At 42.4% G+C, this 57,671-nt stretch carries 51 protein-coding genes and 1 other RNA gene (1 of these 52 running past the window's edge); 23 read left to right on the top strand and 29 right to left on the bottom strand.

The genetic code is table 11. From position 1 onward, the window contains the following. Positions 1-143: the 3' end of an HIT domain-containing protein gene (locus B6K83_RS15820; RefSeq protein ID WP_085285837.1), read on the top strand. Its footprint begins 289 nt before the window's first position; only the last 143 of its 432 coding nucleotides appear in the window; its start codon lies beyond the left edge, outside the window; it ends in the stop codon at positions 141-143. 171 nt (positions 144-314) lie between these two features. Here B6K83_RS15820 and megL read toward each other — a convergent pair whose 3' ends face one another. Continuing rightward, positions 315-1,499, bottom strand: coding sequence for a methionine gamma-lyase (gene megL / locus B6K83_RS15815; protein WP_085285836.1), 1,185 nt, complete (start codon positions 1,497-1,499; stop codon positions 315-317). Positions 1,500-1,795: 296 nt separating this feature from the next. Between megL and B6K83_RS15810 the strand changes: the two genes are divergently transcribed. Further along, on the top strand, positions 1,796-3,361 hold the full coding sequence (locus B6K83_RS15810; protein WP_085285835.1) for a sigma 54-interacting transcriptional regulator: 1,566 nt from the start codon (positions 1,796-1,798) through the stop codon (positions 3,359-3,361). 22 nt (positions 3,362-3,383) lie between these two features. On the opposite strand, the gene B6K83_RS15805 is transcribed toward B6K83_RS15810, so the two are convergent. From B6K83_RS15805 to B6K83_RS15790, 4 genes are all read right to left on the bottom strand, one after another. Continuing rightward, entirely contained in the window at positions 3,384-4,172 is a 789-nt protein-coding gene (locus B6K83_RS15805) for a response regulator (RefSeq protein ID WP_085285834.1), read from the bottom strand. Between the two features lie 29 nt (positions 4,173-4,201). Continuing rightward, positions 4,202-4,549 (bottom strand): translation initiation factor, encoded by a 348-nt coding sequence (locus B6K83_RS15800; RefSeq protein ID WP_233144062.1) that lies wholly within the window; start codon positions 4,547-4,549, stop codon positions 4,202-4,204. Positions 4,550-4,681: 132 nt separating this feature from the next. Then, positions 4,682-5,608 carry an electron transfer flavoprotein subunit alpha/FixB family protein gene (locus B6K83_RS15795; RefSeq protein ID WP_085285832.1) on the bottom strand — a complete coding sequence of 309 codons (927 nt, stop codon included), beginning with the start codon at positions 5,606-5,608 and terminating at the stop codon, positions 4,682-4,684. Further along, positions 5,605-6,357, bottom strand: a complete 753-nt coding sequence (locus B6K83_RS15790) for an electron transfer flavoprotein subunit beta/FixA family protein (RefSeq protein WP_085285831.1) — start codon at positions 6,355-6,357, stop codon at positions 5,605-5,607. Before B6K83_RS15790 ends, B6K83_RS15795 begins: the two co-directional genes overlap by 4 nt. A 284-nt stretch (positions 6,358-6,641) precedes the next feature. Here B6K83_RS15790 and B6K83_RS15785 point away from each other — a divergent pair, with 284 nt between their 5' ends. After that, positions 6,642-8,291 carry an electron transfer flavoprotein-ubiquinone oxidoreductase gene (locus B6K83_RS15785; protein WP_085285830.1) on the top strand — a complete coding sequence of 550 codons (1,650 nt, stop codon included), beginning with the start codon at positions 6,642-6,644 and terminating at the stop codon, positions 8,289-8,291. Positions 8,292-8,799: 508 nt separating this feature from the next. Here B6K83_RS15785 and B6K83_RS15780 read toward each other — a convergent pair. From B6K83_RS15780 to B6K83_RS15765, 4 genes are all read right to left on the bottom strand, one after another. Further along, the gene (locus B6K83_RS15780; protein WP_085285847.1) at positions 8,800-9,573 is read right to left on the bottom strand and encodes a DUF2884 family protein; all 774 of its coding nucleotides are present in this window, start codon (positions 9,571-9,573) and stop codon (positions 8,800-8,802) included. 39 nt (positions 9,574-9,612) lie between these two features. Further along, positions 9,613-11,313: a DUF342 domain-containing protein gene (locus B6K83_RS15775; protein ID WP_233144058.1), complete on the bottom strand. Its 1,701-nt coding sequence runs from the start codon at positions 11,311-11,313 to the stop codon at positions 9,613-9,615. Positions 11,314-11,337: 24 nt separating this feature from the next. After that, positions 11,338-11,664, bottom strand: a complete 327-nt coding sequence (locus B6K83_RS15770; protein ID WP_085285829.1) for a hypothetical protein — start codon at positions 11,662-11,664, stop codon at positions 11,338-11,340. A 205-nt stretch (positions 11,665-11,869) separates the two neighbouring features. Next, on the bottom strand, positions 11,870-13,150 hold the full coding sequence (locus B6K83_RS15765; RefSeq protein ID WP_085285828.1) for a CinA family nicotinamide mononucleotide deamidase-related protein: 1,281 nt from the start codon (positions 13,148-13,150) through the stop codon (positions 11,870-11,872). Positions 13,151-13,447: 297 nt separating this feature from the next. Here B6K83_RS15765 and B6K83_RS15760 point away from each other — a divergent pair, with 297 nt between their 5' ends. The 4 genes from B6K83_RS15760 (at position 13,448) to dapA (ending at position 15,955) form a co-directional block, all read left to right on the top strand. Then, positions 13,448-13,915, top strand: coding sequence for a hypothetical protein (locus B6K83_RS15760; RefSeq protein WP_085285827.1), 468 nt, complete (start codon positions 13,448-13,450; stop codon positions 13,913-13,915). Positions 13,916-14,000: 85 nt separating this feature from the next. Then, positions 14,001-14,225, top strand: coding sequence for a hypothetical protein (locus tag B6K83_RS15755; protein ID WP_085285826.1), 225 nt, complete (start codon positions 14,001-14,003; stop codon positions 14,223-14,225). 382 nt (positions 14,226-14,607) lie between these two features. Further along, entirely contained in the window at positions 14,608-14,985 is a 378-nt protein-coding gene (locus B6K83_RS15750) for a hypothetical protein (protein WP_085285825.1), read from the top strand. A gap of 61 nt (positions 14,986-15,046) precedes the next feature. After that, positions 15,047-15,955 (top strand): 4-hydroxy-tetrahydrodipicolinate synthase, encoded by a 909-nt coding sequence (gene dapA, locus B6K83_RS15745; RefSeq protein WP_408607238.1) that lies wholly within the window; start codon positions 15,047-15,049, stop codon positions 15,953-15,955. A 141-nt stretch (positions 15,956-16,096) separates the two neighbouring features. Here the strand turns inward: dapA and B6K83_RS15740 are convergent, their stop codons facing one another. After that, the gene (locus B6K83_RS15740; RefSeq protein WP_085285823.1) at positions 16,097-16,960 is read right to left on the bottom strand and encodes an RluA family pseudouridine synthase; all 864 of its coding nucleotides are present in this window, start codon (positions 16,958-16,960) and stop codon (positions 16,097-16,099) included. A 172-nt stretch (positions 16,961-17,132) separates the two neighbouring features. Here B6K83_RS15740 and B6K83_RS15735 point away from each other — a divergent pair, with 172 nt between their 5' ends. Beyond that, complete coding sequence (locus B6K83_RS15735) at positions 17,133-17,483, top strand: ribonuclease E inhibitor RraB (protein ID WP_085285822.1); 351 nt, start codon at positions 17,133-17,135, stop codon at positions 17,481-17,483. A gap of 2 nt (positions 17,484-17,485) precedes the next feature. Next, positions 17,486-17,698, top strand: a complete 213-nt coding sequence (locus tag B6K83_RS15730; RefSeq protein ID WP_085285821.1) for a hypothetical protein — start codon at positions 17,486-17,488, stop codon at positions 17,696-17,698. Positions 17,699-17,768: 70 nt separating this feature from the next. On the opposite strand, the gene B6K83_RS15725 is transcribed toward B6K83_RS15730, so the two are convergent. Continuing rightward, complete coding sequence (locus B6K83_RS15725; RefSeq protein WP_085285820.1) at positions 17,769-18,446, bottom strand: nitroreductase family protein; 678 nt, start codon at positions 18,444-18,446, stop codon at positions 17,769-17,771. Between the two features lie 117 nt (positions 18,447-18,563). Further along, complete coding sequence (locus tag B6K83_RS15720; RefSeq protein WP_139175601.1) at positions 18,564-18,818, bottom strand: hypothetical protein; 255 nt, start codon at positions 18,816-18,818, stop codon at positions 18,564-18,566. A 569-nt stretch (positions 18,819-19,387) separates the two neighbouring features. Between B6K83_RS15720 and B6K83_RS15715 the strand changes: the two genes are divergently transcribed. Further along, positions 19,388-20,266 carry a universal stress protein gene (locus B6K83_RS15715; RefSeq protein ID WP_085285818.1) on the top strand — a complete coding sequence of 293 codons (879 nt, stop codon included), beginning with the start codon at positions 19,388-19,390 and terminating at the stop codon, positions 20,264-20,266. A gap of 83 nt (positions 20,267-20,349) precedes the next feature. Here the strand turns inward: B6K83_RS15715 and purL are convergent, their stop codons facing one another. Continuing rightward, complete coding sequence (gene purL, locus B6K83_RS15710) at positions 20,350-24,285, bottom strand: phosphoribosylformylglycinamidine synthase (RefSeq protein ID WP_085285845.1); 3,936 nt, start codon at positions 24,283-24,285, stop codon at positions 20,350-20,352. Positions 24,286-24,471: 186 nt separating this feature from the next. On the opposite strand from purL, the gene mltF reads away from it, so the two are divergent. Continuing rightward, on the top strand, positions 24,472-25,917 hold the full coding sequence (mltF, locus tag B6K83_RS15705; RefSeq protein WP_085285844.1) for a membrane-bound lytic murein transglycosylase MltF: 1,446 nt from the start codon (positions 24,472-24,474) through the stop codon (positions 25,915-25,917). Between the two features lie 541 nt (positions 25,918-26,458). On the opposite strand, the gene tadA is transcribed toward mltF, so the two are convergent. The 3 genes from tadA to B6K83_RS15690 are packed head-to-tail and all read right to left on the bottom strand — an operon-like array spanning position 26,459 to position 28,763. Continuing rightward, positions 26,459-27,013, bottom strand: coding sequence for a tRNA adenosine(34) deaminase TadA (tadA, locus tag B6K83_RS15700; RefSeq protein WP_085285817.1), 555 nt, complete (start codon positions 27,011-27,013; stop codon positions 26,459-26,461). A gap of 3 nt (positions 27,014-27,016) precedes the next feature. Then, complete coding sequence (hemW, locus tag B6K83_RS15695; RefSeq protein WP_085285816.1) at positions 27,017-28,162, bottom strand: radical SAM family heme chaperone HemW; 1,146 nt, start codon at positions 28,160-28,162, stop codon at positions 27,017-27,019. Position 28,163: 1 nt separating this feature from the next. Beyond that, positions 28,164-28,763, bottom strand: coding sequence for an XTP/dITP diphosphatase (locus B6K83_RS15690; protein ID WP_085285815.1), 600 nt, complete (start codon positions 28,761-28,763; stop codon positions 28,164-28,166). Positions 28,764-28,929: 166 nt separating this feature from the next. On the opposite strand from B6K83_RS15690, the gene B6K83_RS15685 reads away from it, so the two are divergent. Next, entirely contained in the window at positions 28,930-29,829 is a 900-nt protein-coding gene (locus B6K83_RS15685) for an EamA family transporter (protein ID WP_085285814.1), read from the top strand. Positions 29,830-29,936: 107 nt separating this feature from the next. On the opposite strand, the gene B6K83_RS15680 is transcribed toward B6K83_RS15685, so the two are convergent. The 4 genes from B6K83_RS15680 to B6K83_RS15665 form a co-directional block, all read right to left on the bottom strand. Further along, complete coding sequence (locus B6K83_RS15680; protein ID WP_085285813.1) at positions 29,937-30,377, bottom strand: DUF4426 domain-containing protein; 441 nt, start codon at positions 30,375-30,377, stop codon at positions 29,937-29,939. Positions 30,378-30,448: 71 nt separating this feature from the next. Further along, positions 30,449-30,997: a YggT family protein gene (locus B6K83_RS15675; RefSeq protein ID WP_085285812.1), complete on the bottom strand. Its 549-nt coding sequence runs from the start codon at positions 30,995-30,997 to the stop codon at positions 30,449-30,451. Between the two features lie 66 nt (positions 30,998-31,063). After that, a complete protein-coding gene (gene proC, locus B6K83_RS15670) occupies positions 31,064-31,876 on the bottom strand; it encodes a pyrroline-5-carboxylate reductase (RefSeq protein ID WP_085285811.1) in 813 nt (270 codons plus the stop codon). A gap of 155 nt (positions 31,877-32,031) precedes the next feature. After that, positions 32,032-32,706, bottom strand: coding sequence for a YggS family pyridoxal phosphate-dependent enzyme (locus B6K83_RS15665; protein WP_085285810.1), 675 nt, complete (start codon positions 32,704-32,706; stop codon positions 32,032-32,034). Positions 32,707-32,776: 70 nt separating this feature from the next. Here B6K83_RS15665 and B6K83_RS15660 point away from each other — a divergent pair, with 70 nt between their 5' ends. Together B6K83_RS15660 and B6K83_RS15655 are read left to right on the top strand one after the other, a co-directional pair. Then, a complete protein-coding gene (locus tag B6K83_RS15660) occupies positions 32,777-33,820 on the top strand; it encodes a type IV pilus twitching motility protein PilT (protein WP_085285809.1) in 1,044 nt (347 codons plus the stop codon). Between the two features lie 33 nt (positions 33,821-33,853). After that, complete coding sequence (locus B6K83_RS15655; RefSeq protein WP_085285808.1) at positions 33,854-34,981, top strand: PilT/PilU family type 4a pilus ATPase; 1,128 nt, start codon at positions 33,854-33,856, stop codon at positions 34,979-34,981. 101 nt (positions 34,982-35,082) lie between these two features. On the opposite strand, the gene B6K83_RS15650 is transcribed toward B6K83_RS15655, so the two are convergent. The 5 genes from B6K83_RS15650 to rsmE all read right to left on the bottom strand — a co-directional run bounded on the left by B6K83_RS15650 (position 35,083) and on the right by rsmE (position 38,860). After that, a complete protein-coding gene (locus tag B6K83_RS15650; protein ID WP_085285807.1) occupies positions 35,083-36,024 on the bottom strand; it encodes an AEC family transporter in 942 nt (313 codons plus the stop codon). 54 nt (positions 36,025-36,078) lie between these two features. Then, a complete protein-coding gene (gene ruvX, locus B6K83_RS15645; protein WP_085285806.1) occupies positions 36,079-36,516 on the bottom strand; it encodes a Holliday junction resolvase RuvX in 438 nt (145 codons plus the stop codon). Next, positions 36,516-37,070, bottom strand: a complete 555-nt coding sequence (locus tag B6K83_RS15640; RefSeq protein ID WP_085285805.1) for a YqgE/AlgH family protein — start codon at positions 37,068-37,070, stop codon at positions 36,516-36,518. Before B6K83_RS15640 ends, ruvX begins: the two co-directional genes overlap by 1 nt. A gap of 65 nt (positions 37,071-37,135) precedes the next feature. Next, complete coding sequence (gshB, locus tag B6K83_RS15635; protein WP_085285804.1) at positions 37,136-38,089, bottom strand: glutathione synthase; 954 nt, start codon at positions 38,087-38,089, stop codon at positions 37,136-37,138. A 24-nt stretch (positions 38,090-38,113) separates the two neighbouring features. Beyond that, positions 38,114-38,860, bottom strand: coding sequence for a 16S rRNA (uracil(1498)-N(3))-methyltransferase (gene rsmE, locus B6K83_RS15630; RefSeq protein WP_085285803.1), 747 nt, complete (start codon positions 38,858-38,860; stop codon positions 38,114-38,116). A 391-nt stretch (positions 38,861-39,251) separates the two neighbouring features. Between rsmE and B6K83_RS15625 the strand changes: the two genes are divergently transcribed. Together B6K83_RS15625 and B6K83_RS15620 are read left to right on the top strand one after the other, a co-directional pair. Next, positions 39,252-40,445 (top strand): efflux RND transporter periplasmic adaptor subunit, encoded by a 1,194-nt coding sequence (locus tag B6K83_RS15625; protein WP_085285802.1) that lies wholly within the window; start codon positions 39,252-39,254, stop codon positions 40,443-40,445. A gap of 10 nt (positions 40,446-40,455) precedes the next feature. Continuing rightward, positions 40,456-43,581 (top strand): efflux RND transporter permease subunit, encoded by a 3,126-nt coding sequence (locus tag B6K83_RS15620; RefSeq protein ID WP_085285801.1) that lies wholly within the window; start codon positions 40,456-40,458, stop codon positions 43,579-43,581. Between the two features lie 76 nt (positions 43,582-43,657). Here B6K83_RS15620 and metK read toward each other — a convergent pair whose 3' ends face one another. The 4 genes from metK to B6K83_RS15600 form a co-directional block, all read right to left on the bottom strand. Continuing rightward, positions 43,658-44,845: a methionine adenosyltransferase gene (gene metK / locus B6K83_RS15615; protein WP_085285800.1), complete on the bottom strand. Its 1,188-nt coding sequence runs from the start codon at positions 44,843-44,845 to the stop codon at positions 43,658-43,660. A gap of 166 nt (positions 44,846-45,011) precedes the next feature. Next, complete coding sequence (gene murI / locus B6K83_RS15610; protein ID WP_198951700.1) at positions 45,012-45,860, bottom strand: glutamate racemase; 849 nt, start codon at positions 45,858-45,860, stop codon at positions 45,012-45,014. Between the two features lie 526 nt (positions 45,861-46,386). Beyond that, a non-coding RNA gene (gene ssrS / locus B6K83_RS15605) (6S RNA) lies at positions 46,387-46,567 on the bottom strand. Positions 46,568-46,705: 138 nt separating this feature from the next. Beyond that, positions 46,706-47,011, bottom strand: a complete 306-nt coding sequence (locus B6K83_RS15600; protein WP_085285799.1) for a cell division protein ZapA — start codon at positions 47,009-47,011, stop codon at positions 46,706-46,708. A 139-nt stretch (positions 47,012-47,150) separates the two neighbouring features. Between B6K83_RS15600 and B6K83_RS15595 the strand changes: the two genes are divergently transcribed. The 7 genes from B6K83_RS15595 (at position 47,151) to gcvP (ending at position 57,220) form a co-directional block, all read left to right on the top strand. Beyond that, positions 47,151-47,819: a UPF0149 family protein gene (locus B6K83_RS15595; RefSeq protein ID WP_233144055.1), complete on the top strand. Its 669-nt coding sequence runs from the start codon at positions 47,151-47,153 to the stop codon at positions 47,817-47,819. Positions 47,820-47,900: 81 nt separating this feature from the next. Beyond that, entirely contained in the window at positions 47,901-49,241 is a 1,341-nt protein-coding gene (gene pepP / locus B6K83_RS15590) for a Xaa-Pro aminopeptidase (protein WP_085285798.1), read from the top strand. Positions 49,242-49,448: 207 nt separating this feature from the next. Beyond that, positions 49,449-50,720 carry a 2-octaprenyl-6-methoxyphenyl hydroxylase gene (ubiH, locus tag B6K83_RS15585; protein ID WP_085285797.1) on the top strand — a complete coding sequence of 424 codons (1,272 nt, stop codon included), beginning with the start codon at positions 49,449-49,451 and terminating at the stop codon, positions 50,718-50,720. Between the two features lie 105 nt (positions 50,721-50,825). Continuing rightward, positions 50,826-52,124: a UbiH/UbiF/VisC/COQ6 family ubiquinone biosynthesis hydroxylase gene (locus B6K83_RS15580; protein WP_085285796.1), complete on the top strand. Its 1,299-nt coding sequence runs from the start codon at positions 50,826-50,828 to the stop codon at positions 52,122-52,124. Between the two features lie 362 nt (positions 52,125-52,486). Then, positions 52,487-53,575, top strand: coding sequence for a glycine cleavage system aminomethyltransferase GcvT (gene gcvT / locus B6K83_RS15575; protein WP_085285795.1), 1,089 nt, complete (start codon positions 52,487-52,489; stop codon positions 53,573-53,575). A 154-nt stretch (positions 53,576-53,729) separates the two neighbouring features. After that, positions 53,730-54,119, top strand: a complete 390-nt coding sequence (gene gcvH / locus B6K83_RS15570) for a glycine cleavage system protein GcvH (RefSeq protein ID WP_085285794.1) — start codon at positions 53,730-53,732, stop codon at positions 54,117-54,119. Positions 54,120-54,313: 194 nt separating this feature from the next. Continuing rightward, positions 54,314-57,220 (top strand): aminomethyl-transferring glycine dehydrogenase, encoded by a 2,907-nt coding sequence (gcvP, locus tag B6K83_RS15565; protein WP_085285793.1) that lies wholly within the window; start codon positions 54,314-54,316, stop codon positions 57,218-57,220. Positions 57,221-57,671 lie beyond the last annotated feature (451 nt).

The raw sequence follows: 57,671 nt of genomic DNA, 5'->3' as shown, positions 1-57,671 counted from the left end.
TAGTACGTTTTAAAAACGACCCTAGTTGGCCAAAGCCTATCTGGGGCCAGCAAGCCTTAACACCTTATACCGAACAAGCACTGGCTGATATCAAAAGTCGTATATTACCAAAACTTGCTGCGATATTGTCTAACGGAAATTAATTACGGTTTAAAGCTTGTTAGTTTAATTTTAGCTACCAATAACCGCAAAGTTTAGCAGCGAGTTAGCTGCTTCTCGCACTTACTGATAGCTTATAGTTGTTTATAGCATACAGCGTAATAGAAGCTGTATGCTTACTTTCGCTATCAGTAAAGCGTTGTTGATGATTAAGCTTATTTAATCAAGGCAAGAGATTGGCTTAAGTCGGCAATTAAATCATCGACATTTTCTAGGCCCACCGAAATTCGAATTAAGCTATCACTGATCCCAGCGGCTAATCGCTCATCTTGAGTATAGGGTGAATGTGTCATCGACGCTGGGTGTTGAATAAGCGACTCGGCATCACCTAAGCTCACCGCTATGGAAAATAATTGCATGCGGTTAATAAAATCGCTGCCGCCTGCAAGGTCACTGTTTATTTCAAAAGCAATAACACCGCCAGCGGCTTTCATTTGCGTGCCAAGATATTGATACCCAGCATGACTTTTTAAGCCAGGGTAATACACCTGTGATACTTTGTCATGACTTTCTAAAAATTCAGCGAGTACTTGTGCATTACTGCAATGACGCTCCATTCGAATGGGTAACGTTTTCAAGCCGCGCATGATCAACCAGGCGTCATGTGGGCTCATAGTCGCACCGATGTCTTTTAATACGGTCATTTTAATGTGGTTGATCATCTCATGACTGCCACAAATGATACCGGCAACTACATCACCATGCCCATTTAAGTACTTAGTAGCGCTATGGATAACAATATCAATACCATATTGCTTCGGCTGCTGTAACACCGGTGTTAAAAATGTATTGTCGACAATAGAAATAATGTTATGTTGCTGAGCAATGTTGCCAATGGTAGCTAAGTCGTAAACGGCTAAGTTTGGGTTAACTGGGGTTTCTAAAAAGATCACTTTAGTATTAGCTTTGATGGCGGCTTCAATTTCAGCTGGGTTGGCCATATCAACAAAAGTCACCTCAATGCCCCAGCGTGTCAATTGATGGTTCATTAGCGCAAACGAACAACCATAAACTGCTTTTGATGAAATTAAATGATCGCCAGCCGATAAGTTTGCGAGTAATGCCCCAGAAACAGCGCCCATACCTGTTGCTGTAGCCGCAGCATCTTCCATGCCTTCCATGGCAGCAACGCGCATCTCTAATTGTCGTGTTGTAGGATTGCCTAGTCGGCTATAAATGTAGCCCTCGGCCTCGCCAGCAAACCTATCTGCGCCTTGTTGAGCATTGTCAAAAATAAAGGTTGAAGTTTGATAAAGTGGTGTAGCTAAAGAGCCAAATTGTTGGTCATTAATACGACCGGCATGAATGGCTTGTGTTTCAATATTTTTATGTTCTGACATGAGTTACCTTTCTATGGTGGAAAGCAAATATTGTGATTACTCGTTGCTGTAGCAATTACCCTGCCATTTATAAAAACACATATTAAACAATGAGTTATTGATTTACATTAATGTGGGTTAAGCCCAGTTGTAATAATAATATTACAACCGTGGCGAGCCATGCTATTAAAGCATAGGTAAGTTGTCGTGTGTATGCGCTTTAGTGGTTGTTTGTTGGCTAAATTTGTTGTCATATTTTTATTACGATGTAATATGGTTATGACAGCAGCCAGATCGTAACCCGAGTAGGACAGAAAGTGCGCATAGAAATAAAATCTGAAGATCGTATCGGAATGAGCCAAGAAATATTAACGGCACTCACGGGTTTATCACTTAATATTCAAGCGTTGGAAGTTAGCTCACAGTTGATGTTTGTACACTTGGCGCAAACAGCGGTTCCCTTTGAGTGCATAAAGCAAGTACTCATACAGGTGCCAGGGGTCAAGCTGTGCAAAACAATTGAATTACTGCCATCTGAACGTCGTGAGCGACATCTAAGAGCTTTGGTCAATCGTTTGCCAGATGCAATAATTGATATTGATATTAATGCGCGAGTTATGGCGTTTAATCGAGCGAGTGAGCAGCTTTTGAGCAAGCACATAAATTATAAAGGGCTTGGCAGTATGGAGGCGGGTAAGTTTAAGGGGCTTAAGATCACTAAGCTACTAGATATTGATATTTCGCTACCGCTATTAGACAAGCTAAGTTCACAAAACGTTGAAATAGCAGGTCAAAGCTATATCGCAGAAATCAGTCCGATTAGTGAGCAAGAAAACAGCTTAGGTGCGGTTATTTCGTTAAAATCAGTCACTAGTTTGGGGCGGCAAATATCCATACTGCAAACGCGCGATGAACAAGAAATTGATAATATCATTGGCCAATCGGCGAGTATTCAACTGTTAAAAGCCCAGATAACACGTTTCGCTGAACTTGAATTACCAGTATTAATTCAGGGCGAAACCGGAACCGGCAAAGAACTGATTGCACGAGCATTGCACAGTGCTAGTTCTAGAAAACAAGCGCCATTTTTAGCGTTAAACTGTGCAGCCTTACCCGAGCACTTATTAGAAAGTGAGTTGTTCGGCTACGCCAACGGCGCATTTACAGGTGCCAAAAAAGGCGGCAAGCCAGGCTTATTAGAGTTAGCAGAAGGCGGTACCTTATTTTTAGACGAAGTGGCGGAAATGTCGCCTTACCTGCAAGCGAAATTGTTAAGGTTTTTACAAGACTTTAAATTCCGTCGCCTTGGCAGTACCAAAGAGTTACAGGCCAATGTCAGGGTTGTTAGTGCTACCCACCAAAACTTATTAGCGATGATCAGCAAAGAAAAATTTAGAGAAGATTTATTCTACAGGTTAAATGTTTTAAATCTTTCATCGCCACCCTTGCGTGATCGTGTTGAAGATATTGTTTTAATTGCACAACACTTTGTGGCTATTGCTGCCACCAAAATGAACCTACCTGAGCCAGCAATAGATGAAAATGCCTTTCAATTGTTGTCATCGTATCAATGGCCGGGCAATATCAGAGAGCTGCAAAGTGTGTTATTTAGGGGCGTGGCGCTAAATGATAAAAGTCATATATCAGCACACGATATTCAGCTAGCGCTAGCTCAGTTTAATCAAGAAAACCAGAGCCTTGATGAACCCCTTGTGCTTAATAATGAGGTGCAAGACTGGGCAAGTGCGCAGGTAAAGTTTGAAAAGCAACTGCTGAGCAGCTTATATCCATATTATCCGACCACGCGTAAATTGGCGGAGCGTTTAAAGGTATCCCATAACAAAATTGCCATGAAACTACGGCAACTTGATATTAAACGCTAATAGTTAATCTTGGTGACAGCAATTAATCTTCTAACAGCCGATAAAGAATTTGCTTTACGTGTGCAGGTTCAAAAGGTTTGTCACACATTGCTGTAACGCCTTCGGTGAGTATGTTAGCTAAATGTGTATCATTGCTTTCACTGGTTACCATGAGTATCGGCAGGTGTGATTGAGTGCTTTGATTTCGAATATAGTGGGTTAGTGCCTTACCATTCACCTCGGGCATATTATAGTCAGTAACGACAAGATCAAACATATTAGCTTTTAGCAGTGTGATCGCCTCACTGCCATCAACCGCTTCAGTAATTTTTATTAAGCCAAGGTTATTCAGTACGCGCTTAATATGGTTTCTTGCCAATCGACTATCGTCAACCAGTAGCACCCGTACTTGATGAACGTCAAAGTAGTCAAGCGCTAGTTCATCGGTTGCTAATAAATCGATTGTGGTACGAATCGCGGTTGCTAAATGGGCACTGGTAAAAGGCTTGGGCAACAGGGCGATAACCCCGGACTGTTTAAACGCTTCTAGGTGTTCACGACGGTGCTCGCTTGACACTAACATAAATGGCGTATCAGCAATGGCGGGATTATTTCTGATTTTTTGCAGCAAATCTAAGGCACTACCATCACTAAAGTGCATGGCACTAGTGATCAGATCGCGGGGGTGTTTACTGGCGCTTTGGTAGGCATCGGCAATATTTTTTGCTTGAGCGACTTGGGTTATACCTTGCTGTGTTAACTCTTTGATAATGATTTTTCGTTGTGTATCCGATGGCTCAACAACAAGTAAAGAAAGTTCATTTGGCTTCATTTTATTTTTCGCTTTTATGTTATTTAGGCTTAACCGCCAATAAACTTAACTTTATAGCCATTTTCTTCTAACACTGACTTTATTACTTCACGCTTATCACCTTGGATTTCAATGACCTCACCAACAACGCTACCTCCTGTACCACAGGTTTTTTTTAGTTGCTTGGCTAAAGCTTTTAGTGCGCTATTGTCGATGCCAAGACCAGAAATAGTGACAACCCCTTTGCCTTTTCGCCCTTTTGTTTCTCGACGAACTTTGGCATAACCGTCTGATGGAGTAATAACCGGGCTGTTGCTATTGGCTTTAATTCTTCCTTCAGCGGTAGAATATACTAAAGTTTGATCAGCATTGTTAACTGTGCTTTGGGGATTATCAATCTCTTTACCAAAGGCACTAGCTAAGTCGCTTAGGTTGGAAAACGTTTTTTTCATATATTTATAAATCTTAGATAAAATAAAACCACTACTAGAGTGGTTTTATTATACACGAGTTTTTTTATCTAAGCAGGGTTACAGCTTACTTTCTAACTCAGGTAGAGCGTCAAATAAGTCAGCTACTAGACCATAATCGGCAACTTGGAAAATAGGCGCTTCCGCATCTTTGTTGATTGCCACAATAATTTTTGAGTCTTTCATACCCGCTAAATGCTGAATGGCACCGGAAATACCTACGGCAATATACAAGTCAGGTGCAACAATTTTACCCGTTTGGCCCACTTGCATATCGTTTGGTACAAAACCGGCATCGACAGCAGCACGCGATGCACCAATAGCAGCGCCTAGCTTATCAGCGATACCTTCTAGTAATTTGAAGTTGTCGCCGTTTTGCATACCGCGTCCACCAGAAATAACCACGCTTGCTGCGCCTAAATCAGGGCGTTCAGAGACTGAAAGCTCATCGCTTACATGACTAGAAATACCAGCGTTGGTTACTTTATCTAGTGCAACAACTTCAGCATTACCATCTGTTGCTACGGCATCAAAGCCTGTAGGACGTACCGTAATTACTTTTTTGCTATCTAAACTTTGAACTGTGGCAATGGCATTACCTGCGTAGATAGGACGAACAAACGTATCGCTACTTTCTACGGCAATAATGTCAGAAACTTGTGTAACATCTAATAATGCCGCAACGCGTGGCATAAAGTTCTTGCCGGTTGTTAATGCGGTAGCAATGATATGATCGTAATCTGCCGCTAATTCGGTTACTAAAAGAGAAATGTTTTCGGCTAATTGATGTTGGTATGCTTCATTATCGGCAACAAGGACTTTAGCAACACCATTGACTTGACTCGCTGCTTCTGCAACCGCCTGACAATTATGACCGGCAACCAGAAGGTGAATGTCACCACCAATCGCTTGTGCTGCGGCAACAGTTTTTAAGGTATCAGCTTTTAACTGATTATTGTCGTGTTCGGCATATACTAAAACGCTCATGAGATCACCTTCGCTTCATTCTTTAATTTTTCTACTAATTCATCAATGCTTTCAACAATGATGCCTGCTTGGCGCTCCGCTGGTGGTGTAACTTTAATAATATTAGTGCGGGCTGTTAAATCAATGCCAAAATCTGCAGCTGATTTAACGTCTAAAGGCTTACGCTTCGCTTTCATAATGTTAGGTAAAGATGCGTAGCGAGGTTCATTTAAGCGTAAGTCTGTGGTGACTATTGCCGGTAAGTTTAATGCTAGCGTTTGTAGGCCGCCATCCACTTCACGGGTGACATTGACTTTATCGCCTTCAACTTTAACTTCAGATGCAAAAGTGCCTTGTGCCATGCCTGTTAGCGCCGCTAGCATTTGACCCGTTTGATTATTATCACTGTCAATGGCTTGCTTACCTAAAATAACCAATTGAGGTTGTTCTTCTTCGACAACTTTTTGTAACAGTTTAGCAACGTTTATTGAGTCTAAATTTTGATCAGTGTCAATTTGAATAGCACGATCAGCACCAAGGGCTAACGCGGTACGCAGTTGCTCTTGGCATGATTTATCACCAATTGAAACCGCAATAACTTCAGTTGCTGTGCCGGCTTCTTTCAAGCGTACGGCTTCTTCTACTGCAATTTCACAAAACGGGTTAATTGCCATTTTTACATTAGCAAGATCGACATTGGAGTTGTCTGCTTTAACACGTACTTTTACGTTATAGTCAATAACGCGTTTGATGGGTACTAATACTTTCATCGTTGCCTCTGATTGTGCTGTCTTGTTTGACTAAACCAAATGAAATTTAGCTTAGCGCTATAAAATAGTGGATTGAAAGACTACTTGCAGATTTTCGATTCGTCAACGTCTTCCTGTGTATATTGTCAGTCAAATTGTGCTCAAATAAATATTATCAAGAAAAAGTGCAATACAGGATAGTATTTAGCAAGAAAATATTTATAATGATTGATGGTATCAAACAGGTGTTTGAAAATCAAACGGGTGTTTGATTTTTTCATAAAAATAGAATGATGGGAGAAGTTATGGAACGCGAATCAATGGAATTTGACGTTGTAATTGTTGGTGCCGGTCCTGCAGGCCTATCAACTGCTTGTCAACTAATGAAACTAGCACAAGAAAAAGAGCAAGAGCTAATGGTCTGTGTAGTTGAAAAAGGCTCTGAAGTTGGTGCTCATATATTATCTGGCGCAGTCTTTGAGCCAAGAGCATTAAACGAGTTATTCCCTGACTGGCAAGAACAGGGCGCCCCTTTAAACACCGCTGTTACTGGTGACGATATTTATTTATTTAATGGCGAAAATAGCGCGGTTAAATTACCCGGCTTTAGCGTGCCGAAAACCATGCATAATGAAAACAATTTTATTGTTAGTATGGGCAATGTTTGTCGCTGGTTAGCCGAACAAGCAGAGCAACTTGGTGTGGAGATTTTTCCAGGGTTTCCAGCACAAGAGATTATTTATAATGAAGACGGCAGCGTTGGCGGCGTAATTACTGGCGATATGGGACTTGATCGCGACGGTAACCCGAAAGACTCGTTTATGCCAGGTATGGAATTAAAAGCTAAATATACCGTTTTCTCAGAAGGTTGTCGTGGCCATTTAGGTAAAGAGCTGATTGCTAAATTTGTCCTAGATGCTGATAAGTCACCGCAGCATTATGGCTTGGGCTTTAAAGAGATTTGGGATATTGACCCTGATAAACACCAAGAAGGCTTAGTTGTGCACTCGGCAGGTTGGCCGCTTGATAAAGACACTAATGGTGGTGGCTATTTATACCATGCTGAAAATAACCAAGTGTTTGTTGGCTTAATTGTCGATCTTAATTATAGCAACCCGCATTTAAGCCCTTTTGATGAGTTTCAACGTTATAAGCACCACCCTAAAATTGCCCAATACCTAGAGGGTGGAAAACGCGTATCTTATGGCGCACGCGCAATGGCAAAAGGTGGCTTTAATTCATTACCGAAAATGACCATGCCTGGTGCTTTGTTGGTTGGTTGTGACGCCGGCACCATAAACTTTGCCAAAATTAAAGGTAATCATACCGCGATGAAGTCAGGCATGTTGGCGGCAGAAGCTATTGTTGAGGCATTAAGCGCTGGCGATGAAGGTGGTAAGGATTTGACCAGCTTTGCGGATAAGTTTAAAAACTCTTGGTTATATGATGAGTTGTACAATACCCGTAATTTCGGCCCGGCAATGCACAAGTTCGGTACCTTTTGGGGCGGCGCATATAACACCATAGATCAAAACTTCTTTGGCGGTAAATTGCCGTTTAATTTTAAAGATGACAGTTTAGATCATGAGCAATTAAAGTTAGCAAAAGATGCGCCGGTGATAAATTATCCAAAACCTGATAATAAATTGAGTTTTGATAAACTGTCATCAGTATTTTTATCAAACACCAACCATGAAGAAGAGCAACCTTGCCATTTGAAACTGGCGGATAGTAGCATTCCTATCAGTGTTAACTTGGTCAAATATGCTGAGCCAGCACAGCGTTATTGCCCGGCAGGTGTTTATGAAGTTGAACACAGCGAAGCAGGGGATAAGTTTGTTATTAATGCGCAAAATTGTGTGCATTGTAAGACTTGTGACATAAAAGATCCGAGCCAGAACATTACCTGGGTAACGCCAGAAGGCACGGGTGGTCCGAACTACCCTAATATGTAGTTTTAGCTTTTATAGCAATATAAAAAACCTGCGCGTGCAGGTTTTTTGGTTTTTTAGCGCTTACGCAGGTTTTTCTTGAATTTTAAGCATCAACAGGTGCTGAAACTGTGATATGCATGGGAAAAATTAGCTGTCCGGACAAAGCAAGCTGTTTGGACAGAATTAGTTGTCGCATGTTGTTAGTGGTAAATATTCAATATTTACAAGCCACGATTGCCGCTAATTAATTAAATTAACAGCGCCGCAACTTATTCTTCGTAAGCCTTACTAGCATAAGTATTGCGAAGGGCATAGTGAAACCTGTTATTACCATCAAGCTCACCTTTGCATATCAGCACAAAATTTAGCGCAACGCTGAGTTACTAACCTGAGCTAGGTTAGTAACTATACGCTTAAGTTTGCCGTACAAAGTGTTATGAACATTGGCTGGTGCATTGGCATATCTGAATAACGTCTGAGCACCCTCAGTTAAAGGTTTGCTCGAAAAGTGATTACTTATGCCAGCTCTTTAGTGGGTTTCTATTAAGTTAAACTCAGCTAAGGCGGGGATGCCGATTTGTAGTTTATTTTCAATATCGTCAAGCTTTACTAGCTTTGCACAAATATTAGCGGCTTTCTCTTCTAACGCGCTTGCTTGGTTGCTGATATCAAACTTAATATCATCCCCCATAGTTTCAATCTGTTGATCGAATGTTTCAACACGTTGCTCAGAACTCTGCTCTTCTCGGTGGGTCATTGCTTCACCTACCGCAACCAGAATGGTGCCGACAGAGTCAGAAACTATGGTTTCAATTTCCTTTTCAAATTCACCGGCAAAAACCTGATCAAAATCATCAAAGTCTTGGGGCGCAATATAATAGCTTTCATCGCTATGATTAAATCGAGCACGCAACCGCCACTTCATTTCATCAAATTTTTCTTGAAACTGTTGATGTGAGGCACTGTTTTCACCCGTTAAACCACTGATCACTTTATTAACAGCTTTTAAGCCGAGTTCAACCCCTTCAATGGCAATTGCAACAATCGCCGGCACTTGTGCTCGTATGCCGCTGACATATTCACTAAGCTGGGCTTGCTGCTCATTATCAAGTGTAATTTCACGACCTTTAACAAATAGCTGGTGCGGACCGTTAATTTGTATATAAGTTTGGCCGTGGTTAACTATGCGCACATGCGCGGGGTCAATTATTACGCCATAGTTAAAGTTTATATCACACTGTTGTGCGCTGCTTGAACCGACGTAAAGTAGCAATATGAATAAACTACGCGTGAGGTTTGTCATGGTATAACCCCAAAAAGTATCTATTTTTCGTTTCATCGTTTAGCTAGTTACTACAGGTTGAATATGAATTTTTCTGTCTTTATAAACAAAACGACTAGGGCCAAACTCACGGCGAGTACGTTCATTAAATTCGGCAATATTGACTTGCACGCCGTGATAAAGCTTTTCGGTGGCTTCAACATAAACACTGCTTAGATAAGTTTGTAATGTCTCTTCAAGTGACTGCTTATCAAGCAAAAGTTTGCCCATGTTTTTCGCCTGATGCTGGTAAGTTGACATGACCTTAGCTAATAATTCAGGGTTTGCTTTTTCTTTCGGTAACTTACTTAGTTTATTGGCCGCCTGTTTAAGCTCTGAGCATTTTTCTGACTCAGCGCCAATTTTTGTTTCGATCTCATCAATCTTGTTTAGGTATTCTTTTACCTTATCTTCAAAGGTGATCATGGTCATACTGCCGGCAGTAGCACCAATGGTACCGGCATGTACAGACTCGCCACAGCTGACATAACCGGCAATTAATTTGCCATTAGCTTTGGCTTCGTTACCCACCCATAGCGTTTTTTCAACTTTCACTATGTTATGCATCATTTGGTTTTCAATTACGAGTGAGCTGCTTTCAATGTTGGCGTATTGGCTATATTTGGCAAACACTTTGCCGCCGGCTTTTATATTGACACTCATGCTAATGTTTGCCAGTTCACAACCTTCTACTTCTTGCTTCTTACCTATAATGCCAGTACCAATGGTGATATCGCCGCCAGCCTCTAGTGTTGCAGACTCAACAAAACCGCCAATGGAGATGTCGCCCGTCGCAGAAACTTGCATGCCTTCACAAACATCACCATTAATAATGACACTGCCTTCAAATTTAACATGGCCTGTACTCACATCAACATTATTAGTTTGGTATATGTTGTCTACTTCTAAACCGTTTTTAACAATCCGAGGTAAACCTACTTTAGTTGACACTAAGATACTTTGATTATTGGGGCTTAAGCAGGTGCCATCGCCAACGTACATATCAATGTCTTCACCCGGGGTAGGCTCTAAAACTTCACCAGTAACTGTGTAGCCTTTAATGCCATCTGTAAATGGTATTTTTTTTGCCAATGGCTCGCCAACTTTTACACAAATGATATCGCCCAGATCACGCATATCAACGCTACCATCATCGAGTAGTTTCGGCTTTAAAATACGATCTTGCGCACTTTCTACCAAAAGTTTAATGCGTGAATTTTTACCGTCTATGGGTAATTTACCTTGTGCTACTTCTCCTTTAACGATAGAGCCCGCAGGCTCTTTAGCCGCTTGTTTTGCTAGCGAGATTAATAGCTCTTTACTAAACCCTTTACAAACATTTGCAGCTTGTGCAGCATTAAGTATTGCTTTTGCACTCATGTGTTTACCGCCTCGTGCGGTAGATATTTCTGCAGATGCAGACATATTATCTTGTGCAATGGTGATCGATATTGTGGCGTCACGACGTTCAAGTACTTGATATTTTATTTCACGTCCAGGTTGGTTCTCTTGTAGCGGTTTTAAAACACTTTCAAGTTCCGCTATGGCATTTTTAACATTACCTTTATTGACGTGTAAATTACTGTACTCAGAACTCTCGATTAATTCATAGATATCATCTACCGTTAACGGTGTTTTAGTTTTTATCGGGGACAGTATTAGGTCAATATTATTTTTATCATTAGTAACTAAGCTTACCTTGCTCACACGCAATAACTCCACTATTTTACCTAGTTCAATTTTGTTCTAGATATAATTTTCTTGATGAACTTTGATAAAATTCGCTGTGCCGACTTTGGAAAAATCAAGTTTATATTCTTTATTGTCTAAGGCTTGAATAAACACTAAGGTTTTTTCTTCACCAAAGACTTCAGCAGCGCTGACATCAACGACTTCTTGATAGGCTTTCTTTGCCTCGGAGCGCTTTTTGGGCATGACACCAGAATAAATACCTATGCCATTATGGGTTACTATAGCAACGGGGTGACTGCCATTGACCACGAGTAGATCAATTTTTTTGTTTTTATGAATAATAGTGTTGCGGCCACTGGTAATATAGTTTTTATCGTTCAAAGCATTCTCCTTATGGTGATCAGCAATTTGCTAGCTTATGTATTAACGCTCAAAACGTTGGTTTTAGGTTTATTAAAATCAGTGCCACGTTTGATAACGACACTGGCTAAGGTAATTAATATTATTTACAGCACTTCAAATATATAAAGAATTGAATTACTAAGCAATCTAAAAACTGACTTGTTGTACTTATCAGTAAGCAAGGCTAATTAACACGATTATAGTTTGCCAACTCTTTGCTCTCAATTATCAGTCGGCGGATTAAGTCTAAGCTACGCGCTGCAACAGCTTGTTGAAAGTCTTGCCTTGCCATCGGGAGACAATAATATCTCGCTTGTAATGACTCTTTGTTACCCCAAGCGACCCAAACTGAGCCGAGTGGTTTGTTTTTGCTAGCACCACTAGGGCCTGCAATGCCGGAGACTGCAATGGCAAAATCGGCTGAGGAGCGTTCAAGTGCGCCCCGAGCCATGGCAAGTACAGTTGCTTCACTGACGGCGCCATGGCGTTGTAAAGTCGTTGCTGCTACGCCAAGCATTTTGCTTTTCATTTGATTTGAGTAGGTGACAAAACCGGCTTCAAAAACAGCAGATGAACCCGCGATAGCAGTAATTTGGCTTGCAATTAAGCCGCCAGTACATGACTCAGCCACAGTTATTTTTTGTTTTGACTTTAATAACAGGGGGACTAAATACTCGGCAAGCGTTATTTTATCACTTGCCCCTACCGCTAATACGTGGTCGCCTAAAAGCTGACAAAGCTTAGCTTGATATACAGTTAATAAATGTTCACCGGTTTTATTTTGCGGACATAGTTTAACTTCAAGTATTGGCATCGCAGCTCTAAAACCTATAGCGATTTCTGCAGGCCAATCGGGTATTTGCTGATCAATCAGTGCCTGTAAGTTTGATTCGCCAATGCCAAACGTTTGCAATCGGCAGATAGGGTGCTCAGCCGAAGAGCGAAAAACGTTGACCAGGTTTGGTACTATTTCATCGCTGAGCATAGTTTTTAATTCACTTGGTACGCCAGGAGTACAAATCACAAGACAGTTATTTAATGTCATGCTAAAACCGACGGCAGAGCCATTTTTATTGGCAATGATGTCACATCCGCTAGGTAAATATGCTTGCTTTAAGTTTGGCTCGTTAAGTGTAATGTTACGTCGCTTTGCCCATTGTTTTAGGTGGGAATGCGCCTGAGTGTTAAGTTGCAATTTAACTCCACCTGCATCAGCCAATGCTTGTGATGTTAAATCATCAACTGTTGGCCCTAAGCCACCATTAATGATCAGTAAATCTGATGATTGACTTAGTTGTTTTATCTCAGTGTTTAACAATGTAATATCATCGCCAAGCGTGACTTTTTTGTTCACCTTTAAGCCAATATTACTCAAACTTGTGGCAATCATTAGTGAGTTAGTATCAATAATATCGCCATTCATTAATTCATCGCCGGTTAGTAGCAGGCTCACATTTATCTTCATTGTGCACAAAGTCCTCATTGTCTTGGCAATATAGTAACCAAAAATTTTTATAAATGCGCTGTCTATTTACTAAAGTGTATTAAGGTAAAGCTTTGCAACTTTTGGTCATGTTTGAGTAGGCTAATAGCGAGCTATTGAGGTTTTTAGACAATAAGGTGCTGGGTAAAGGCAGTGCTGTGTTTAAGAAAAAAGCGTGGTATAGTTTGTAAAGTATGCAAATGAGCATTGTTAAGTATTGTGACTGTTAGCAATATTTACACTATCATTGAGTTAATCGCAGATAATATGAGGTGATAATTGCAAACACTTAAAAGCACCCGATCATGGTCGGCACTTTTGACGTATTGTTTAGTCACTTTTTATATTGGCAGCAGCACAAGTTTAGCCAAAGAGTATATTATTGGCGTCGAAAACATTGATTATTTCCCACTTTATAATTTCTCACCGCAAGCGTTAGAGCAAAAAAGTTTCACCCAAGAGTTACTGACGACATTTTTTTCACAGCAAGGCTACTCGTTTAAATTTATTGCATTACCTTTGAAAAGGTTTGATAAATGGTATTTAGAAGATGCAATAGATTTTAAGTTTCCTGATAACAGGCGATGGCGCTCGGCGCAAACCAGTAAATTGGACATTAACTATAGTCAGCCGGTATTACACTTAATGGCAGGCAGTTATGTGCTGAAAAAAAAATCTAAATTTACCTCGCCAAGAACTAAAACGCCTTGGCACAATCTTAGGCTTTTTTCCAACGCTCTGGTATGACCGTGTTAGCAATGGAACGCTTACTGTTATTGAAGAAGACTCAGCTTATAGTCTGGTTAAGCATTTATTACATGGGAATATCGATGTGGTTAACATCGATAAGAATGTGATTAACTATAACTTAGCTCGATTAGGAAAAAGTCACGAGAGCGTCGTACTGAATAAGCAGATAAAACATGAAGTATATGCGTTTCACTTCTCGAGTATACATTACCCAGAAATTATCCAAGAGTTTGATGATTTTATTATTAATAATCAGTCGTTTATTGTGGCATTAAAAAAGAAATATGGCATCAGTGAAAGTCAATAGTCCTGAGTTGAACTCTTACTTTAATTCAGCCGCTCAATACTAACAAAACAAGCAAACGTATGTGCGGCACAGTTGTCGCATTGCCGTATTAGTGAATTAGTAAAAGCACGACATTTTTCGCTAAATAGGTTGTCTCTGACTGTTTAGCGTTAGACTAACATCCTCACTTAAGGTATTAAACGCACAGTGTTATAGTTTGGGGATGACTCTAGCTGCGCTTGTTTTATAGGTTGTTTTTCTCTTAAGATCTTATATTAGCCGTGCTAAAATGCCCGTTAGCTTGGTACTGTGCTTTGCGATAAAGAGCGTAGTGACGATCTTGCCCGCCAACAAATAAAGCGACTGTGCCACAAGGCTAAACCTTAGAATAAAGAATGCACCTATGTATCATAGAACACAATTAATTGGTAAGTGGTATCGCACCGAGCAAGATGACAGTGGCGAGTTGTTTACCGAGTTTGCTGAAATAACGGCCGACGGGCACTATGAATTTACCTTTTTAACTCATGATGAACAGGACACTGTGGTACAAGAGTCGGTAGAAATCGGTGACTGGGGGTTAGTGGGCGATATTCACTTTACTCTTTGTAAAAGTGAGTTTTGCGAAGGTAAACATTACGCTGCTGATCTAGCCGATGAAGGTAATTATCATGCCTACCGGGTACTAACATTAGATAGCCAAGTATTTCAATATCAACATATCTTAACCAATGAGGTGTTTATCCTGCACCGAGTTATTGATAATATCGCCCTCAGTTGAGAAAATAATACCAGATCCGCATCTTGTGATCGGAGTTCACTAATCATTTTTGAGAGTTCGAATGAAGCAAATTAAAGCAGCTAGTTTAATGACCGCCATTAAAACACCGTTTAATCGCCAAGGTGATATCGACTTTGATACCTATGATCGTCTGGTTGAAGAGCAGATAAAAGCTGGCGTTGATGGCATTGTTGTTGGTGGTACGACTGGCGAAGGACACTTGCTTTCATGGGAAGAGCACCTAATTCTTATCGCTCACAGTGTTCATAAACACGGTAAAGACTTATTAATCATTGGTAATACGGGCAGTAATAATACCCGAGAAGCGATTAAAGCGACTCAACATGGTTTTGCGGCAGGGATGGATGCCACCTTACAAATTAACCCGTATTACGGTCGCAGTTCATTTGCGGGTGTTACTGAGCACTTTCATAAAGTATTGGATATAGGTCCGGGTATAATTTATAACGTGCCGGGTCGCACCGGACAGGATTTAACGCCAGAGCTAATTGAGCCGTTATCTAAACATAATAACTTTATTGGTGTCAAAGAGTGTACGGGCAATGCGCGTATTGCTTATTATGAAGCGCGCGGCATTGCCTGTTGGTCAGGTAATGATGATGAAGCCGCCGCTGGACGCCATCAACATGGCGCACATGGCGTAATTTCGGTGACATCAAATATTGCCCCTAAATTAATGCGACAATTAATGGATGCGCCCAACGAGAGCTTACAACAAAACCTTTTGCCACTAATGCAATGGTTATTTTGTGAGCCCAACCCAACCGCTATCAATACCGCTTTAATGATGACAGGTGCCGTAGCGCCAGTTTTTAGAATGCCTTATAAAGCATTAACCTTAGCTCAGCGTCAACAAGGCTTAGCGTTATTGGCGCAATTACCGTTAGATGTGCGAGTAGGTAAAAAGTTAAATGTAATGGCAGACGACGAATTTCAATATTGCTGTTAACTGGTGGCCAGAGCGATTGTTAAACGGTAAAACAGCGAGCAAAAGCTCGCTGTTTTTTGTTGCTCATAAGTGAATTGTGTAAGTTACATACTCAGTGCTGAAACACTTTGCTAATAATGACCTAACTTAAAATAACGGTAACTAACGTAAGTTCGCTAATTGTGGCCGCAGTGGCTCAGGTAAAGTAAATACGCGTTCGACATGGCTCATTGGGCAAGTAAAGCGCAGTGTTACAGCACAAAGCTGTAAATCAGCTTCAGTGTTGACCTGCGCAGTTGCTTGTAAGGCAATACCATGCAGGCGATCGCCAACAACGGGTAAACCTATACTGGCGGCATGAATGCGTATTTGGTGTTTTCGACCAGATTCTATTTTTACTTGTAGTTGCGATAAATGCCGCTCTGCATCATAGGCCAGCAGAGAAAAATGACTACAGGCAGCTTTGCCATCAATGGCTAAGGTTACGGTTTCGGGTTGTGGTCGCTGACGATGATCGCCATGGCAAATGATCTGATAAATTTTTTCAAGTTGATGTTGCGCAAACATCGCGCTTAAGGCTCTCGCGGCACTTTTACTGTGTGCAACAATAATTAATCCCGTAGCAGCGCGATCGAGTCGATGCACTGGAAATACAGCGCGTTCAGGAGTTAAATGCTTTTGGGCCCACCGAGTTATAGTGCAATGATCGCTCCATTTAGAGCCTTGGCACAACATACCATAAGGCTTATACCAGACGCTATAATCCACTAAATCTGCTATCAAGGTTGCGGGCGTTGGCACTTGTGCTAATACCGCTTCATCATAATAAAAATGTAAAACATCGCCAACTTTTAGCGCTTTCTTGAGTCGACGACAGCGCTGTGTGCTTTTGCCACGGCTAAGCCATAGCGCGCCTTTATCAATAGCTTTTTTTATGTCACTAACCGATAGCTGGCAATGTGATTGTATGGCAGCGGTAATGGATATTGTTTGCTCAATATGAATCTGACACTGAAATTTTTGCAAAGTAACCGAACCTCAAATAAAACCCTGCTTAGTTTAACAAAACTTACCGGCATGCGACGCATAGAAATTAAGTTTCGGGCTATTTATTCACTTTCTGCATTTTACACTTGGTTTTTAATCCATGAGGGCGATAAAATAGCAGCAATAGTTTATTAATACTCGAGAGTAATAGATGCAACGTAATGAAGAGTTATTTCCGCACGATAATGTGGGTAACGCCCTATGGGAAATGTTAACTGCGGGTGATGATTTAACAAAAGAGCGAGAGTTTGAGTTTTCTGTTATTTTTTCCGAACAAAGTCAAGCGCTGAAGTTCGGTCAACTATTGTTAGAAAATAATCAGAAACTCTCATTTTGTCCATATCAGGGCGAAGAGGGATTTCCTTGGGAAATAACCGCTTATCCTTTTATGGCAGCAAGTTATGAGAATATTGCCGCTTATCAAGAGTTATTAACCACAAGTGCCGAGCCTTTTGCTGGTAAATATGATGGTTGGTATTGCCTTGATGCAAGTAAGAAATAGTCATGGATAAGCAAAGCTTTGCTCGCTTGCAGGGCCTGAGTGCTAACTCTTATAACGCACAAAAAAGTTTAATTAAAAATGTGCTTGCTGGCCGACAAGTGACTTGCCAGCATTGTGGTACGAAAATTCGCGTTGTTTTGCCAGCTGATCAACAAACAACGGGGTTATTCTGCGATAAAGGTTGTACCAATATTGAGCTTGATTTTGTGCTTTAGCCCAGTTGAGCTTAGCTGGAAGTGAAACCGCTATTATCAAGCAATAACCGCAGTTTTACGCTTTCTTGTTTCAAGTTAAAAATGTTGCAATCTCAGGTAGAGCTTTTTTGAGCGTTGCATGATGAGGAACGGTAGCGTCCTTACTGGGATAGCCAGTAATAATTAACATATATGGGCGGCTATTATCATCACGATGACAAATTTTACTTAAAAATGACATGGGTTTAGGTGTATGAGTAAGCGTCGCCAAACCACTTGAATGTAAGGCATTGATTAAAAATCCGGTAGCAATGCCAACGGACTCATGTACATAGTAATTGGTTTTTTTATCGGCTTGATTGACACCGCCTTTCTTTTCACTAAATACAGCAATCAACCAGGGGGCTTGTTCTAAATAGGGCTTGTTGGCATCTGTGCCAAGAGGTTTTAAGGCCTTGAGCCATTCCTCACCGGCGCGTCCTTGGTAAAAGTTATTTTCGTGAGCTTCTGCTTGCTGGCGTATTTGCTGTTTAACCTTGCTGTTGCTAATGGCAACAAAATGCCATGGTTGATGATTAGCGCCGCTGGGAGCTGTGCCTGCTGCCTTAATACAGTTTTCAATAATCTCTTGACTTACCTCTCGTTCACTAAAACTACGCACGCTGTGGCGCCGTTTAATATCGTGATAAAACTGCGCTGAACGCTCGCGCATTTCATCGGTTGAATATTCAATAAAATCACTAAGTGGTGCAGCATTGTGTGTTTGCATGGCAAGCTTTCTTGTTATCGACCCTGTGTTAACCATAATCAAATACGAAACTTAAGTCGATAAGTAATCGCTGACAACTGACATAGTTAACGCCAATTGCCATTAATTTTTATCGTCTTATAAGTCACGGTGCTTTTGCTTGGCTAGCAATAGCCAATATTGATAAAGCCCGATATCGCGTCGGGTCATTTCTGCTTTATATACACCGAAACCGCAAAATACGGTCATGATGGAAGTAACCATAATATGGCTTATCGACTGTAAATAAGCTGAGGTCAAGGTGGTAACTATGGCACCAATCACACAATAGCTTAATGCTACGCGTAGCCAGGTATAACTGGCGATGAGCAATTTTCGTCTATCATTTGGCATAATTAAGTTAAATGTGTTGTGAGCTTGGCGAAATTTCATCCACCAATATTATCGTTAGGCTGAGTATAATAGAGTAAATAGGAATACATAAGGCAATATCTATTCTAAATTGAAATAACAAAGAGGTTTAATTTATAAACCTCGCGCTAGCTATTGTTTGTCGATGGGCAGAGCATGCCGCTAATTGATTGGCCTGAGTACGAAGAGCAGATATCAATAGCGCATAAAATCAGCAATAATTTGCGTAAACTACCAAGATTTTGCAGTTAAATTACGAAGTTGGGTTATGTGGCTAGTAGTGATGTAAGCCCATGCTTAATAAAAGCGTATATAAAAAGTGAGTTTTAGCCAATAACGGTATATTAAAATATTGTCGCTTACTCAGGTGCTAACACTAAATTTAATATAACCAGTTTTCATGGTGTTATATTTATTTGCCGGTTTAATAACCGCTGTTAACGCATTTTCTGTGCACTAGTATTGCGTTGGATAAGTCAGGCTTAACGGCAAGTAAGCTTTTTATCGTCTAAAATTGTTTGGCAAACCATTAAAGGAAATTTAGGTTTGCTATGAAAAGCTTTAATAATATTTTAGTGATCGCGCAAGATGTTTATTCAAATGAAGTGGTATTAGAAAAAGCCTTGCAGGTAGCAAAGCGTGCGCATGCTGATTTAACGGTTATTGCTAACCGTAACGATCAGGAAATTGAAAGCCACCTTGAGCGTTTATATCAACAATTTTTAACTGATTCGTACCAGCGCTTTCAAGCGCCATTAGATAAACCGCGCTTAGAAATTAACATTAAGTATCATAAAGCGCCTTTTTCTCATCGCACCATCTTGGCTGAAATTTCTGAGCATAACTATGACTTATTGGTTAAAGACATTAACTCCGTTTGTATGCATTGGTGGTTGTCGTGGTCAGACAATCAATATTTATTACGAGAGCCGGACACCAACTTGTTATTGGTTGGCAACACAAAATGGCCTGAGCGTGGTCATATATTGGCGGCGATAGAAACGGAAGAAGCAACTGAAAAGCATCGGCAGCTCAATCAGTTTATGCTAGATGAAAGCCAGTATTTGGCGTCGTTATTGGATAGTGATATGCATGTGATTAATTGTTATCAAGAGCAACCGAGTATTTCGTTAGCGACACCGTTATTAAATGGTAACGCCATTGAACCTAGCCAAGAACATTGGCAACACTTACAAGAGACAGTGCATGATGTTGGTCTTACGCAAGAACACACTCACCTAGAGCAGGGCTTACCTGAGTTTGTCATTCCCAATGCGGTCGAAAAATATCATATAAACATCGTCGCACTCGGTGCCGGCGAGCATAATGGTGTATTAAGTATGCTTAAAGGTCATAGCAGCGAGTATATTGTTGACACCCTAACTTGCGATGCCTTAATTTTAAAAGCTAATATGCGTGATCAGCATTAGCTTTTACCTGAAGCGAAATATAGGTATTAGCACAGATAAAAAAAAGCGCCAGATAGGCGCTTTTTAATGGCTGACTGTAGCGGTTAGCCAACAAACTTACGGGCATTGCGGAACATGCGTACCCAAGGTGAGTCTTCTTGCCATTCGTCAGGGTGCCACGAGTTGGCTACGGTACGGAACACACGTTCAGGGTGTGGCATCATAATAGTAACACGTCCGTCCGTTGTGGTTAGCGCGGTAATACCGTCAGGCGAACCATTCGGGTTGGCAGGGTAGGTTTCTGTGACATGACCGTAGTTATCAACATAACGCATGGCAACCGTACCTGAGTCATTAGCAACATCAATCGCAGCCGCTGAGCTAAACTCAGTGCGACCTTCGCCGTGTGATACGGCAATTGGCATCCGAGAGCCCGCCATACCAGCAAAGAATATCGATGGTGTGTCTTGAATTTCCACTAAACTAAAGCGGGCTTCAAAGCGCTCAGACTTATTTTGCACAAAACGTGGCCAAGCATCAGCACCTGGAATGATTTCTTTCAAGTTTGATAACATCTGACAACCATTACACACGCCTAATGAGAAGGTATCTTCACGTTCGAAAAACGCTTTAAACATGGCTTTTGCGTCTTTGTTAAACAAAATTGACTTTGCCCAACCTTCACCGGCACCTAAAACGTCACCGTATGAAAAGCCACCACAGGCGACTAAACCGTTAAAGTCGGCTAAATCAGTGCGGCCGGCTAAAATGTCGGACATGTGTACGTCAACGGCAATAAAACCTGCACGATCAAAAGCTGCTGCCATTTCCACATGCGAGTTAACCCCTTGTTCGCGTAAAATTGCAATACGAGGGTTACTGCCATTTTGCGCATCTTTGGCAATTAAGTCAGCGACAATATCTTCGTTAATATCAAAGCTTAAGTCAGCGTTTAAGCCAGGATCTTCGGTATCAAACTTAACGTCATGCTCTTGCTGAGCGCATTCTGGGTTATCGCGCAAAGATTGCATTTTATAGGTAGTTTGTGCCCAAGTGGTGCGGAAGTATGTGCGTGAGTTTTCTAACACAACCTCACCGTCACGACTAAAGCGTATGGTATCTTCGTTGTTGATACGGCCAATATCTGTACAGTGATCTAAAATGCCATGTTCAGCTAATATATTGTCGATGGCGTCAACATCGCATTCGCGAATTTGTATAACAGCGCCTAACTCCTCACTGAATAATACATCAACATCATTGCCAGCTTGCGAGTGCAATGAGCTTAAGTCGATATCAACCCCCGTATGGCCGGCAAAGGCCATTTCTGCGATTGTGGTGAATAAACCACCGTCAGATCTATCATGATAAGCCACTAATTTATCTGCTCGAACTAAGGCTTGCATAGCATTGAAGAAACCTTTTAAAAGTTCAGGGTTATCAACATCAGGGGTTTCTGTACCCAGTTGTTTATAAACTTGTGCTAAACAAGAGCCGCCTAAACGGTTTTTTCCTTGCGATAAATCAATGGCAACTAGACGAGTATCACCAAGATCAGTGCGTAGCTCAGGGGTCACGGTTTTACGGATATCTTCAACCGCAGCAAAGGCGGTAATGATTAATGACATGGGCGAAGTAACGGCTTTATCTTCACCATCTTCTTGCCACTGAGTGCGCATCGACATTGAGTCTTTGCCCACAGGAATAGTCAAACCAAGGGCAGGGCAAAGCTCTTCACCAATGGCTTTTACCGCTTCGTACAAGCCGGCGTCTTCACCCGGGTGACCTGCAGGCGACATCCAGTTGGCTGAAAGTTTGATGCGGTTTAAGTTGCCAATATCGGCACCAGCAATGTTGGTTAATGATTCAGCAACCGCTAATCGTGCAGATGCGGCAAAGTTTAATAATGCCACAGGGGTGCGCTCACCTAACGACATGGCTTCGCCATGGTAAGAGTCAAGTGCTGATGCGGTAACGCCACAGTCAGCAACCGGTACTTGCCAAGGGCCGACCATTTGGTCGCGATTAACCATACCCGTCACTGAGCGATCGCCTATGGTGATCAAGAAAGTTTTTTCCGCCACGGTTGGCAAAGATAAAATTCTATCAGCGGCGTCGGCTAGTTTAATGTTGGCCAAGTTGAGTGCATCACCAGCGGCTGTTTTTGATTCAACATTTTTAACGATTTTCGGTGTTTTACCTAATAACACATCCAGTGGTAAATCAATCGGGGTATCGAGTTTCTCGTCACCTGCAAAATGTGCGTCAGTAACAGTTAAATGCTCTTCTTCAGTGGCGCGACCAACTACCGCAAACGGTGCACGCTCACGGGCACAAATTTGTGCAAAAGTGTCTAGATTTTCATCGGACACAGCAATAACATAGCGCTCTTGCGACTCGTTACACCAAATTTCATGAGGCGCCATGCTACGCTCGTCGTTAGGCACATTGCGTAGTTCAAATACACCGCCACGGCCACCATCAGAGACTAGCTCAGGGAAGGCATTTGATAAGCCACCTGCGCCGACATCATGAATAAAAGCAATCGGGTTTTGTTCGCCTAATTGCCAACATTTATCAATTACTTCTTGACAGCGACGCTCCATTTCCGGGTTTTCACGCTGCACTGAGGCAAAGTCTAAGTTTTCCGCTGACTGACCTGATGCCATTGACGACGCCGCGCCGCCACCAAGGCCAATGTTCATAGCAGGGCCGCCAAGCACAATTAAGTGAGCGCCAACAACAATGTCACGTTTTTGAACGTGTTCATCACGAATATTACCTAAACCACCAGCTAGCATAATAGGTTTGTGATAGCCGCGAACTTCATTACCATTGAAAGAATTAACTTGCTCTTCATAAGTTCGGAAATAACCAATTATGGCAGGACGACCAAACTCATTGTTAAAGGCGGCGCCACCTAGTGGCCCTTCCATCATGATATCAAATGCCGACACAATGCGGTTGGGTTTGCCATAGTCGGTCTCCCAGGGTTGTTCAAAGCCTGGAATACGCAAGTTTGATACAGAAAAACCCACTAAACCTGCTTTAGGCTTTGAGCCAATACCGGTTGCTCCTTCATCACGAATTTCACCACCTGAGCCCGTCGCAGCACCTGGGTAAGGAGAAATTGCCGTTGGGTGGTTATGGGTTTCAACCTTCATTAATATTTGAATATCTTCATGATGGTAGCTATAAATATTGCTTTGCGGATCAGGGAAAAAGCGACCACCTTTATTGCCCACCATGACGGCAGCGTTATCTTTATAAGCGCTTAATACAAAGTCTGGGTTTACTTCGTGGGTGTTACGGATCATTTTAAACAGCGACTTAGGCTGTTTTACGCCGTCTATTGTCCAGTCAGCATTAAATATTTTGTGGCGACAGTGCTCAGAGTTTGCTTGCGCGAACATGTAAAGTTCAATGTCGTTAGGGTTGCGGCCCAATTTGCTGAAGTTTTCAAATAAGTAATTAACTTCGTCATCTGCTAAAGCCAGACCTAAGTCGATATTGGCTTGCACTAAAGCGTTTTTGCCTCCGTGTTCTATATCTATGCTGGTTAGTTCACCCGGTTCAGCGCTGGCAAACAACTTAGTGGCATCTTCCATGTTGGTAAACACAGCTTCCATCATGCGATCATGGATTAAGTTATTTAAACTTGCTTGTTGCTCAGGGGTTAAGGTAGCTGAATTCTCAGTACTAATATAATAAGCTAAGCCGCGTTCTAAGCGAATTATTTTATCTAAACCACAGTTTTTGGCGATGTCGGTAGACTTTGACGACCAAGGTGAGATAGTACCCGGACGCGGCGTGACTAATAAAAATTGTCCAACGGGTTCATGTTCTTCAATCGTTGGTCCATACTTAAGAAGTTGTTGTAAAACTTTAGATTCTTCAGGGTTTAGCGCTTCTGAAACATGAGCAAAGTGGCTAAACTCAGCATAGATATCCGTGACGGGTAGTTGCAGTTCAGAGCACTGATTGAGTAGCTTTTTTACTCTAAATTCAGACAGTGCTGGAGCACCACGAAAGGTTTTCATCAACATCGACATAGACTATTTCACCGGGTTAGATTAATTAAGGATAAAAATCGCGCGTATTATAGATGAAACAGCAGAATTAGAGAAATGATTTGTCTCATTTGACGTTAATATTATGACAACAAAAATGATTCATCAGTAAAAAATAGCTTTCTAAATATTTCAATTCACATGACAATGGCATTTATGAGAAAAAATTCATTACAATTACTGGCTAAAAAACTCAAGCTGCGTCAAGGTTTAGCTTTGTTTTTACTGCCCTGCGTCTTGCTACTGAGCGCCTGTGAGCAGCAAGTAAACACGGCAAGCTTGCAACGCATTATTGATCGTGGTTATGTCACGGTTGGTACCCTCTATGGTAATACCAGTTATTACTTAGGCGCTGAAGGCCCCGCGGGTTTTGAATATGAACTAGCCAAGCAGTATGCGCAATTCTTAGGTGTCGAATTGAAAATGAAACCTAGTTATAACTTAAATGAATTGTTTTTACAGCTTGATAACGGCAGTGTTGATTTTCTTGCTGCCGGCTTAACCGTAACCGAAGAGCGCCGAGCACAGTATCGCTTTGCCCCAAGTTATGATCAAGTTAGCCAAAAGTTAGTGTTTAAACAAGGCAAGGTTAGGCCACGAAAACTCGCCGATTTAACTGGAAAATTGACGGTGGTAGCAGATTCTAGTCACGAAGAAAGCTTAGCAAAGTTAAAGTTAACCAACCCAGGTTTGGCTTGGTCTAGCACCGCTGAGCTAGATAGCGAAGAATTGCTGCTACAAGTATTAGCGGACGAAATTGACTACACCATTGTTGACAGTAATACCTTAGCAATTAGCCGGCGCTACTACCCAGAAGTCAGTATCGGCTTTAGCTTAGGCGAGGCGCAATCATTAGCCTGGGTCTTAAGTAAGCAGGGTGACGATTCGATTTTCGCCAGCTTAATTGAGTTTTTTGGTCAAGTGCATCATAACGGGGTTTTACTGGCGTTAAACGATAAATATTATGGTCATATTGAAGAGTTTAACTATGTTGATACTCGGATGTTTATTAAAGCAGTAGAAAATAAGCTGCCCAAGTATCAAGCGTTATTTGAGAAGTATGGCCAAGATATGGATTGGCGATTATTAGCGGCAATTAGTTATCAAGAATCACATTGGGACCCTCATGCCCGCTCATATACTGGCGTGCGTGGAATGATGATGCTAACGCTACCGACCGCAAAACAAATGGGGATAAAAAGCCGTTTAGATGCTGAGCAAAGTATTCGTGGTGGTGCGAAATACTTTAAGCAGCTTATTGAGCGTATGCCGGCACGAGTACCTGATCCAGATCGACTCTGGTTTGCGTTGGCGTCATACAATATAGGCTTAGGGCACTTAAACGATGCTCGCAATATCACTAAACAGCAAGGGGGCGATCCCGATCGCTGGGTTGATGTCAAAGAGCGCTTACCGCTATTAAAGCAAAAAAAGTATTATAAGAAGACGCGCTATGGCTATGCCCGTGGTGATGAGCCGGTTAATTATGTGGAAAACATTCGTCGTTATTATGACACCTTAACTTGGATGGATGATCAGGCCAAGCAACGTGCGATTAGCAATGCACAAACCAGCAAAAGTATTGCCAATGAAGCTGAATAAAAAGCAGAACATTGCACCTTTATCTTGATAATGTCATGCGCTTGTCATGATAGTGTCATAAAGTGCGGCAATATTAAGTGAGGACTTAAGCAGGTTAAATTAATTGCACAGGGGAAGTTATGAAAATAAAAAGATCCTTTATGAGTAACCAAAGAAAACGCACATTACAGCGTAATAAAATAAAACTCGCCAATCGACGTCACAGTCAGTTTGCGCGTGAGCAAAACAGTGATTAAATCATAGCGATAGCGCTTATTGTCAGTAAACTAACGAGATTAGGTTTATATAATGATTAACAGTTTTATTGGCTATAAAGCGCAAGGTCTCTGCGCGGCTGTATTTCGTCCGCGTTGCGCAATCATGCGTCTATGTTAGAGAGGCAATAGGCTCATCTTTAAAAGTTGTTTTTGGCAGCTAATACGGCGGTTGAATACGCTTTTAACTTAAGTCTATTCCGTATTCAAACAGCTAATCCTAGAAAGTTTTTTGTTCAAGTAACTTGCAGTAATGCGCTGTTAAGGTGAGCGCCAGTATTGAACATTTAGCGCTTTGCTGTGTTAATACGCTTGGCTTGCTTTTCGGCTTTCTTTTCTGCTCTGCGCCGCTTAAAAAATGTCGATAATAGTGCGCTACACTCTGATGCCAGTAAGCCTGACTCAACCTCAACTTGGTGGTTATGTTTTTTATCATTAAGTAAGGTAAAAGCACTGCGCACGGCACCAGTTTTTAGGTCATCACTGGCGTAAACTAAGCGCTTGATACGACTATGTATTAGTAGTCCAGTACACATACAGCAAGGCTCTAGAGTAACGTATAACGTGCAATCTAATAGTCGATAGTTATTGCTGTTTTTGCCGGCATCACGAATGGCCATCATTTCGGCATGGGCGGAAGGGTCGTTGTTCATGATCGATTGGTTAAAACCTTCACCGATAATTTCCCCCTCAGATACCATGACCGCACCCACCGGCACTTCATTATGACTATCAGCCACTTGAGCTAAGCTTATGGCGCGGCGCATAAAGGCTTCATCTGCCGCAGAGAAAGCCTGTCGAGAAGCGTCAGTGTTATACTCGGGTGTGATTTTTTTAGTCATAAATTATAAAAACATCGCTAATAAGTCGTTTAAGTAACGATGGCCCAGTTTACTGACTGACCAGCGGTTATTGTCAAACTGCATCAAATTTTTGTCAGCTGCTTGTTGTAATGTGGGCACGATAGTCGTGCTGCTTAAGCCGGTATAGGCTTGATATTCGTCCAATGTAAAACCAGAAAATAAACGTAAACGATTCATCAGGTATTCAAAGGGCAGTTCCTCGGCGCTGACGGTATGTAACTTATCCAGTGCGGCGCGACGGGTGTCTAAATAACCTTTTGGGTGCTTAACTTTTACGGTGCGGAAAATTTGCTGGCTTTTAGTATCTGTGATTTTGCCATGTGCACCACAACCTATGCCTAAATAATCACCAAATTGCCAATAGTTAAGGTTGTGCTGGCATTGATAGCCTTTTTGACTAAACGCGGAAATTTCATACTGTTGGTAACCCGCTTGCGTGAGCAATTCGATGCCTTGATCTTGAATATGCCATAAAACCTCGTCTTGCGGTAAAGTAGGCGGGCGTGAGTGAAAGGCGGTATTGGGCTCTATGGTTAATTGATACCAAGAAATATGGGTTGGATTTAAACTGATCGCGGTTTTTAAATCATCAAGGGCGTGCTCGACACTTTGCTCTGGCAAACCGTGCATTAAATCTAAATTAAAACTGCTAACACCGCATTCATTCGCGAGTTTGGCGGCGGTTTTCGCTTGCTGACTGTCATGAATACGACCCAGCTTAATTAATTTTTCCGACTCAAAACTTTGCACACCAACCGATAAACGTGAAACGCCACCATTAAAAAAACCAATAAACTTTTCAGCTTCTATAGTACCTGGGTTGGCTTCTAAGGTGATCTCAATATCAGCGTGATGTTGAAAGCGTTGTAAAACTTGCTCAAGTAACTGCGCAATAGCTGGCGCTGAAAATAAACTGGGTGTGCCACCGCCAATAAATATCGAGTGCAATGGGCGTTGCTGTAAGTTAAAACGGGTGATATCTGCGTCTAAATCGCGTAATAATTGCCTGATATAGTCTTGCTCAGGAATGTCATGTTTTAAGGCATGAGAGTTAAAGTCACAATACGGACACTTTTCCACACACCAAGGGATATGAATATAAAGTGATAAGGGGGGCGATATTAACATTTTAGGCGAGTTCTTTAATCAATTGTGGCACAAGCTTTTGCAGTGCTTGGCCTCGGTGACTTAAGCTGTTTTTCAGCGCTCTCGGTAATTGCGCAGAGGTCATGTTATGCTCCGCTTGCCAAAAAATGGGATCGTAGCCAAAACCTTGCTCACCTTGTTTTTCTCGGCTAATACTGCCTTGCCAAACGCCGTGACAAATTAGCGGAGTAGGATCGAACTCATGGCGAAGGTATACCAAAACACAGTGAAAACGAGCGCCACGCTTGTCATCGCTAACATCTGTTAACGCCGCTAATAACTTGTTGTTATTATCGTCATCACTAGCAGCTGCACCGGCATAACGTGCGGAATAGACACCCGGCGCACCATTTAAGGCGTCCACGGCTAAGCCAGAATCATCGGCAATGGCGGGTAAGCCGGTAATTTTTGCCGCATGTCGTGCTTTTATAATGGCGTTTTCAACGAAAGTGGTCCCAGTTTCAGCAACATCAGGTACATTGAAGTCACTTTGCGACTTGATCTCGATATCATGCTCTAAAAACAAGCTAGCAAGCTCTGCAACTTTGCCAGGGTTGCCGGTGGCTAAAACGATTGTGCTCATAAAAAAATACCTGTTATATGGCTAACTTAATCATGCTGTATTACAGCAAAAGTAAATTTAATAGCTAGAGTTGTTAAATTAATAATGACAATGGCGCGCATGATACCTTAATCTAGCGTAAAGCGGGAGCGTCTCACAAAAAATTACGCTGCATTTTAGGAAGATTATGTCATTAAAAGATTCACTACTGGGTTTGATCATTATTTTTATTTGGGGCTTTAATTTTGTCATTATCGCTTGGGGCGTTCAATCTATGCCGCCGTTACTAATGGGCGGCTTGCGCTTTTTGTTAGTGGCGATATTAGGCTCTTTTTTTATTCGTATGCCCAACATTCCATGGCGTTGGATGGCACTCTATGCCTTTACTTTGTGTTTTGGGCAATTTTCCTTGTTGTTTTCTGCTTTAGCTTTTGGCATGCCTGCAGGCCTTGCTTCGCTAGTGCTGCAATCACAAGCGGTATTTACCTTGCTTTTTTCGTTAGTGATATTAAAAGAGCAAATAAAACGTAGTCAAATGCTTGCAATGTTAATTGCCGGGCTTGGCTTATATTTGATCGCAAGCGCTACTCATGTCTCGAGTATGACTATATTAGGTTTTAGCTTAACGGTGGCTGCCGCTATCGCATGGGGTTTAGGTAACGTTGTTAATCGCATGATTAATCAGCGTGGTTATCAAGCTAACATTGGCTTGGTGGTCTGGTCGTCTTGGTTTGCAATGTTGCCTTTTTTCTTAACCAGCTACCTAGTTGAAGGTCAACAAGCCATAATGACAAGTTTGACGAACTTAAATGGCTTAAGTGTCGTAGTGCTGTTTTACTTGGCGATTGCCGCATCCATAATCGCCTATAGCCTGTGGAGTTATTTGTTAATGCGCTATCCTGCAGGACAAGTTGCGCCTTTGACTTTAGGCGCACCTATTGTAGGGATTGTTGCTGCAACCTTGTTGCTAGATGAGCGCATGACCACACAGCAGATAATCGGCGGAGCAATTGTCGCCTCTGGTTTGGTCATCAATACCTTTGGCAGCCAGCTTTATCAGTTATGTCAGCGAAAAGTGAAAGCATAAAAGCTAACCGGTATTAGCTGATTGATATTTTTGCTGCGAGGAAGACAAAAAAAGCGGCAAGGTAACTGCCGCTTTACTTGTTGATATTATTCTTTGCTCAATCAGTGCTAATCAACATAAAACTTTTGAGAAAAGCTAAGTTTATGTTGCTGACCTTTGTCGGTAATATTGATATCAAAGTATATGGTTTCTTCATTACTGTAGCTGACTTGAGCTAGATAATATACCGCATCACCCTCAACGACTTCAGTAAACTCAAGCGACTTTATTTGGCCGACATCGTTGCGTGCTTTGCCATTAATAATAACGGTTTTAGCCGGCTTGTGTTGTTGGGTGTTATCTAATACTGAAATATTGATCAAGCCTTTGTATCGACTACGCTCTATACCATAGGCTTTAGCAATTTCAGGGGTTAAAAACGTTGAGCCTAAGGCGATATAGTGAACGTTGATATTGCCCATCTTTTTCATGTTTTCGGCACTGGCAAAACCACTAACAACGAATGCAAGTAGCAACGTTAATAGCGCTTTATTAATGATATTCTTCATACTGATGACCTTAATTTTAGTGTCGCATATGCTAAGTATATACGACGAATGCAATTAGTAGAAAGTAATGGCTATATCATCGCCCAATATGGGATCCAACCACTTAATAATATATTGATAACATTTAATAATAAAAACGCAATTAGCACCGACAGGTCAAGTCCACCTATGCTAGGGATCAGGCGTCGGATTGGCGCGAGTACTGGCGCGGTCAGTTGGTGAAAAATCATTTGTGTGGGGTTATAGCCTTGCACAACCCAACTCATTAATGCCATCACTAGCATGATGATAAACAGCAGTACACCGCTTTGTTTAATTAAATAAATCAAGCCTAGATATAACGCAGAGACAATATCAAAGGGGCCGCCATTAAGTAACGGTATAATGATAAAAGTTAAACAAGCGATAGCATAGGCTAAGATAACTGTGGCAAAATCTATGCCGCCAATGCCCGGAATAACACGGCGTAGGGGGATCACTAAGGGATTGCTAACTTTGACAATAAACTGACTAAGCGGGTTATAAAAATCCGCGCGTACCAGTTGCAACCAAACCCGCAAAACTAAAATCATTAATAGTGCATCAAAGGCAAACTTAAGCAAATAGTTAATTGCTTCCATCTAAAACTCCAAAAATATGATAAAGGACAAAACCGCACTCTATTTCATAGCGCGATAGTAATATGATTAACCATTTTTCGCCATTTCTTTAGCACGCGCTAACGCACTATTCATTGCCGTGCTGACCAGTTGCTCTAAACCGCCTTCACTAAAAGCGCTAATAGCCGCTTGTGTTGTGCCGCCTTTTGAGGTCACATTCTCTCGCAGCGTTCCAATGCTGGTTTTGTTTTCTATCACCATTTTTGCCGCGCCAAATGCGGTTTGCTGGACAATTTCACGACTATCTTGCTCATTAAAGCCAAAGGCGCGTGCTTGCTTTTCCATAGCTTCCATAAATAAGAAAAAGTAAGCAGGGCCAGAACCTGAAATGGCGGTGATTTGATCAATTTGTTGTTCGCTTTCTAGCCATTTTACAATACCCACTGATTGCATCAGTGATTCGGTAAAGTTTTTTTCGGCTGCACTCATCAGCGGGTTGGCAAATATGCCGGTGACCCCAACACCTAATTGGGCTGGCGTATTGGCCATGGTTCTGATCACAGTACAGGGCTGAGCAAGGGCTTGTTCTATTTGCTTAATAGTACAACCAGCGGCAACCGAGATAAAACATTTGCCCTTTAACTCGGCTTGTTGGCCCAATTGCTGACATACATCGCTAATTAAATGAGGTTTTACACCGAGTACAACCGCATCTGCAAATGCCACAGCTTCATCATTGCTTTGGGTTTGCAAAATGCCGTGTAAACTCTGTAATGCTTGGCGCTTAGCTGCGGAAGGGTTTGACACTATAATATGTTTAGGGTTAAAGCCGCCTTTAACTAAACCTGCGATAATCGCAGCGTTCATATTACCGGCGCCGATAAATGCAATCTTGTTCATAATATTCCTGTTTTATTGTGACCGATACGATATTAACCGTTAACGGTAATATCAAGTGGATGCCATTTTTTATGGTAACTTGCTGTTGCGACAAGTGCCAGACGACTTTTGTCTGAGGCTTAATATTTTCGCACACAACAAGCGTTTTATTAGGGTTAACGTCGCGCACCAAATATTGCTGAGCCAATACGCACTATAGTGGCGCCTGCGTTAATCGCAAGCTGCATATCTGCTGACATCCCCATAGATAACGTATCCATGCTCGGGTATTGTTTTTTTAACGTCGTAAACAGTGCTTGCATCTGCATAAAGCTTGCTTGTGGTGCGTTTTTTTCTGGTATCGCCATTAAGCCGCGAATAGTTAATTGCTGACAATCGGCGATCTCCGCTAACAGGGCTGGCAGTTCAGTTGGAGAAACGCCGGCTTTGCTTTCTTCACCACTAATATTCACTTGTAAACAGATGTTTAGCGGGGTATCTTGAGCCAACCTGTGTGCATTAAGACGTTTTGCAACTTTGGCTCTGTCAATGCTGTGTACCCATGAAAAATGCTGGGCGATTAACTTGGTTTTGTTCGCTTGAATTGGTCCGATAAAATGCCATGTAATATCGGTTTTATCTTGCAAGCGTGTAATTTTATCTACCGCTTCTTGAACATAACTTTCGCCAAAGTGTCGTTGGCCAGCATCATAGGCTTGAAGGATCATCTCGGCCGGTTTAGTTTTGCTAACCGCAAGCAAGGTGACTTCATTGGCGGCGCGCTGAGCTTGCTGACAGGCTGAAGAAATTTGCAGTTCAACTTGTGCAATATTATCTTTAATAACAATCATATGGTTTATTTTAGTTCTCTATGACGCATGCTGTTGTGAGTTCAATTATTAATTCGACTAAGAGGTTTGTATGGATATTACCGAATTACTAGCATTTAGTGTGGAAAATAATGCTTCAGATTTACATTTATCAACCGGAACACCCCCATCTATTCGTGTCGATGGCGATGTGCGTAAATTAAATATACCAGCATTCGACGAAAAAGATGTTAACGCTTTGGTCTATGATATTATGAATGACCGTCAGCGCAAAGAGTATGAAGAAAATTTAGAGGTTGATTTTTCATTTGAAGTACCCAATTTAGCGCGTTTTAGGGTCAATGCCTTTAACCAAAACCGTGGTCCAGCAGCGGTTTTTCGTACCATTCCCAGTAAAATTTTATCATTAGACGATTTAGGTTGCCCCGATATTTTTCGCGATATTTCTGAATTACCACGCGGCTTAGTTTTAGTGACAGGCCCTACCGGCTCAGGTAAGTCAACAACGCTGGCGGCTATGGTTGATCATATTAATAAAACTAAACATGATCATATACTGACCATTGAAGACCCGATTGAATTTGTCCATGACAACCACTTATGTTTAATTAATCAGCGCGAAGTTCATCGCGATACTTTAAGCTTTAGCGCCGCTTTACGTTCAGCCTTGCGTGAAGATCCTGATGTTATCTTAGTGGGTGAAATGCGAGATTTAGAAACCATACGTTTAGCCATGACAGCAGCAGAAACAGGTCACTTAGTGTTTGGTACCTTGCATACCACGTCAGCCCCGAAAACTATTGACCGTATCATTGATGTATTTCCAGGTGAAGAAAAAGCTATGGTGCGCTCGATGTTATCAGAATCGTTACGCGCGGTTATTTCACAAACCTTAGTGAAAAAAGTTGGCGGTGGTCGCGTAGCTGCGCACGAAATTATGATTGGCGTTCCTGCTATTCGTAACTTGATCCGAGAAGACAAAATTGCCCAAATGTATTCGGCGATTCAAACCGGTATGTCACACGGCATGCAAACCATGGATCAATGTCTTCAAAATCTTGTTAACCGAGGCTTGATCACCAAACAAGACGCAATGGAAAAAGCACAAGATAAAAACCAATTCGCTGGTTACTAGCGTGGTGATGATGCATAGAGAAAAGGTAACACAATGAATTTTCATAATTTATTAGAAAAAATGGTAAAGCATCAAGCATCGGATATGTTTGTCACCGCTAAGTTAGCCGTTAGTGCAAAAATTAACGGTGAATTAGTGGCGATTGATGACGACATATTATCGCCAGCGCAAGCACTTAGTTTGGTGCATGATGCGATGAACGAAAAGCAAAAACAGGAGTTTGACCAAGATAAAGAATGTAATTTTGCTATTTCAATTGAGGGCATAGGTCGATTTCGTGTTTCTGCCTTTTGGCAGCGCGATATGGCGGGTATGGTTATTCGTCGCATTGTCACGGAAATACCCGAAGCTGATGATCTTGGCTTACCGTCGGTTTTAAAAGATGTGGTGATGTCTAAACGTGGTTTAGTGCTGTTTGTTGGTGGTACAGGTACAGGTAAGTCAACGTCAATGGCGGCGCTTATCGGCTATCGCAATAAAAATTCACGCGGCCATATCCTGACCATAGAAGATCCCGTCGAGTTTGTGCACGAACATGGTAAAAGTATGGTAACGCAGCGTGAAGTTGGGCTTGATACTGAAAGCTTTGATGCAGCATTAAAAAGCTCGTTACGTCAGGCACCAGATGTAATTTTAATCGGTGAAATTCGAAACCAAGAAACCATGGAGCATGCGTTAAGTTTTGCAGAAACCGGGCACTTGTGTATTGCAACTTTACATGCCAATAACGCTAACCAAGCCATTGATCGTATTATGCATTTAGTGCCAGCGGAGCAGCATGGCAAATTATTGTTTGATTTAGCCTTAAACTTACGCGGTATTGTTGCCCAGCAGTTGATCCCAACTCGTGACGGCAATGGTCGAGTGGCCGCCATCGAAATTTTACTGAATTCGCCATATATTGCTGAATTAATTAAGAAGGGTGATGTTGGCAGTATTAAAGAAGTGATGGAAAAGTCAACCGATCAAGGTATGCAAACGTTTGACCGAGCGTTGTTTGATCTTTATCAGCATGGCTTAATTAACTATGCAGATGCCTTACATCATGCTGACTCTCCAAATGATTTACGCTTAATGATAAAATTACGCAGTAATGATCAGGGGGGCACTGGCTCATTATCAGGTGTAACAATTGATGGCTTAGAGCCCAAAGATGAATAAGCTGCACCTATTCATCAATACCAGTGCCATCATGGTGCTGGTATTGATGTATTGACAAGGCTATACCTTTTCGCAACGCACTCGTTAAACTGTGAGGTTTGTTAAGCACTACCAAGCGCGAAGAACTCAGTTAAACACCATAACCAAAGCGGCAGCGTAATAATAGACATCAGCGTGGTGACCACAACAGTACCGGCTATGGTCTCTTGATGTCGCGCTTGTTGCTTAGCGATCAAATAAGCATTAACCCCAGTAGGACTAGCACTTAAAATGACTAAGGTCGCGGTGGTGAGCAATGGCAATTGTAAAACTAGGTGACTGAAAGCGAAAACAGCACTGGGTAGCAATAACAGCTTTAGCGCGCAGGCACTAATGATAAATTTAACTTCGCTGCGGATCTTATAAAACGCCAAAGATGCACCCAATAAAAAAAGTGCCAACGTAATCGCAGGCTTACCTAACAATAATAGGCTGTCATTGGCGATGTTAGGTAGCGAGAGACCAAGTAAATTAACTAAAAAGCCGCCGCTGATAGCAATAAGTAAGGGATTAAAAAGTGTTTGCTTGAGTAATAAGCGCCAGTTAAATTCGCGAAGGTTTACCGCGAGAATACTGGTTAAGCCGAATAACATCACGCTGTGCAAACTCACCACTAGAAAAATAGTGGGTATCACTTGCTCACCTAAAAACATAATGGCAACCGGCATACCCACAATCACGTTATTAGAATAACTGGCGCCGAGCGCATAAACTGCCGAAGCAGGTAAGTCTTGCTGTAAGTAATGGTGGAGATAATAATTTATTAACCAAGCAAGCGCATAAATCATTAATACAGGCAGGTAAAAGGCGCTATAAATATTAACATTAATGCTACTAAGATCGGCACTGGCTAATTGTTGAAATAAAAAAGCGGGTATCGCAATATTAAACGTGAACTTAGTTAAGGTGTCAATTTGAGCTTTGGTAAACCAATTGGTTCGCGTGAGGAAGTAACCAATAGCACCGACAATAATTAATGGGCTAATAAGCGCAATAATCGCCATTATGTTCTCTTAAATAAAAAGCGTTGCTCAGTGTTAAGAGTATGGGGCACGAGTCTACTCTTGGTTTTCAAAGTAACTTTCTAAAATTAATTTTGCTGAAGTAGCATCAATATGATCTTTTTTTAAGTTACGATAGCCACCTTGCGCAAATAAGTCTTCTTTTGCCGTCGCTGTGGTTAAACGTTCATCCTGAAACTCCACTTTTAGGCCAAAGCGACCGGCTACACGGTTACCAAACTTTTTCGCATCTAGGGTCAGTTGTTGTTCACTGCCGTCCATATTGAGTGGCAATCCCACCACCACAAAGTCAGGTTGCCATTCTTTAATATACTTTGTCATGCTAACCCAGTCGGGAATGCCATCACGGGCGGTGATGGTACCTAATGGCGAAGCCAAGCCTGTTAACTCTTGTCCAATCGCAACACCAATGTGCTTCTTACCAAAGTCGAAACCTAGCAGTGTCCGCTGACCAATCGCGGTTTTACTTGCCATTATGCATGACCCACTTCACTAGATAAGCGTGCTACATCAATGCCTAACTTTTCTGTGGCTTTCTTCCATCGTTGCTCGATAGGCGTATTAAAAACGATGTCGTCATCAGCGGGTGTGAGTAACCAAGAGTTGGCTTTAATTTCTTCTTCTAATTGGCCGGGGCCCCAACCCGCATAGCCGAGTGTAACCATATATTTTTCAGGTGCGTCTTCAGTACCAAGTGCCATTAAAATATCTTTAGAGGTGGTGATCATAACATGGTCATTTAATGCTAAAGAGCTGTTCCAGCCCGCTTGCGTGCTGTGTAAAACAAAGCCACGATCTTGTGACACTGGACCGCCGGTAAGCACTTGTTGCGATAGCTCTGGAATGTCTGCTTTTGCTTCATCAATTTGCAATAACAGCTCATTGACAGTGACATTAATGGGTAAATTAATAATTAATCCCATCGCCCCTTCAGCATTATGCTCGCAAATATAGGTCACGGTTTTATTAAAATAAGAGTCGTCTAAACTAGGCATAGCAATCAAGAGTTGATTTTCAAAACTATCCATAAATATACCTCTATCATCAAAAACAGTGCGCTAAAGTCAGCGGGCTTTAGCGCTAATTTTATGCGTTAGCGTTGGCGAATGTTTTGTTCAATCGCATCCATTAATTTACCGCTGATATTAATGGGATATGCGGCTTCTATTTCTCGAATACAAGTAGGGCTGGTGACATTGATCTCGGTGACCTTATCACCAATAACATCTAAACCAACAAAGAATAAGCCGCGTTTTTTCAATTCGGGTGCGATTGTTTCCGCAATCAGTTTATCGCTGGCACTTAATGGTCGCGCTTCACCACGACCACCTGCAGCCAAGTTACCGCGTGTTTCACCTTGCGCAGGAATGCGCGCTAAGCAATATGGCATTGGCTCGCCGTTGACAATTAAAATGCGTTTGTCACCGTCAATAATTTCAGGCATATACTCTTGAACCATAGCATATTGTGTTGCATGTGCAGTTAAAGTTTCCAAGATCACACCAACATTAGGGTCATTTTCGCCAATGCGAAAGATTGACGAGCCGCCCATACCATCTAAGGGTTTAATGATGACATCTTTGTTTTCTTTATGAAATGCTCTGATTTTTTCATTGTTGCGTGTTACCAGTGTTTTCGCGGTTAACTCAGGAAACCAAGCGGTAAATAATTTTTCATTACAATCGCGTAAACTTTGTGGTTTATTAACAATTAAGGTGCCGGCTAATTCTGCCCGCTCTAACATGTAAGTGGCATAAATATATTCGGTATCAAAAGGCGGATCTTTACGCATTAATACCGCATCTAAGTCAGCTACATTAATGTCTTCTTTGGCGCCAAGATCATACCAGTGTTCGCTGTTATCATAGACCGTAATTTTGGCTGTTGTTGCGCGACAAACCCCTTGCTCTAGATAGAGATCTTGCATCTCCATATAATAAATTTCATAGCCTCGTGCTTGTGCCTCTAACATCATTGCCATTGACGAGTCTTTTTTTACTTTGACTTCGGTAATAGGGTCCATGACAACGCCAATTTTTATGCTCATGTTATTTCCTAAATTATCTAGATATTAAATTAAGTCGCCGTAGCGACACTGTAATGCCGTGATGGCAGTAAGGGCGGCGGTTTCTGTTCTGAGTACTCGCGGACCAAGTAAAACATTGTGAAAGCCAGCGTCACTAGCAAGGGCAATTTCATCAGCACTTAATCCGCCTTCTGGCCCAATAAGTAGCCGCACACGCTGATTTTCAATAGGTAAACTCATTATTGAGTGCTGTGCCCTAGGGTGTAAGTTTAGCTTTAATGCCGAGCTTTGTTGTTGTAGCCAGTCGCTTAACGTCATAGGTGTTGCAACGTTAGGAACCACACAGCGACCACTTTGCTCACAGGCACTAATGACAATTTTTTGCCATTGCTGATGCTTCTTTGCCAATCGCTCGCCACTGAGTTTTACGCCACATCGCTCGGTAAAAATAGGTGTGATGGTATTTACCCCTAATTCAACTGATTTTTGTAGGGTAAAATCCATACGTTCACCACGCGAAATACCTTGGCCTAAATGAATATTTAGCGGTGACTCATTGTCAACCATACGTTTGCTGATTATCTCAACGTCAGCACTTTTTTTACTGACATTACAAAGTGTAGCATGATACTCAAAATACCCTTGCGGCTCGGCAATGCCATTAAATAGCGTGATTTCATCTTGATTTTTAAGGCGTAACACTCGTACAGCGTGGCCAAAGGCATCTTCATCTAGTGTCTGCTTTTGCCCGACAACAAAGGGCTCAGCTTGGTAAATACGAGGATTGCGCATAAAAACTTCCAAAATTACTGGTCAATGGTTGTAACTCACACGGGCTTAATTGCTTGCTTAGCTGCACAAAATGCGTAACTAAAGAGAAAACCCACTACAATGTCAATATAGCCTGTAAGTAAGGGCAACAGATAGTAAATTCAATTGTTTAGCAAAAATATAATTTTTATTTTGTCACGACATATCTAAATGGCGAAGCCAATACTATATTTTTTATATGGGACATGGCAGTAGATGCACATAAAGCGCTAAGCGTTTATGCTATATCGTTGACGTTACAAATATTTACGGTATTAATTAAAGCCTGCTGTACTATACCCCACCTCAAAAATCTCGAATGGGTTAACCTGTGCTAGCCGAGATTAACTATTTATAATAAAGGAGTTAGTTGATGCTTATTCAACTGCAAAATAAATTTACGTTGTCTTCCATTCGGCTAGTCACAAAGTGTGTACTACTTAGTGTTTTATGTTTATTGTCAGCTTGCGGTGATAAACAGTCGAGCTCACACACAGCACCGCCACCTGCTGTGTCTACCTATCAGGTTAATATCGAAAAAATAGGACAATATCGAGAGTTTGTCGCGCGTACTATGGCATCAAGAACAGCGCAACTAATTGCACGCGTTGAAGGCGAACTTATTGCACAGTCATTTAAAGAAGGCTCAGTTGTTTCGCAAGGACAAGTATTATTTAAAATTGACCCAACAGCCTATATTAGCGCATTAGCGTCGGCAAAAGCAGATTTAGCCAGCAAAATAGCGGGTGCTCAGGGAGCTGCACGCGACCTGAAACGTGGCAGAGATGTGGCTAAACAGGGCTATATTTCTCAGTCTGATTTAGACAGGTTAATTACTAAAGACGCACAAGCAAAAGCCGCCGTTAACGTTGCAAAAGCGGCATTAGCGCAAGCAGAGCTCAACTTAAGTTATACCACTATAAAAGCGCCATTTTCTGGGCATATAGGCCAAGCCAACTATGGCGTTGGCAATATTGTTGGCCCACAAACGGGGGCGTTAGCTGTGTTAACCGCAACCGATCCTATCTATGTTAGCTTTGGCTTTGAAGAAAGTAATTTTATTACTTATTTGCAGAACAAACGCAATAACCAAACTGACGCGGATGATCTTTTTGATATCCGCTTAAGACTGCCCAACAATACTATGTACCCACAAGCAGGCAAGATATTTTTTGCCGATACTAAAATTGAGCAAGGCATGGGCAATGTCGAGTTAAGAGCAGAGTTTGCTAACCCTGATGCAATCATTTTACCTGGGCTTTTTGTTACCTTAATTGTTGAAACCAAAGCGAAATCGGATATGGCGTTAATACCGCAAGCCGCGGTGCAAGAAAACCAGCAAGGTAAATTTGTATTAGTGGTTGATAGTGATAACAAAGTTGTACAACGTATTGTTACCTTAGGCCGACGTATTAATGCCATGTGGGCGGTTGAGTCAGGGCTAAAAGCAGGCGAGCGTGTGATTATTGAAGGCTTGCAAAAAGTGCGTAACGGTATAGTGGTGACGCCAGTTAATAAACAGGTAGATCCCCTAACAGGTGTAATAACCGACCAGCCAGCACAGTAAGGGGCAAGTTATGATCAGCAAGGTATTTATTAATCGCCCCAAACTGGCATTTGTTATCGCCATACTGCTTAGTTTAGCCGGCTTAATTGCCATGATGTTACTGCCGGTAAACATGTACCCACAAATTACCCCACCGCAAGTTGAAATTACCGCGGTTTATCCAGGCGCCAGTGCGCAAGTGGTTGAAGAGTCAGTTATTCGACCGCTTGAAGAGCAGATCAATGGCGTGGAAGACATGCTGTATATTGAGTCAAGTGCGTCAAATAATGGCAGTGCCACCATTACGGTATTTTTTAAAGTGGGTATTGATGACGATATTGCGCAAGTGAATGTGCAAAACCGTGTCGCTTTAGCACAGAACTCTTTACCCAGTGAGGTGATGCAGATTGGGGTAAGTGTTAAGAAAAAATCTAGTGCAATGTTGATGGCCATCACCTTGTTTTCAGAGCAAGACAATATTGATCAATTATTTCTCAGTAATTATGCAACTAACTATTTGACCGAGCCATTAGGGCGTATTCCAGGCGTGGCGGCTGCCAGTGTCATGGGCAATATGAATTACAGTATGCGCGCCTGGCTAAACCCAGATCGCATGACATCGTTAGGTATTACCGTCACAGAGGTAAGACAAGCACTGCGAGAGCAAAACTTAATTGTCGCTGCTGGTAAACTTGGGGCGAGCCCGTCATTACCCAATCAACAATTTGAGTACGCCATTCAAGCACAAGGACGCTTAAAGTCAGCGGCCGAGTTTGGCCAAACTATTATTCGCGCAGACTCAGACGGCAACTTTATCCGTCTATCAGAAATTGCTCGGTTAGAGCTAGGCTCTGAAAACTATGGCGTGCAAGCACATTTAAATGGTAATGAAACCGCGTTTATAGTGATTTATCAGTTGCCAGGCGCAAATGCGACGCAAGTGGCAGAACAAGTAAAAATTGCGATTGCTGAACTCGCCACGCGTTTTCCCGATGGCTTAAAATATGCCATACCCTATGACACTACAGAATTTATCATCCGTTCTATTGACGAAGTTAAAGTTACGCTTTACCAAGCGGTTGCCTTGGTTATTTTAGTGGTGTTTTTATTTCTGCAAAACTGGCGCGCAACTATTATTCCGGCGATTGCCATTCCGGTGTCATTAATTGGCACTTTTGCTTTTATGCAAATAATGGGTTACTCGATTAATACCATCACTTTATTTGGCTTGGTATTGGCGATAGGTATAGTGGTTGATGACGCTATTATTGTCATTGAAAATGTTGAACGTATCCTTAAAGAAGAAGGTTTAGCGATAAAAGCCGCGGTAACTAAAGCTATGGCGCAAGTCACCGCTCCAATTATTGCTACCACTTTAGTGTTAATGGCGGTGTTTGTGCCTGTGGCCTTTATGCCAGGCATAACGGGTGAGCTGTATAAGCAGTTTTCGGTTACCATTTCATTTGCCGTGCTTATATCTTCAATCACTGCCTTAACCTTAAGCCCAGCGTTATGTGCGGTGTTATTAAGTGCAGAAAAATTAAAGCCTGTTTCTTGGTTGCTCCCCTTTGAGCGTTTGTTAGGACGAAGCACAACGCAATATACGGGCGCTGTTAATTGGCTTTTAAAGCGTTCATTGCGCATAGGTAGCTTAGTTATCATCATGTTTGCTGCCACGGCTTGGTTAGCAAAAGAAGTTCCGACCGCCTTTGTACCAGAAGAAGATCAAGGTTTTATTTTTCTTGATATCCAGTTGCCAGATGCCGCCTCGAGTAATCGCACCCAAGCCTTATTGGCAAAAATTACTCCTATTATCAAGCAAGATGCAGCGGTAACCGATCTTGTTACTGTCTCAGGCGTGTCATTAATTGGTGGTCCAGGCTCTAACAATGCCCTAGGTATCATCATTTTAAAAGATTGGGAGCATCGCTCTGATCCCGCGTTTAAGTTAAATGCGGTTATTTCACGTTTAATGGCGCAATTGTGGACCATACCTGATGCACAAATTATGTTGTTTAATCCACCCGCCATTCCAGGGTTAGGGACAAGCTCAGGTTTTGAATTTAAATTACAAGACAGTGAAGGGCGCAGTCCTGCGAATTTAGCGCAGGTTATGAATGGATTGATTTATGATGCGAATCAACGGTCAGAATTAAGCCGAGTGTTTAGCACCTATCGCGCTAATGTGCCGCAGTACTTTCTTGAAGTAGATAGAAATAAAGCAAAAGCGCAAGGGGTGGCTTTATCTGATATTTTTGCCACTTTACAAGCGCAGCTGGGCTCTATGTATGTTAATGACTTTAGTCAGTTTGGTCGCACTTATAAAGTGACACTGCAAGCGGAAGCCTCGTTTCGTAAAGATCCCACCGACCTGCGGCATTATTATGTGCGCAATAATAAGGGGGAAATGGTGGCGTTAACGACGTTAGCAACGCTTAAGCCAATTTTAGGACCTACCACTATAAGTCACTTTAACTTGTATCGAAGTGCATCAATAAGTGGCCAAGCAGCACCGGGCTTTTCGTCAGGGCAAGCCATTGCTGCGATGGAAGAATTGGCCGCTAATTTACCGCAAGGCTATGTTTTTGAGTGGTCGGGACAGTCCAAACAAGAGTTAGAAGCAGGCAATTTAGCACCAATACTTTTTGCCTTGGCGATCGTGTTTGTGTATTTGTTTTTAGTAGCGCAATACGAAAGTTGGACCATACCGTTTGCCGTGATTGCCGCAGTGCCTTTAGCGGTATTTGGGGCAATGTTGGCGTTATATCTACTGGGAATGAGCAATAATATCTATGCACAAGTAGGGCTCATACTATTAATTGGTCTGGCCACTAAAACCGCAATCTTAATTGTTGAATTTGCCATGAGCCAGCGTAGCGCGGGCTTAAGTATTAACGAAGCAGCACTAAGTGCAGCGCGCATGCGCTTTCGTGCGGTGTTAATGACGGCACTGTCATTTATATTAGGAGTGCTGCCCTTGGTATTAGCATCAGGCGCTGGTGCGGGCAGTCGTATTTCATTAGGGGTTACTGTACTGGCCGGAATGATTTCAGCAACCATTTTTGGCACCTTATTCGTACCGTATTTTTATATGATGGTGCAGCGAATGCGTGAATACGGCAAAACCACAGTGGTGGCAGAACAGGATAAGCTATAACTCATAGCTCATAAAGCTGAAAAACTAAAACCAGCAATAAAAAAAACCGCTCATTGAGCGGTTTTTTGTCGAGATATTAAATGCCAGCGGACAAGCGTAATGCCTCTGCTTTGTCGGTTTTTTCCCAACTAAAAGCGGTAAAGGTGTCATCACCTATGGTCATTTCAAATGGCTCGCGACCAAAGTGACCATAAGCGGCCGTTTGTTTATACATAGGGTGTAGTAAGTCTAACATTTTGGTAATGCCATATGGGCGTAAGTCAAAATGCTCACGCACCAATTCAACTAAGCGCTGCTCAGAGACTTTACCTGTACCAAAGGTATCAATGGAAATTGAGGTAGGCTCTGCAACTCCTATTGCGTAGGAGACTTGAATTTCACAACGATCAGCAAGGCCTGCAGCGACAATATTTTTTGCTACATAACGCCCAGCGTATGCGGCGCTGCGATCAACTTTTGATGGATCTTTACCTGAGAACGCACCACCACCATGACGTGCCATGCCGCCATAGGTATCAACAATAATTTTTCGGCCCGTTAAACCACAATCACCCACCGGACCACCAATAACAAAACGACCGGTTGGATTGATATGATACTTAGTATCTTTAGTCAATAATTCTTCAGGCAAGACATGCTTGATTATGTTTTCCATCACCGCGTTGTGTAGGTCATCTTGCTTAATATCAGGGTTGTGTTGCGTAGATAACACCACAGTGTCAATGGCAACTGGCTTGTTATCTTCATAAATGAAAGTCACTTGGCTTTTGGCATCGGGACGTAACCAAGGTAAAACTCCAGACTTACGCGCTTCAGCTTGGCGCTCTACTAAGCGGTGTGAGTAATAAAGCGGGGCTGGCATTAGCGTTTCAGTTTCATTGGTGGCATAGCCAAACATCAAACCTTGATCACCTGCACCTTGCTCTTCAGGCTTGGATCTATCAACACCTTGGGCAATCTCCGGTGATTGTTGGCCAATTAAATTCATAATGCCACAAGTTTCGCCGTCAAAACCCACATCTGACGATGTATAACCTATCTCAGAAATAACGTCACGGGTAATTTTTTCTAGGTCGACCCATGCGGTTGTGGTAACTTCACCGGAAATAATGGCAACACCCGTTTTTACCATAGTCTCGCAGGCAACGCGTGCATGTTTATCTTGGGCGATAATCGCATCTAAAACCGCATCAGAAATTTGATCGGCAATTTTATCTGGATGTCCTTCTGATACTGACTCAGAAGTAAAAAGGTGTGTAGACATAAACCCTCTGTAAAATTAATTGAAAAAACAACAGTTGTTTTTAATAGCGACATTCTAACCGTTTAGTTAAATTTTTCCTAGAATTATTTACGCCTAGATGGCTAAACGTCTCTAGGCTTGAGCTAGATCATTTAAAATTGTAGTTAAGCGTGAAACCTGTTTTCGATTACGGGAAGGAATGTAATTGCACTGGCTCTGGCAAAATATGGTTAAACAATGCCTGTTGCTCCTTATTAAACTTAGAGCTATAAAAGCGACTAGTACCTAGCTTGTTACTATCGTTTAACAGTTGATAATGTGTCAGTTGACGTTGTAATTGCGCGGTAACAGGGCGAGCGGTCTCCATGATATTAAGCTCATTACCACATACTTCTTTGATCAGAGACATTATTAACGGATAATGAGTGCAACCCAGCACTAAGGTGTCAACGCCAGCAGCCATTAATGGTCGCAAATAACCAGATAACAGTGCCCGACACTCAGCAGTATCTTGCTTATTTTGCTCAATCAATTCGACTAGGCCAGGGCATGGCTGAATGCTCACCTGACAGCTATCGCGATACTGCGCTACTAAATTTAAAAATCGTTGATTTGCCGCCGTTGCTTTGGTGACTAAAATCGCCACTTTGTTATTTTTACTTATTTTGGTGGCCGGTTTTATTGCCGGCTCAACACCAATAACGGGAAGGCTAACTTGTTGGCGCAGTTGGTCGATAGCATTGACGGTTGCCGTATTGCAGGCGACAACCAACGCTTTGGCATCACGGGTAATACACCACTGGGCAATTTCGTTTAGCCGTTGCTGAATAAAAGCTGCTGACTTATCACCATACGGGGCGTATAAGGTATCAGCCACATAAAGTAAATTTTCATATGGCAGTTGTTGTTTTATACATTGAGCAATCGATAAGCCGCCAACACCAGAGTCAAGTATGGCAATGGGCGCCTGGTTTGGGTTTTGAGCTGAAACAGCAGCGTTTAAGGCGAGACTTTGATTTGGCGTATTCGTTGACATTAAAGCGAAGCAACTTACAAGAGTTTAAATGACTATCGGTAATTATATTATCAACTGCTAAATGATATCTAGCGCAATCTTTATTTCAAGACAGATAACGAAGAACACCAGGCATTTTGCTAACTGCCAAATTAGCTCTACTTTTTCAAATTTGCGCTGATATATCGCTGCTATCATGGCGTTATTAACGAGTGTCGGGAAAAGTTCGAAACAGTGACAAGTTTGTCAGGGATATAAAAAATGAGTGACTTCCAAGGTGTTGCAGCTCACATAGTCCTGAACACCGGGTGTGTTGCTAGCGATGCGCGGATATATCATGGCGTTATTAACGAGTGTCGGGAAAAGTTCGAAACAGTGACAAGTTTGTCAGGGATATAAAAAATGAGTGACTTCCAAGCTGTTGCAGCTCACATAGTCCTGAACACCGGGTGTGTTGCTAGCGATGCGCGGATATATCATGGCGTTATTAACGAGTGTCGGGAAAAGTTCGAAACAGTGACAAGTTTGTCAGGGATATAAAAAATGAGTGACTTCCAAGGTGCCGCAGCTCACATAGTCCTGAACACCGGGTGTTCAGGGCGGATATATCATACTAACCGTAGGCTTCCCGATACGAGCCGGGCTTGCTCAATAGCTAACAATCAACATCCTTAGGTAAAACTTATCGGCTCAGGGACATAGTTCGCATACAAACACCCCAGAAGTCGAAGCCATTATAGCTAAAATCGTCAGGGGTTATAAGCCTTTTATCACTTGTTAGACCTGATTGCTTAATGCTTGAGCGAATTGAAGTTTCTTTCAGCAAATAAGGGCGAAGCAAAAAGAGTTGAATAATAAAAAAATAACTATGCGCTTTTACTTGGCTTAAGGGCTTGCTCTATGGTGGCTTGTAATAATTCGATTTTGCTTTGCATTTTTTCGCGCTCTTGCTCACTTTCAGCGCGAGTTTGAATGAGGTCATTGGCAAGGTTTAATGCCATCATCACTAACGCTTGCTCAGGGGTTTTTGCCGCTTGGCTTTGCTTGGCAACTTGGTTTAAGCGTTTATTGATCTCGTCTGCCGCCTGCAATAGCGCCGACTCATGGCCCGAAGGACAAGCGATCTTTAATCGTTTGTTGGCAACATTGATTGTTACTGTGTGTTGGCTCATGACGCGATAATTCTCAATACATTACGGTAATATTTTGTCGTTATTCACTGAAAATATTACGCTACTGGCTTGTAATACCAAGAAAAGTTATGAACAGCAAAACTTAGTACCCCATAAAGAGGAACTATAACGGTGCGAGTTGCACTATGCAAGTGATCTCTATGGTTTTTTCTGGAATCGTGTCAGTGCCAATGTTAAGATAGCCGGCAATATTCCCCTGATTGATTTTATATTTTTTATGGCTGACAGCAACACCTTAGACTTTCCCTCAGTACAAGCAATTTTAACCAGTGCAGGGGTTGAGGCACATGCCGCTGAAATTCACGGCGTATTGACCGGCTTAATTGCGGCTGGTTTTGAGTTTGAAAGTAGCGATTACCTCGCCATGATCAACGACCTATTAAACAATGCTGAAGGGTTACCGGTGGCGGTAAAAAGTATTGTCAAAGACGCGTACAGTGATATTTGGCAGCAAATTCTTGATGAGTCCTATAGCTTTCAATTATTACTCCCTGATGACGACGATAGCATAGTTGAACGTGCCCATGCGTTAGGTAAATGGGTGCAAGGCTTTAATTTAGGTTTTGGTTTACAACAAACAAAAAACACGGCTTTTTCCGATGACGTTAAAGAGGTGTTGGCAGACTTTGGCGAAATCGCCAATTTATCTGATGATATGGATGAAAGCGAAGACACAGAGCAAGCCTACTTTGAAATTGCCGAATACGTGCGCATTTCCGCATTACTGTGTTTTACCGAGTTAGGTACGCCACCAAAACCACAAGACGGTGAGGCAACCCTACATTAACAAGGGGCATTAGCCTAAAGTATCAAGCTTTTCGCTACACCCTCATATATTCCTTTACCATTAAAATATAAGCGGCTAACAATGTTAAAAAATACCTTATTACCTGTTGCTGAGTTTTGTCAGCGTCGCGCACACTTTATTGGGCAAATGCCAAATAATAGTATAGCGCTCATTGCTGCTGGTAATGAAGTTACGCGCAGTAACGACACCGAATATCCGTTTTGTCAAAACAAACAATTTTATTATTTAACGGGTTTTAATGAGCCCGATGCAATACTTGCGTTAGTAAAAACCGATGACAGCGCAGCAGCACGCAGTATTTTATTTTCCCGCGAAAAAGATCAACTACAAGAAGTTTGGCATGGGCGACGCATAGGCCAACAACGCGCGGTAACTGAGTATAAGTTTGACGATTGTTATAGCTTAGCGGACATTGACCAACAGCTAGTCGCGTTATTAGCGAATAAAAGTGCGGTTTTAATTGCTCAACCCACGGCTAATGACTTTCAACAACGAGTACTAAATTGGTTAGCTGAAATTAGAAAGTCGGCCCGCACTGGTGTTAAAGCGCCAAGCAGCTTAATTGATTGTAGTGACCTGCTTAACGAAATGCGTTTGCATAAATCAGCAGCCGAACTCGATATTATACGCAAAGTGAATATCATTAGCGGCGCTGCACATCAGCGCGCAATGCAGCAATGCCAAGCAGGTAAGTTTGAATATCAAATTGAAGCTGAGCTGTTACACGAGTTTGCCATCAATGGCGCCAGACAAGCTGCTTATGGCTCTATTGTCGCCGGTGGCGACAACGCCAATATTTTGCATTATACCGACAATGACGACGTGTTAAATGATGGTGAGCTACTGCTTATTGATGCCGGCGGCGAGCTTGCCGGTTATGCTGCCGATATTACGCGCACGTTCCCAATCAACGGTAAGTTTAGCGAGCCGCAAGCGGCTATTTATCAACTGGTGCTCGATAGTCAAAACTTGGCCATAGCTGCCACCATGCCAGGACAAACGTTTGCTGAGCTGAACTGCATCGTTGGTGAGTTTTTGACCCGTGGTTTGTACGAGCTAGGCATACTGAACGGCGATTTAAACGAGTTAGTGGCGCAAAATGCCTGCAAAAAATACTTTATTCATGGCTTAGGGCATTGGTTAGGGCTTGATGTGCATGATGTTGGTGATTATCAGGTTAATGAAAGTCGCCAGCAAATGCGGGCTTTTGCCCCCGGTATGGTATTGACTATCGAGCCAGGTATTTACATTGCTAAAAGTGATACTAGTGTTGATGAAAAGTGGCGCGGTATTGGCGTGCGTATCGAAGACAATATTTTGATCACCGCTAACGGCTATGAAAATCTCACCGTCAATGCGCCAAAAACCATCAATGAAATTGAAGCCTTAATGGCGCGCTAAACGCTAGCCAGTTGGCACAGACAACATGCATAGGCAGCAAAGTTAATACTTGATTAAAAACAAAGTGCACGCGGTAATAACAAGATAAGCTTTTGCTAATGTGCCCCAAGCCACTTTAGCAACCAGCTAACCAAGCGCGTTTAAAAATAAAGCGACATAAATAGCTAAGTAGCGAAGTGGCATAACGGCGAGTAACTAAGGTTAAACATGACGAATAGCACAAAACATGCAACACCGCGTGACACAGGCGCTAGGCATTTTGATGTCATTATTTCTGGTGGCGGCTTATCAGGCGCGTTAATGGCGCTGAGTTTGGCAAACTTAGTGAACCCGCAAAACACTTCCTTAAATATTGCCATCATAGAAGCTAACCCTGTGCTTAGTGAGTCGTCAGGCAGTTTTGATGAGCGTGTGCTAGCCTTGTCTCATGGCAGTGCTGCCTATTTAGCTGAGGTAGGGGCGTGGCAATATTTAGCGGACTACGCTGAGCCGATCAACAACATTCATATTTCCGATCGGGGTCATTACGGCAAAGCCCGATTATATGCCAAGCAGCATCAGGTTGAGGCGCTTGGCTATGTCGCGCAAATGTCGGGTATTGGTGCCGCCATGTTAACCGCGCTCGCAGCAAAACAAAATATTAGTTGGTTTAGCCCAGACACCATTGCTGATATTCAGTGGCAAAGCGAGCAAGTTAACATCAGGTTAACTTCAGGCCAGCAATTATCGGCAGCACTATTATTGGCCTGTGATGGCGCACAATCTGTGTGTCGAAAGTTCGCTAACATTGCCACCAGCAGCCGTGACTATCAACAATCGGCATTAATTGCTAACGTGGTTACCGAAAAGCACCATGGCAATATTGCCTATGAACGCTTTACCGATACCGGCCCCATTGCCATGTTGCCACTGCCGGCGGTAAGTAGCGCTGGGCAAAAACAAAAAGTGCCGCAAGGGGCAGGGCATTGCTCATTAGTGTGGACCTTAACGCCAACTCAAGCCGAGCAAATGCAGCAACTTAATGATCATGACTTTGCTCAGCAACTTAGCCAAGCGTTTGGTTACTGGCTGGGTAATATCAAGCATGTTGGTCAACGCGTGGTGTATCCACTTAAATTAGTGCAAGCGCATGAGCAAGTGTTTCATCGAATGGCCTTAATTGGTAATGCCTCTCATACCATTCACCCGATTGCTGGGCAAGGTTTTAACCTAGGATTGCGCGATGTTAGCGCCATGACAGCGCTAATAAAACAGGCGCTTGTGCAACAGCAAGACATTGGTGCATTCAAACATTTAATGCACTATGCTCAGCAGCGTCAGCAAGATCAGCAACAAGTGATCACCTTAACCGACTCGCTAGTGACCTTGTTTTCAAATCAGCTGCCGCCCTTAGTGGTGGGGCGAAATATTGGCTTAAAAGTTTTAAACTACTTACCTGTGCTAAAAAATGCGCTGGTTAAGAAAACCATGGGTTATTAGTGGGCAGTTTTAAGCGCTTAGCTTTAAGCTATCTGTTTTCAATAATGCTAAGTTGCAAGTATCACCAAGGCTTGCGATTAACATTAATAATAAATGTGAAAGATAATGCAAAAATTTGATCTATTAATTGTCGGTGCTGGCACGGTGGGCTTAACGCTGGCATTGGCACTTCGTCAGCAAAGCGAGCTAACCATTGCCATTGTCGATAATATGGCCGTTACATCGTTATCTGACGAGCCAGAGGTGCGGGTAAGTGCCATAAACGCCACTAGCGAGCAAATATTTACTCAGCTTGGCGTTTGGCAAGACATTTTAGCCATGCGCGCGCAGCCTTATCATGACATGCATGTTTGGGACAAAGCCGGTTATGGTCAACTGGACTTTTCAGTAGAAGATGTTCATCAACGTCATGCCAGTCATGCGCCGGAGCAACTGGGTTTTATTATTGAAAATAAAGTGGTGCGCAATGCCTTATGGCATAAAGCCGAACAAGATAGTGGCATAGTATTTTTTACCGAACATAAGTTACAGCAAGTTAGTGCCAGTGAAAACGAAGTTTTTGCCAGCTTTGAACATGATGGCACTACCAGCAAACCCGCCATGCCTATTATCGCCAAACTGGTGGTGGGGGCAGACGGTGCAAATTCTTGGCTTCGTCAACACCTGCAAGTGCCGTTAACATTTAGAGATTATGATCACCACGCCATAGTGGCGACAGTGCAATGCCAACAAGGTCACCAAAATACGGCTTGGCAAGTGTTTCTAGCAACCGGACCACTTGCACTATTACCGCTATATCAAGCTGATTTATGCTCTATTGTTTGGTCAACTAGCCCTGAAGATGCCAATCGGTTGATGGCTTTATCGGCAACCGAATTTGCCAAAGAACTCACCGCCGCCAGTGACGGTAAACTGGGCGCTATAACATTAGCAAGCGAGCGTTTTAGCTACCCGTTAACCATGCGTTTTGCCCAAGAATTTGTGCAAGGACGCATGGCATTAATTGGTGATGCTGCTCATACTATTCACCCGTTAGCGGGTCAGGGAGTAAATTTAGGGCTGCTCGATGCCGCCGCATTAGCACAAACCTTAAGTGAGCAATTTTCGAGCGCACAAGCTAATGGCGCTATTGATGACAACGCTTGGTACAGCGAAAAAGCACTACAGCAATTTGCTCGGTGGCGTAAAAGTGAAGCCATGACCATGATTGCGGCTATGGAAGGTATTAAACAAGCCTTTAGCCCGCAGCAAAGCGCCTTTAAGTTACTACGCGGTGCGGCCATGTCGTTACTTAACCACACTAAACCTGCTAAATCGTTGCTGATCAACCAAGCTTTAGGCCACAAAGGCGAGCTACCTCAACTTGCCCAGACGCCCATTGCGCAGCAAACGCCAAAGTTGTGATCATACCTAGATTTTAATTGACCAAGTAGTCAAGTAATAGCAAGTGATTGGCGAGAGTTTTAGTGTTAAAAAAAATTGTTAGCAGCGGCGATAAAATTTAAGTTTGCGCTTGGCTGAATATTTATGCGGTCAATGAATTAAATTTTTAAACATGGTGGTTTTGAAAATTTAATTTCGAATGATTTAAATTCATGGTTTTATATTTTAATATCACGTTCTTATTTGTTGAATCAACAGTAACTCAGGGCTATAATCTTGGCCACTTTTTGTAAATCTTCCGGCTTTAATCTAGGTTTAGTAAACGTGCGGCGTTTAGGCACTGAAAAATCAAGATAAAGCAACTAACGTGAGTGAAACCTACGATGACAAATAAAACAGTATTACATGCCAAGCATATCGAAGCGGGCGCAAAAATGGTTGATTTTTACGGCTGGGACATGCCGATCAACTACGGCTCGCAAATTGAAGAGCATCACGCGGTGCGCACCGACGCTGGTATGTTTGATGTTTCACACATGACCATTGTTGATATTAACGGTGCAGACGCGAAAGCATTTTTACAGCGCTTAGTGACCAACGATGTCAACAAGCTTGATGTTGCAGGTAAAGCACTTTATACCGGCATGTGTAACGAGCAAGGCGGTATTATTGATGACTTGATCGTGTATTTCTTCTCAGACACTGCATATCGCCTAGTGGTAAACTCAGCAACCCGTGAAAAAGATTTAGCGTGGATAAATGCACAAGCGGCAAACTATACGGTGACCATCACTGAGCGCCCAGAATTTGCCATGATCGCCATACAAGGCCCACAAGCAAAAGCCAAAGTGGCTACGTTGTTAACCGCTGAACAAAATGCCGCTATTGAAGGCATGAAACCATTTTTTGCGGTCCAAGCCGACGACTTATTTATTGCCACCACAGGTTATACCGGTGAAGACGGTTACGAAATTGCTTTACCGGCCGAACAAGCGGCAGAGTTGTGGCAACAATTGCTTGATGTGGGTGTAAAACCTTGTGGTTTAGGTGCCCGAGACACTTTACGTTTAGAAGCCGGCATGAACTTGTATGGTTTAGACATGGACGAAAGCGTATCACCGTTAGCGGCAAACATGGCTTGGACCATTAGCTGGGAGCCAGAAGATCGTAACTTTATTGGCCGACAAACATTAGCCGCACAACGCGCCGCTGGCGATCAACCTAAACTGGTAGGTTTAGTGCTCGAAGAAAAAGGCGTATTACGCGCTGGCCTTAAGGTGATCAGCGCTGACGGTGAAGGCATTATTACTTCAGGTACGTTCTCGCCAACATTAGGTCACAGTATTGCCTTAGCACGGGTACCGCGCAGCGTGGCAGTTGGTAGTACCATTGAAGTTGAAATGCGTAAAAAGCTAGTGAAAGTACAAGTGGTTAAGCCTGGTTTCGTGCGCAACGGTAAAAAGATTTTTTAACAACCTTTATATCAACCCAGTGTTTTTAAGCGCAGATAAACGAGTTTAAAAATGCTGAAAAATTAAGCTATAGTATCAGCTAACTGGCGCAAGTCATATCTTGTACTAAAGTAGCTTACAACAAAATTTTAAATTTAAGATCAGGAACAATAAAATGAGCAATATTCCTTCAGAATTAAAATATGCAACATCTCATGAATGGGTACGTAACGAAGGTAACGGTGTTGTTACCGTTGGTATTACCGAGCATGCACAAAACCTATTAGGTGACATGGTATTTGTTGAGCTACCAGAAGTGGGTGACGCGGTAAGTACAGGTGACGACGTTGCCGTAGCTGAATCAGTAAAAGCAGCATCAGACATCTACGCGCCAGTAACTGGCGAAGTGGTTGAAATAAATGAAGAGCTTGAAGACACACCTGAGTTAGTTAACTCAGACGCATTTGGTGACGGTTGGTTATTCAAGTTAAAAATTGAAGACGAAGGTGAGTTAGAAAGCTTGCTAGACGCTGAAGGCTACGCCAACTCGATTGACGAAGACTAGTTTTAGCCTGTCAATAAAGCCTAGTTTACTCGGTTATGCGGGCGGCCTTTACTTATTTATCAAAGGTAATGGCACTGTGCTTAACAACTTTGCTAGCGCAAGCTTGACCTAGCTAAAACCTTTTAAGCCTTAAACTCATGACAGTTTGAGGCTTTATTTTTTAAATACAACCTACTTTATAGTGAAGCTGTTTTATGACTACTCCATATAATGACTCTTTATCTTTAGCTGATTTAGAGCAAAGACAAGATTTTATTCGTCGTCACATTGGTCCAAATGAAGCACAAACGCAAGCCATGCTGCAAGAGCTTGGTGTTGAATCAGTTGACGCCTTAGTTGATGAAATTGTGCCAAGCGATATTCGTTTAGCCAACTTACCGGCCATTGAAGAAAGCAAAACCGAAGTACAAGCCTTAGCTGACTTACGCGCAGTGGCCAGTTTAAACCAAGTTAACGACAGCTATATTGGTTTAGGCTATTACGGCACCTTAACGCCGAACGTTATTTTGCGTAACGTACTAGAAAATCCCGGCTGGTACACCGCGTATACCCCTTATCAACCAGAAATTGCCCAAGGCCGATTAGAAGCCTTGTTAAACTTTCAACAAATGTGTATCGACCTTACCGGTTTAGAGCTAGCGTCAGCGTCATTACTTGATGAAGGTACCGCGGCGGCAGAAGCCATGGCATTGGCAAAGCGCGTTTCTAAAAATAAAAAATCAAACTTATTTTTTATCTCAAGTGATGTTTATCCACAAACCATTGACGTAGTTAAGCAGCGCGCAGAAATGTTCGGTTTTGACATTGTGATCGCACCAGCCGATGACGTGGTAGAGCACGATGTATTTGGCGCCTTATTGCAATACCCAAGCGCTACAGGTGAAGTACGCGATATTGAGCATTTAATTGCTAAAGTGCATGAGAAAAAAGGCATAGTTGCCGTTGCCGCCGACATCATGAGCTTAGTGTTACTAAAAGCACCGGGTGAATTAGGCGCAGATGCCGTTATTGGCTCAAGCCAGCGTTTTGGTGTGCCTATGGGCTACGGTGGCCCACACGCCGCGTTTTTCACAACCTCTGAAAAATACAAGCGCTCTTTACCAGGGCGTATTATAGGTGTTTCAAAAGATACCCGTGATAACCCAGCACTGCGCATGGCTATGCAAACACGCGAGCAACATATTCGTCGCGAAAAAGCCAACTCAAACATTTGTACTGCACAAGTATTGTTAGCCAATATGGCATCATTTTACGCTGTTTATCATGGCCCTAAAGGCTTAAAAGTCATAGCTGAGCGTATTCATCGTTTTGCTGACATTTTAGCTCATGCCGCTAACTTTAAAGGTTTAACACCGTTACACGGACAGTTTTTTGACACAGTAACCTTTAATCTTTCTAGCGAGAAAAAAGCAGAAATTGTTGCGCGTGCATTAGCCAAAGGCGTTAACTTTCGTACCGATGTTGAAAATCAAATTAGCATCTCAGTGGACGAAACCACTAACCGCGCTAAACTTATCACCTTATTTGACATCTTATTTGGTGAAGATCACAACCTAGACATAGAACTACTTGACGCGGAATTACGTGTATTAGGTAGTAGCTCTATTCCAGCGTCATTAGTGCGCGAATCTGACATTTTAACGCACCCAGTATTTAACTCGTATCACAGTGAAACTGAGATGCTACGTTATATCAAAAAGTTAGAAAACAAAGATTTAGCATTAAACCACTCAATGATCTCTTTGGGTTCATGTACCATGAAGCTCAACGCAACCGCGCAAATGATCCCAGTATCATGGCCTGAGTTTGCCAACATGCATCCGTTTGCTCCGGTTGACCAAGCCCAAGGTTACAAACAAATGATCGACGAGTTAGGTGAAGCCTTAATTGAGCTAACCGGTTACGATAATATTTCTATGCAACCTAACTCAGGCGCACAAGGTGAATACGCAGGCTTGATCGCCATTCACAAATACCACGAAAGCCGTGGTGATGGTCATCGTAATATTTGCTTAATTCCAGCTTCAGCGCACGGCACAAACCCAGCCTCAGCCATGATGGTTGGCATGAAAGTGGTGGTAGTTGATTGTGATAAAGAAGGTAACGTTGACATGGACGACTTGCGCAGCAAAGCAAGTGAGTTAGCCGACAACCTGTCGTGCATCATGATCACATACCCGTCAACACACGGTGTTTACGAAACTACCATTGCAGAAATATGCAATATTATTCATCAGCATGGTGGTCAAGTTTACCTAGACGGTGCCAACATGAACGCGCAAGTAGGTTTAACCTCACCAGGCTATATTGGTGCTGACGTTTCACACCTTAACCTACATAAAACCTTTGCGATACCACACGGTGGTGGTGGACCGGGTATGGGCCCTATCGGCGTAAAAGCGCATTTAGCACCATTTTTACCCGATCATGCCTTAGTCAACGTGAGCGAAAGCACGCAAGGCAACGGTGCGGTATCTGCTGCCCCTTATGGCAGCGCCGGTATTTTATGTATTTCATACCTTTATATTGCCTTACTGGGCAGAAAAGGGGTAACCGATGCCAGTAAATACGCCATTACCAATGCCAACTACTTAGCGAAAAAGCTTAGCCAACACTACCCCATTTTATACGCCGGTAAAAATGGCCGCGTAGCACATGAATGTATTGTTGACTTGCGACCGCTAAAAGCCTCGTCAGGCATTACTGAAGTTGATATAGCCAAGCGCTTGAACGATTATGGCTTCCACGCGCCAACTATGTCGTTCCCGGTTGCGGGTACCTTCATGATAGAGCCAACTGAGTCTGAATCAAAAGTTGAGCTTGACCGCTTCATTGAAGCTATGGTGAGTATTCGCGATGAAGTGCGTAAAGTTGAGTCTGGCGAATGGCCAAGTGATGACAACCCATTGCACAACGCACCACACACTATGGCAGACATAACCGCACCTTGGGATCGCGCATACAGCATCCAAGAAGCTGTATTCCCAGTGCCAGCGGCAGCGGCAAACAAATTCTGGCCAACGGTAAACCGTATTGATGACGTATACGGCGACCGTAACTTAATTTGTAGCTGCCCACCGCTTTCTGTTTATCAGGATTAGTGGTTGTGTGCCTGAATATTTAAAATTCAGACAATGTATTAAAAAATAGACAAACTTCGGTTTGTCTATTTTTTTGGGGTTTTATAAGGCTTATGTAACTTAAATATTTACAGAGCTTCACGGAATAGATGGTTAAGATAATTAACTAGAGATATTTTCAATACTTTTTCAAACTTTAAGTATCATTCTTTAATGGAGTTAAGTGTTATTTGATTACCTTCAATTGTTTTAATTACAACTGGAAGACCAATTTCGTATGTTGTGTCGTTTCTTACTGATTGACCTACATATTCAGTAATGTCCTCTTGAAGAGTATTTCCAGTGTTGATCTGATTAAATGGAACCGCACACTTTTGTGAAGGATAATAAACCCAGCAACAAAGGTGTGAAAATGACCCAAAGAAGAAAACCTAGAAAATATACTGATGAGTTCAGAGAAGAAGCAGTAAAG

The organism is Colwellia chukchiensis (assembly GCF_002104455.1).
Classification (GTDB): Bacteria; Pseudomonadota; Gammaproteobacteria; order Enterobacterales; family Alteromonadaceae; genus Cognaticolwellia; species Cognaticolwellia chukchiensis.
Note: the sequence above shows the minus strand (reverse complement) of the source record. Positions and strands in the feature narration are given on the sequence as shown.

Bases quoted from the DNA above. Each gene is read 5' to 3' on its own strand.
- B6K83_RS15725 (WP_085285820.1), bottom strand. From the start codon at position 18,446: ATGCAAACACACAATGCTGCACCACTTAGTGATTTTATTGAATATTCA.
- pepP (WP_085285798.1), top strand. From the start codon at position 47,901: ATGTTAAAAAATACCTTATTACCTGTTGCTGAGTTTTGTCAGCGTCGC.
- B6K83_RS15750 (WP_085285825.1), top strand. From the start codon at position 14,608: ATGTATCATAGAACACAATTAATTGGTAAGTGGTATCGCACCGAGCAA.
- dapA (WP_408607238.1), top strand. From the start codon at position 15,047: ATGAAGCAAATTAAAGCAGCTAGTTTAATGACCGCCATTAAAACACCG.
- B6K83_RS15795 (WP_085285832.1), bottom strand. From the start codon at position 5,608: ATGAGCGTTTTAGTATATGCCGAACACGACAATAATCAGTTAAAAGCT.
- B6K83_RS15650 (WP_085285807.1), bottom strand. From the start codon at position 36,024: ATGGCGATTATTGCGCTTATTAGCCCATTAATTATTGTCGGTGCTATT.
- murI (WP_198951700.1), bottom strand. From the start codon at position 45,860: ATGTCAACGAATACGCCAAATCAAAGTCTCGCCTTAAACGCTGCTGTT.
- metK (WP_085285800.1), bottom strand. From the start codon at position 44,845: ATGTCTACACACCTTTTTACTTCTGAGTCAGTATCAGAAGGACATCCA.
- B6K83_RS15640 (WP_085285805.1), bottom strand. From the start codon at position 37,070: ATGGATAGTTTTGAAAATCAACTCTTGATTGCTATGCCTAGTTTAGAC.
- B6K83_RS15580 (WP_085285796.1), top strand. From the start codon at position 50,826: ATGCAAAAATTTGATCTATTAATTGTCGGTGCTGGCACGGTGGGCTTA.
- rsmE (WP_085285803.1), bottom strand. From the start codon at position 38,860: ATGCGCAATCCTCGTATTTACCAAGCTGAGCCCTTTGTTGTCGGGCAA.
- gshB (WP_085285804.1), bottom strand. From the start codon at position 38,089: ATGAGCATAAAAATTGGCGTTGTCATGGACCCTATTACCGAAGTCAAA.
- tadA (WP_085285817.1), bottom strand. From the start codon at position 27,013: ATGACTAAAAAAATCACACCCGAGTATAACACTGACGCTTCTCGACAG.
- B6K83_RS15805 (WP_085285834.1), bottom strand. From the start codon at position 4,172: ATGAAGCCAAATGAACTTTCTTTACTTGTTGTTGAGCCATCGGATACA.
- B6K83_RS15665 (WP_085285810.1), bottom strand. From the start codon at position 32,706: ATGATTGTTATTAAAGATAATATTGCACAAGTTGAACTGCAAATTTCT.
- B6K83_RS15785 (WP_085285830.1), top strand. From the start codon at position 6,642: ATGGAACGCGAATCAATGGAATTTGACGTTGTAATTGTTGGTGCCGGT.
- ubiH (WP_085285797.1), top strand. From the start codon at position 49,449: ATGACGAATAGCACAAAACATGCAACACCGCGTGACACAGGCGCTAGG.
- ruvX (WP_085285806.1), bottom strand. From the start codon at position 36,516: ATGGCAAGTAAAACCGCGATTGGTCAGCGGACACTGCTAGGTTTCGAC.
- B6K83_RS15790 (WP_085285831.1), bottom strand. From the start codon at position 6,357: ATGAAAGTATTAGTACCCATCAAACGCGTTATTGACTATAACGTAAAA.
- B6K83_RS15780 (WP_085285847.1), bottom strand. From the start codon at position 9,573: ATGACAAACCTCACGCGTAGTTTATTCATATTGCTACTTTACGTCGGT.
- B6K83_RS15735 (WP_085285822.1), top strand. From the start codon at position 17,133: ATGCAACGTAATGAAGAGTTATTTCCGCACGATAATGTGGGTAACGCC.
- B6K83_RS15690 (WP_085285815.1), bottom strand. From the start codon at position 28,763: ATGAGCACAATCGTTTTAGCCACCGGCAACCCTGGCAAAGTTGCAGAG.
- B6K83_RS15600 (WP_085285799.1), bottom strand. From the start codon at position 47,011: ATGAGCCAACACACAGTAACAATCAATGTTGCCAACAAACGATTAAAG.
- megL (WP_085285836.1), bottom strand. From the start codon at position 1,499: ATGTCAGAACATAAAAATATTGAAACACAAGCCATTCATGCCGGTCGT.
- B6K83_RS15620 (WP_085285801.1), top strand. From the start codon at position 40,456: ATGATCAGCAAGGTATTTATTAATCGCCCCAAACTGGCATTTGTTATC.
- B6K83_RS15680 (WP_085285813.1), bottom strand. From the start codon at position 30,377: ATGAAGAATATCATTAATAAAGCGCTATTAACGTTGCTACTTGCATTC.
- B6K83_RS15655 (WP_085285808.1), top strand. From the start codon at position 33,854: ATGAATTTTCATAATTTATTAGAAAAAATGGTAAAGCATCAAGCATCG.
- hemW (WP_085285816.1), bottom strand. From the start codon at position 28,162: ATGTTAATATCGCCCCCCTTATCACTTTATATTCATATCCCTTGGTGT.
- B6K83_RS15730 (WP_085285821.1), top strand. From the start codon at position 17,486: ATGGATAAGCAAAGCTTTGCTCGCTTGCAGGGCCTGAGTGCTAACTCT.
- gcvT (WP_085285795.1), top strand. From the start codon at position 52,487: ATGACAAATAAAACAGTATTACATGCCAAGCATATCGAAGCGGGCGCA.
- B6K83_RS15625 (WP_085285802.1), top strand. From the start codon at position 39,252: ATGCTTATTCAACTGCAAAATAAATTTACGTTGTCTTCCATTCGGCTA.
- B6K83_RS15715 (WP_085285818.1), top strand. From the start codon at position 19,388: ATGAAAAGCTTTAATAATATTTTAGTGATCGCGCAAGATGTTTATTCA.
- gcvP (WP_085285793.1), top strand. From the start codon at position 54,314: ATGACTACTCCATATAATGACTCTTTATCTTTAGCTGATTTAGAGCAA.
- proC (WP_085285811.1), bottom strand. From the start codon at position 31,876: ATGAACAAGATTGCATTTATCGGCGCCGGTAATATGAACGCTGCGATT.
- purL (WP_085285845.1), bottom strand. From the start codon at position 24,285: ATGAAAACCTTTCGTGGTGCTCCAGCACTGTCTGAATTTAGAGTAAAA.
- B6K83_RS15685 (WP_085285814.1), top strand. From the start codon at position 28,930: ATGTCATTAAAAGATTCACTACTGGGTTTGATCATTATTTTTATTTGG.
- B6K83_RS15765 (WP_085285828.1), bottom strand. From the start codon at position 13,150: ATGAAGATAAATGTGAGCCTGCTACTAACCGGCGATGAATTAATGAAT.
- B6K83_RS15660 (WP_085285809.1), top strand. From the start codon at position 32,777: ATGGATATTACCGAATTACTAGCATTTAGTGTGGAAAATAATGCTTCA.
- mltF (WP_085285844.1), top strand. From the start codon at position 24,472: ATGAGAAAAAATTCATTACAATTACTGGCTAAAAAACTCAAGCTGCGT.
- gcvH (WP_085285794.1), top strand. From the start codon at position 53,730: ATGAGCAATATTCCTTCAGAATTAAAATATGCAACATCTCATGAATGG.
- B6K83_RS15675 (WP_085285812.1), bottom strand. From the start codon at position 30,997: ATGGAAGCAATTAACTATTTGCTTAAGTTTGCCTTTGATGCACTATTA.
- B6K83_RS15720 (WP_139175601.1), bottom strand. From the start codon at position 18,818: ATGCCAAATGATAGACGAAAATTGCTCATCGCCAGTTATACCTGGCTA.